The organism is Acetobacter sacchari (assembly GCF_017377715.1).
In the GTDB taxonomy this organism is placed as follows: domain Bacteria; phylum Pseudomonadota; class Alphaproteobacteria; order Acetobacterales; family Acetobacteraceae; genus Acetobacter; species Acetobacter sacchari.
Window position 1 is genome coordinate 57,672 of the sequence record NZ_JAFVMF010000009.1, and the last position, 55,897, is coordinate 113,568.

62 protein-coding genes (1 of these 62 running past the window's edge) are annotated in these 55,897 nt (G+C 61.1%); 18 read left to right on the forward strand and 44 right to left on the reverse strand.

Translation table 11 applies throughout. The annotated features are described in order from the left end of the window. The first annotated feature begins 412 nt into the window (after window positions 1–412). Window positions 413–1,486: a lipase gene (locus J2D73_RS09435; RefSeq protein ID WP_207881337.1), complete on the forward strand. Its 1,074-nt coding sequence runs from the start codon at window positions 413–415 to the stop codon at window positions 1,484–1,486. Window positions 1,487–1,795: 309 nt separating this feature from the next. Here the strand turns inward: J2D73_RS09435 and J2D73_RS09440 are convergent, their stop codons facing one another. The 5 genes from J2D73_RS09440 to J2D73_RS09460 all read right to left on the reverse strand — a co-directional run bounded on the left by J2D73_RS09440 (window position 1,796) and on the right by J2D73_RS09460 (window position 10,203). Next, the gene (locus J2D73_RS09440) at window positions 1,796–3,346 is read right to left on the reverse strand and encodes an efflux transporter outer membrane subunit (RefSeq protein ID WP_207881442.1); all 1,551 of its coding nucleotides are present in this window, start codon (window positions 3,344–3,346) and stop codon (window positions 1,796–1,798) included. A gap of 29 nt (window positions 3,347–3,375) precedes the next feature. After that, window positions 3,376–4,695: an efflux RND transporter periplasmic adaptor subunit gene (locus J2D73_RS09445; protein ID WP_207881338.1), complete on the reverse strand. Its 1,320-nt coding sequence runs from the start codon at window positions 4,693–4,695 to the stop codon at window positions 3,376–3,378. Then, window positions 4,692–7,856: an efflux RND transporter permease subunit gene (locus J2D73_RS09450; RefSeq protein WP_207881339.1), complete on the reverse strand. Its 3,165-nt coding sequence runs from the start codon at window positions 7,854–7,856 to the stop codon at window positions 4,692–4,694. The genes J2D73_RS09445 and J2D73_RS09450 overlap by 4 nt, the downstream gene beginning before the upstream one ends. A gap of 125 nt (window positions 7,857–7,981) precedes the next feature. Then, the gene (locus J2D73_RS09455; protein WP_207881340.1) at window positions 7,982–9,493 is read right to left on the reverse strand and encodes a sensor histidine kinase; all 1,512 of its coding nucleotides are present in this window, start codon (window positions 9,491–9,493) and stop codon (window positions 7,982–7,984) included. Beyond that, window positions 9,490–10,203: a response regulator transcription factor gene (locus J2D73_RS09460; protein WP_207881341.1), complete on the reverse strand. Its 714-nt coding sequence runs from the start codon at window positions 10,201–10,203 to the stop codon at window positions 9,490–9,492. Before J2D73_RS09460 ends, J2D73_RS09455 begins: the two co-directional genes overlap by 4 nt. A 234-nt stretch (window positions 10,204–10,437) precedes the next feature. Between J2D73_RS09460 and J2D73_RS09465 the strand changes: the two genes are divergently transcribed. Beyond that, a complete protein-coding gene (locus tag J2D73_RS09465) occupies window positions 10,438–13,434 on the forward strand; it encodes a TonB-dependent receptor plug domain-containing protein (RefSeq protein ID WP_207881342.1) in 2,997 nt (998 codons plus the stop codon). Window positions 13,435–13,843: 409 nt separating this feature from the next. On the opposite strand, the gene J2D73_RS09470 is transcribed toward J2D73_RS09465, so the two are convergent. Next, entirely contained in the window at window positions 13,844–15,097 is a 1,254-nt protein-coding gene (locus J2D73_RS09470) for a DNA recombination protein RmuC (RefSeq protein ID WP_207881343.1), read from the reverse strand. A gap of 343 nt (window positions 15,098–15,440) precedes the next feature. Between J2D73_RS09470 and J2D73_RS09475 the strand changes: the two genes are divergently transcribed. From J2D73_RS09475 to ubiM, 6 genes are all read left to right on the forward strand, one after another. Next, window positions 15,441–16,796 (forward strand): dicarboxylate/amino acid:cation symporter, encoded by a 1,356-nt coding sequence (locus tag J2D73_RS09475; protein ID WP_207881344.1) that lies wholly within the window; start codon window positions 15,441–15,443, stop codon window positions 16,794–16,796. 409 nt (window positions 16,797–17,205) lie between these two features. Then, on the forward strand, window positions 17,206–17,391 hold the full coding sequence (locus J2D73_RS09480) for a hypothetical protein (protein WP_207881345.1): 186 nt from the start codon (window positions 17,206–17,208) through the stop codon (window positions 17,389–17,391). An 856-nt stretch (window positions 17,392–18,247) separates the two neighbouring features. Continuing rightward, on the forward strand, window positions 18,248–19,879 hold the full coding sequence (locus J2D73_RS09485) for an alginate export family protein (RefSeq protein ID WP_243429824.1): 1,632 nt from the start codon (window positions 18,248–18,250) through the stop codon (window positions 19,877–19,879). A gap of 1 nt (window position 19,880) precedes the next feature. Further along, entirely contained in the window at window positions 19,881–21,173 is a 1,293-nt protein-coding gene (locus J2D73_RS09490; RefSeq protein ID WP_026397293.1) for an MFS transporter, read from the forward strand. 42 nt (window positions 21,174–21,215) lie between these two features. Then, complete coding sequence (locus tag J2D73_RS09495) at window positions 21,216–21,860, forward strand: nitroreductase family protein (protein WP_207881346.1); 645 nt, start codon at window positions 21,216–21,218, stop codon at window positions 21,858–21,860. Between the two features lie 9 nt (window positions 21,861–21,869). Next, complete coding sequence (ubiM, locus tag J2D73_RS09500; RefSeq protein ID WP_207881347.1) at window positions 21,870–23,090, forward strand: 5-demethoxyubiquinol-8 5-hydroxylase UbiM; 1,221 nt, start codon at window positions 21,870–21,872, stop codon at window positions 23,088–23,090. On the opposite strand, the gene J2D73_RS09505 is transcribed toward ubiM, so the two are convergent. Then, the gene (locus tag J2D73_RS09505; protein WP_243429825.1) at window positions 23,075–24,145 is read right to left on the reverse strand and encodes a glycosyltransferase; all 1,071 of its coding nucleotides are present in this window, start codon (window positions 24,143–24,145) and stop codon (window positions 23,075–23,077) included. The two genes, ubiM and J2D73_RS09505, sit on opposite strands and share 16 nt — an antisense overlap. 209 nt (window positions 24,146–24,354) lie before the next feature. Between J2D73_RS09505 and flgF the strand changes: the two genes are divergently transcribed. Genes flgF through flgH form a run of 4 tightly spaced genes read left to right on the forward strand, consistent with a single transcriptional unit; the run spans window position 24,355 to window position 27,638 of the window. Further along, complete coding sequence (gene flgF / locus J2D73_RS09510; protein WP_026397289.1) at window positions 24,355–25,095, forward strand: flagellar basal-body rod protein FlgF; 741 nt, start codon at window positions 24,355–24,357, stop codon at window positions 25,093–25,095. Between the two features lie 28 nt (window positions 25,096–25,123). Beyond that, on the forward strand, window positions 25,124–25,909 hold the full coding sequence (gene flgG / locus J2D73_RS09515) for a flagellar basal-body rod protein FlgG (RefSeq protein WP_026397288.1): 786 nt from the start codon (window positions 25,124–25,126) through the stop codon (window positions 25,907–25,909). Further along, window positions 25,906–26,916 (forward strand): flagellar basal body P-ring formation chaperone FlgA, encoded by a 1,011-nt coding sequence (flgA, locus tag J2D73_RS09520; RefSeq protein ID WP_341535064.1) that lies wholly within the window; start codon window positions 25,906–25,908, stop codon window positions 26,914–26,916. Before flgG ends, flgA begins: the two co-directional genes overlap by 4 nt. A 38-nt stretch (window positions 26,917–26,954) precedes the next feature. Further along, window positions 26,955–27,638, forward strand: a complete 684-nt coding sequence (flgH, locus tag J2D73_RS09525; protein WP_207881348.1) for a flagellar basal body L-ring protein FlgH — start codon at window positions 26,955–26,957, stop codon at window positions 27,636–27,638. A gap of 251 nt (window positions 27,639–27,889) precedes the next feature. Here flgH and J2D73_RS09530 read toward each other — a convergent pair whose 3' ends face one another. The 3 genes from J2D73_RS09530 to J2D73_RS09540 are packed head-to-tail and all read right to left on the reverse strand — an operon-like array spanning window position 27,890 to window position 30,040. Beyond that, complete coding sequence (locus J2D73_RS09530) at window positions 27,890–28,336, reverse strand: DNA polymerase III subunit chi (RefSeq protein ID WP_207881349.1); 447 nt, start codon at window positions 28,334–28,336, stop codon at window positions 27,890–27,892. A gap of 32 nt (window positions 28,337–28,368) precedes the next feature. Further along, window positions 28,369–29,841 (reverse strand): leucyl aminopeptidase, encoded by a 1,473-nt coding sequence (locus J2D73_RS09535; RefSeq protein WP_207881350.1) that lies wholly within the window; start codon window positions 29,839–29,841, stop codon window positions 28,369–28,371. Between the two features lie 16 nt (window positions 29,842–29,857). Further along, entirely contained in the window at window positions 29,858–30,040 is a 183-nt protein-coding gene (locus J2D73_RS09540; protein WP_207881351.1) for a hypothetical protein, read from the reverse strand. Between J2D73_RS09540 and J2D73_RS09545 the strand changes: the two genes are divergently transcribed. From J2D73_RS09545 to J2D73_RS09560, 4 genes are all read left to right on the forward strand, one after another. Beyond that, on the forward strand, window positions 30,039–30,836 hold the full coding sequence (locus J2D73_RS09545; protein ID WP_207881352.1) for a 3'(2'),5'-bisphosphate nucleotidase CysQ family protein: 798 nt from the start codon (window positions 30,039–30,041) through the stop codon (window positions 30,834–30,836). The two genes, J2D73_RS09540 and J2D73_RS09545, sit on opposite strands and share 2 nt — an antisense overlap. Before the next feature lie 164 nt (window positions 30,837–31,000). Next, window positions 31,001–32,047 (forward strand): L-threonylcarbamoyladenylate synthase, encoded by a 1,047-nt coding sequence (locus J2D73_RS09550; protein WP_207881353.1) that lies wholly within the window; start codon window positions 31,001–31,003, stop codon window positions 32,045–32,047. After that, window positions 32,044–32,583, forward strand: a complete 540-nt coding sequence (locus J2D73_RS09555; RefSeq protein ID WP_026397282.1) for a hypothetical protein — start codon at window positions 32,044–32,046, stop codon at window positions 32,581–32,583. The genes J2D73_RS09550 and J2D73_RS09555 overlap by 4 nt, the downstream gene beginning before the upstream one ends. A 120-nt stretch (window positions 32,584–32,703) precedes the next feature. Continuing rightward, entirely contained in the window at window positions 32,704–34,155 is a 1,452-nt protein-coding gene (locus tag J2D73_RS09560) for an FAD-binding oxidoreductase (RefSeq protein WP_207881354.1), read from the forward strand. A gap of 77 nt (window positions 34,156–34,232) precedes the next feature. Here J2D73_RS09560 and J2D73_RS09565 read toward each other — a convergent pair whose 3' ends face one another. Further along, window positions 34,233–34,970: a hypothetical protein gene (locus J2D73_RS09565; RefSeq protein ID WP_207881355.1), complete on the reverse strand. Its 738-nt coding sequence runs from the start codon at window positions 34,968–34,970 to the stop codon at window positions 34,233–34,235. 174 nt (window positions 34,971–35,144) lie between these two features. On the opposite strand from J2D73_RS09565, the gene trpB reads away from it, so the two are divergent. Both trpB and trpA read left to right on the forward strand, forming a co-directional pair. Next, window positions 35,145–36,368: a tryptophan synthase subunit beta gene (trpB, locus tag J2D73_RS09570; RefSeq protein ID WP_207881356.1), complete on the forward strand. Its 1,224-nt coding sequence runs from the start codon at window positions 35,145–35,147 to the stop codon at window positions 36,366–36,368. Then, on the forward strand, window positions 36,365–37,183 hold the full coding sequence (gene trpA, locus J2D73_RS09575) for a tryptophan synthase subunit alpha (protein WP_207881357.1): 819 nt from the start codon (window positions 36,365–36,367) through the stop codon (window positions 37,181–37,183). Before trpB ends, trpA begins: the two co-directional genes overlap by 4 nt. A 139-nt stretch (window positions 37,184–37,322) precedes the next feature. Here the strand turns inward: trpA and J2D73_RS09580 are convergent, their stop codons facing one another. The 33 genes from J2D73_RS09580 to tuf form a co-directional block, all read right to left on the reverse strand. Continuing rightward, a complete protein-coding gene (locus J2D73_RS09580; protein ID WP_026397276.1) occupies window positions 37,323–37,502 on the reverse strand; it encodes a DUF1328 domain-containing protein in 180 nt (59 codons plus the stop codon). Window positions 37,503–37,621: 119 nt separating this feature from the next. After that, entirely contained in the window at window positions 37,622–37,840 is a 219-nt protein-coding gene (locus J2D73_RS09585) for a hypothetical protein (RefSeq protein ID WP_207881358.1), read from the reverse strand. Window positions 37,841–37,915: 75 nt separating this feature from the next. Continuing rightward, window positions 37,916–38,698: an ABC transporter ATP-binding protein gene (locus J2D73_RS09590; protein WP_207881359.1), complete on the reverse strand. Its 783-nt coding sequence runs from the start codon at window positions 38,696–38,698 to the stop codon at window positions 37,916–37,918. A gap of 3 nt (window positions 38,699–38,701) precedes the next feature. Next, the gene (locus J2D73_RS09595) at window positions 38,702–39,496 is read right to left on the reverse strand and encodes an ABC transporter permease (protein WP_207881360.1); all 795 of its coding nucleotides are present in this window, start codon (window positions 39,494–39,496) and stop codon (window positions 38,702–38,704) included. A 38-nt stretch (window positions 39,497–39,534) separates the two neighbouring features. Next, window positions 39,535–40,578 (reverse strand): ABC transporter substrate-binding protein, encoded by a 1,044-nt coding sequence (locus tag J2D73_RS09600; protein ID WP_207881361.1) that lies wholly within the window; start codon window positions 40,576–40,578, stop codon window positions 39,535–39,537. 184 nt (window positions 40,579–40,762) lie between these two features. Further along, complete coding sequence (gene rplQ / locus J2D73_RS09605; RefSeq protein WP_207881362.1) at window positions 40,763–41,188, reverse strand: 50S ribosomal protein L17; 426 nt, start codon at window positions 41,186–41,188, stop codon at window positions 40,763–40,765. Window positions 41,189–41,212: 24 nt separating this feature from the next. Next, on the reverse strand, window positions 41,213–42,232 hold the full coding sequence (locus tag J2D73_RS09610) for a DNA-directed RNA polymerase subunit alpha (RefSeq protein WP_026397271.1): 1,020 nt from the start codon (window positions 42,230–42,232) through the stop codon (window positions 41,213–41,215). Window positions 42,233–42,361: 129 nt separating this feature from the next. Beyond that, complete coding sequence (gene rpsK / locus J2D73_RS09615) at window positions 42,362–42,754, reverse strand: 30S ribosomal protein S11 (RefSeq protein ID WP_026397270.1); 393 nt, start codon at window positions 42,752–42,754, stop codon at window positions 42,362–42,364. A gap of 113 nt (window positions 42,755–42,867) precedes the next feature. Then, the gene (gene rpsM / locus J2D73_RS09620; protein ID WP_026397269.1) at window positions 42,868–43,245 is read right to left on the reverse strand and encodes a 30S ribosomal protein S13; all 378 of its coding nucleotides are present in this window, start codon (window positions 43,243–43,245) and stop codon (window positions 42,868–42,870) included. A gap of 139 nt (window positions 43,246–43,384) precedes the next feature. Then, complete coding sequence (locus J2D73_RS09625) at window positions 43,385–44,053, reverse strand: adenylate kinase (RefSeq protein ID WP_207881363.1); 669 nt, start codon at window positions 44,051–44,053, stop codon at window positions 43,385–43,387. Continuing rightward, window positions 44,050–45,411, reverse strand: a complete 1,362-nt coding sequence (gene secY / locus J2D73_RS09630) for a preprotein translocase subunit SecY (protein WP_207881364.1) — start codon at window positions 45,409–45,411, stop codon at window positions 44,050–44,052. Before secY ends, J2D73_RS09625 begins: the two co-directional genes overlap by 4 nt. 137 nt (window positions 45,412–45,548) lie before the next feature. Further along, complete coding sequence (gene rplO / locus J2D73_RS09635; protein WP_026397266.1) at window positions 45,549–46,037, reverse strand: 50S ribosomal protein L15; 489 nt, start codon at window positions 46,035–46,037, stop codon at window positions 45,549–45,551. Window position 46,038: 1 nt separating this feature from the next. Continuing rightward, on the reverse strand, window positions 46,039–46,224 hold the full coding sequence (gene rpmD, locus J2D73_RS09640; RefSeq protein WP_207881365.1) for a 50S ribosomal protein L30: 186 nt from the start codon (window positions 46,222–46,224) through the stop codon (window positions 46,039–46,041). Further along, complete coding sequence (gene rpsE / locus J2D73_RS09645; protein ID WP_035376239.1) at window positions 46,217–46,789, reverse strand: 30S ribosomal protein S5; 573 nt, start codon at window positions 46,787–46,789, stop codon at window positions 46,217–46,219. The genes rpmD and rpsE overlap by 8 nt, the downstream gene beginning before the upstream one ends. A 15-nt stretch (window positions 46,790–46,804) precedes the next feature. Beyond that, window positions 46,805–47,167 (reverse strand): 50S ribosomal protein L18, encoded by a 363-nt coding sequence (gene rplR / locus J2D73_RS09650; protein WP_207881366.1) that lies wholly within the window; start codon window positions 47,165–47,167, stop codon window positions 46,805–46,807. Continuing rightward, on the reverse strand, window positions 47,167–47,700 hold the full coding sequence (rplF, locus tag J2D73_RS09655) for a 50S ribosomal protein L6 (RefSeq protein WP_207881367.1): 534 nt from the start codon (window positions 47,698–47,700) through the stop codon (window positions 47,167–47,169). The genes rplR and rplF overlap by 1 nt, the downstream gene beginning before the upstream one ends. 10 nt (window positions 47,701–47,710) lie before the next feature. Then, on the reverse strand, window positions 47,711–48,109 hold the full coding sequence (gene rpsH / locus J2D73_RS09660; protein ID WP_026397261.1) for a 30S ribosomal protein S8: 399 nt from the start codon (window positions 48,107–48,109) through the stop codon (window positions 47,711–47,713). Between the two features lie 9 nt (window positions 48,110–48,118). Then, on the reverse strand, window positions 48,119–48,424 hold the full coding sequence (gene rpsN, locus J2D73_RS09665; RefSeq protein WP_026397260.1) for a 30S ribosomal protein S14: 306 nt from the start codon (window positions 48,422–48,424) through the stop codon (window positions 48,119–48,121). A 147-nt stretch (window positions 48,425–48,571) separates the two neighbouring features. Beyond that, complete coding sequence (gene rplE, locus J2D73_RS09670; protein ID WP_207881368.1) at window positions 48,572–49,141, reverse strand: 50S ribosomal protein L5; 570 nt, start codon at window positions 49,139–49,141, stop codon at window positions 48,572–48,574. Window positions 49,142–49,151: 10 nt separating this feature from the next. Then, window positions 49,152–49,472, reverse strand: coding sequence for a 50S ribosomal protein L24 (gene rplX / locus J2D73_RS09675; RefSeq protein ID WP_207881369.1), 321 nt, complete (start codon window positions 49,470–49,472; stop codon window positions 49,152–49,154). Continuing rightward, complete coding sequence (rplN, locus tag J2D73_RS09680) at window positions 49,472–49,840, reverse strand: 50S ribosomal protein L14 (RefSeq protein ID WP_010666045.1); 369 nt, start codon at window positions 49,838–49,840, stop codon at window positions 49,472–49,474. Before rplN ends, rplX begins: the two co-directional genes overlap by 1 nt. A 15-nt stretch (window positions 49,841–49,855) precedes the next feature. After that, on the reverse strand, window positions 49,856–50,128 hold the full coding sequence (rpsQ, locus tag J2D73_RS09685; protein ID WP_026397257.1) for a 30S ribosomal protein S17: 273 nt from the start codon (window positions 50,126–50,128) through the stop codon (window positions 49,856–49,858). An 11-nt stretch (window positions 50,129–50,139) separates the two neighbouring features. Further along, on the reverse strand, window positions 50,140–50,379 hold the full coding sequence (gene rpmC, locus J2D73_RS09690; RefSeq protein ID WP_207881370.1) for a 50S ribosomal protein L29: 240 nt from the start codon (window positions 50,377–50,379) through the stop codon (window positions 50,140–50,142). A gap of 1 nt (window position 50,380) precedes the next feature. Beyond that, window positions 50,381–50,797 carry a 50S ribosomal protein L16 gene (rplP, locus tag J2D73_RS09695; protein WP_026397255.1) on the reverse strand — a complete coding sequence of 139 codons (417 nt, stop codon included), beginning with the start codon at window positions 50,795–50,797 and terminating at the stop codon, window positions 50,381–50,383. Window positions 50,798–50,810: 13 nt separating this feature from the next. Next, window positions 50,811–51,488: a 30S ribosomal protein S3 gene (rpsC, locus tag J2D73_RS09700; RefSeq protein WP_026397254.1), complete on the reverse strand. Its 678-nt coding sequence runs from the start codon at window positions 51,486–51,488 to the stop codon at window positions 50,811–50,813. 1 nt (window position 51,489) lies between these two features. Further along, the gene (gene rplV, locus J2D73_RS09705) at window positions 51,490–51,897 is read right to left on the reverse strand and encodes a 50S ribosomal protein L22 (protein WP_207881371.1); all 408 of its coding nucleotides are present in this window, start codon (window positions 51,895–51,897) and stop codon (window positions 51,490–51,492) included. A 1-nt stretch (window position 51,898) separates the two neighbouring features. Then, window positions 51,899–52,177 (reverse strand): 30S ribosomal protein S19, encoded by a 279-nt coding sequence (rpsS, locus tag J2D73_RS09710; RefSeq protein WP_026397252.1) that lies wholly within the window; start codon window positions 52,175–52,177, stop codon window positions 51,899–51,901. A gap of 13 nt (window positions 52,178–52,190) precedes the next feature. Further along, window positions 52,191–53,021 (reverse strand): 50S ribosomal protein L2, encoded by an 831-nt coding sequence (gene rplB, locus J2D73_RS09715; RefSeq protein ID WP_026397251.1) that lies wholly within the window; start codon window positions 53,019–53,021, stop codon window positions 52,191–52,193. A 16-nt stretch (window positions 53,022–53,037) separates the two neighbouring features. Then, entirely contained in the window at window positions 53,038–53,334 is a 297-nt protein-coding gene (locus J2D73_RS09720) for a 50S ribosomal protein L23 (protein WP_174766886.1), read from the reverse strand. 35 nt (window positions 53,335–53,369) lie between these two features. Next, entirely contained in the window at window positions 53,370–53,987 is a 618-nt protein-coding gene (rplD, locus tag J2D73_RS09725) for a 50S ribosomal protein L4 (RefSeq protein ID WP_207881372.1), read from the reverse strand. A gap of 5 nt (window positions 53,988–53,992) precedes the next feature. Next, on the reverse strand, window positions 53,993–54,676 hold the full coding sequence (rplC, locus tag J2D73_RS09730) for a 50S ribosomal protein L3 (RefSeq protein ID WP_026397248.1): 684 nt from the start codon (window positions 54,674–54,676) through the stop codon (window positions 53,993–53,995). Window positions 54,677–54,686: 10 nt separating this feature from the next. Next, window positions 54,687–54,995, reverse strand: coding sequence for a 30S ribosomal protein S10 (gene rpsJ / locus J2D73_RS09735; RefSeq protein WP_007282720.1), 309 nt, complete (start codon window positions 54,993–54,995; stop codon window positions 54,687–54,689). A gap of 148 nt (window positions 54,996–55,143) precedes the next feature. Then, window positions 55,144–55,897 carry the 3' portion of an elongation factor Tu gene (gene tuf / locus J2D73_RS09740; protein ID WP_026397247.1) on the reverse strand. It continues 437 nt past the right edge of the window, so only the last 754 of its 1,191 coding nucleotides appear in the window; its start codon lies beyond the right edge, outside the window; it ends in the stop codon at window positions 55,144–55,146.

A 55,897-nucleotide genomic window follows, 5' to 3' on the forward strand; every position in this document is an offset into this window, starting at 1 on the left:
CGAGAAACCCGTATCGCCGACTTCGTTCGCGACGATCGATTGGTCGTGCGCCCAACCGGTCGTCCACGACAACCTTCCCTTACGGAATTCTCGAAAAAAGGCGAATAATTTATTGTTCTTTTTCCAAGGACTTTTTTCAGAAAATGCATACCTGATGGCGACGGAAGGCGTTTTCGTCGTAACATTGGGTGAATTTCAGTTACTTTATTGACATATATATTCGGCGCTTCCACGATCAGCGGCGAGGTCAACCGATTTGGCCTAATATCGGCTGACTTAGCAGGGCACCGAGCGTAATGCCGGATTCCACTGCGGAATAATGTAGCGCACAATATTCGAAAAAATAGCAGCGCTTACGCGTCAAAGACCTCATTAGGCCGCCTCACAGAGAAAAACACACGAGGGTCCGCCAATGTCAGTTACTTCCCAAACCGATAATTACCTGAAACTCAACGGAGCCGGCAATCAGCTCCTGAATTCGGAATTATTGTCGTCAGTTACCAGCCTGAGCGCCAAATCCGCCGGCGCCAGTACAGCGATGAGCTTTCTCGCGCCTGAAAACGCGATACCCGCAGCTCAACTCACGCCTACGGTCACAGAGTTTCTAAACGGGGCAATGAGCGAATATGTAATCGGCGGCGTGCCGGCGGGCATGAAACCGCTTCTTCAGAACGGGAAACAGATGTCGTTTCATGACGACCTCACTGGCGGCGTCGGGCATGCCTGGATTACGCCCGAAAATCAGGTTCTCATTACCTACTCGGGGACGACACGCGGCGAAAACCTGCTGATCGATCCGCTGGCGACTGCGGGTGGCCTGTTAAGCGATCTCGGCATCCTGCTCCGGCAGGTTTCTCCCGCACAGAAAGAAGCGCTTGCATTCGCCAAGCAAGTCGTCGCCGCCGCTGGTCAACAGGGCTACAGCTCCGATCAAATTTTTGTAACGGGACACTCGCTGGGCGGTATCGAGGCGGAATATGTGTCGCAGCAGACCGGACTGGCGGGCATCGGCTTCGAGGCCAGTGGAATTCCCAAGGATCCCAACGCCATTGGCAAAGGCTCGAATTTCATCTCTGTGGTGACACAGGGCGATCCTGTCGCCAACTATAGCTCCGACGTCGCTGGCGAGCAGCCGTTCGCTCCCGCTTACGTGCCCCAGTCCCAGGGTGGAGGCGCCTACCCGCACTATGGTTCGGTCCTGCAGATCGGCGCTGCGTCGGACCAGACGGCGCTGTCGCTCGCCGCACATGCCGTTGTGAATCCGTTCACGACGGCATTAGGTCTCGCTGGCGCTGTCGCTTTGATCGCAGAGTTTCACTTTCCCAAGGCTGAATACGCCGCTCTAGGCGTCACGCCGACCGGAAGCGCGCTCGACAAGCTGCCATCCACTATCGGCGTCGCGCACGGCCCGGTTCTGCCCGTCGCCAATGATACGATTGGACAGCTGCAAGCTTACATGTCGAATCACGTCACCATCGGCGCGTGACGCGCGTCTCGCACTCCAAGATATCTTATGACCAGTGGCGCGACGTTACTTCGTGCGTAAGTCACGCGGTGATTAGCGTCGCCAATGGTCGCGCAAAAACGGTCCTGCTCGAACTCTTTCGCTTGAGCGGGCCTTTTTCAGCAAACGGAGCAAACGAGAAATTTTTATGTTCCCGACGCCCCTCGAACCAACTTAAGGGCTTCCACATAACTATTGCTGCGATACCGCCCAAGCTAGGGCGACGCGCATTGGATTCCAAAAAGCTGCGCGCTCAGGGCGTATCGCGCGTCCTGAGAGCAGCGTTCGAAATCAAGGCTTCCCTGTCAGATTCGCATTCGAGGGATTGGGCGACGTTTTCACGTCGCCGACATCTTTCGGGTTTCTCAATCCACTATACTGCAGTGGCGAGAACGGCCTTATCTGCCCTGTCTTCGGAAGATCGGACGCGGACCATCCGCCGCCAAGTGCGCGGGTTAACGCCACCACCGACTGGATTTGCCGTGTCTGAACCTGAACCAGAGCGACGCGCGCCGTTAATGCGGCCTGCTGCGCAACGACAACGTCGAGGTAATTGGTCAGGCCCCCGGTATAAAGCTGCATGGTCATCGTCTGTGTCCGCAGCGCGGCGCTGACTGCCTCAGCCTGCTGGCCACCTTCTGTCTTCAACCGGTTGACGTTGGTCAGACCGTCTTCAACTTCCTGAAACGCGGAGAGCACGGTCGATCTGTAATCATCCTCGGACTGCCGGTAGTAAGACCAGGTCCGCTGCAACTCCGCCCTGCGCAGGCCACCCTGAAACAAGGGCAGAACCGCCTGTGCGCCAAACTGGTACATCGAGTTCGACAACGACGCGAGATCGAAGCCGTTATCCATGAAACCCGTCATCGCGTTGAACGTGACTTCCGGGTAGAACGCGGCTCGCGACACACCGATCGCCCGGTTGGCCTGCGCCATCTCGCGTTCCGCCGCAGCGATGTCGGGACGCCGCTCAAGCAACGCCGAAGGAAGCCCGGCAGAAGGGTGAACGTCCCGAAAAGCCAACGCCTGCACAGGGGCTATGTGAAACGCTGCCGGCGCTACGTTGACCAGGGCTGCGATTGCATGCTCCATAACGTCACGACGAGCCAGAATGTCCGTTTCTGCGGCTTCCGTAGAATGGAGCTGTGTCTCGGCGCGCGACACGTCCAGACCCGCTGCGATCGAACCGGCGAGGCGCATCTGCGTGATCTGGACGGCGAGGCGATAGTAACGGATGGAATCCCGATAGACGGCGTCCTGAGCGTCAAATCCGCGCAACGCGATGTAATCCTGCGCCAGCTCCGCCTCAAGACCTAGACGGGCCACCGCGTAATCGGCAGCCTTCTGCTGCGCCGCTTCCTTTGCCATCGCCGTCCGGTTGCGGATCGCGCGCCAGAAATCCGGCTCCCATGTCGCGGCGCCGTAATACTGCTCCGAAGACATGTAGATCGGGCCGGTCGCAGTGCCGCCTCGATACAGCCGATGCTTCGAACTTTTGTATTTTTCACCGCCGGCTGTGCCCGTGACCTGCGGATACAGATGGGACGCCACCTGCGCAGCGACGTCGCGCGATTGAGTGAACGCCTCGGCCGCCGCCTCCAGATCCGGGTTCGTCTTCAGCGCCTGCTCCTCAAGCGCATTCAGTTCGGGGTCTCCGAAAGTCTTCCACCAGTCCGCCCTTGGCGTGCCATCGGACGGCTGACCATAGCGGATGGCGCCCTGGCCCTCCCAATTTGCCGGGAAGACCAGTTTAGTCGGCGCATAGGTCGGGGCCAGATCACACGCCGTCAGGCCAGAGGCCACCAGCAGCGCCGTTGCGCGCGTCAGAACGCGACGCGCCATGCGCCCGCGCGGCGGAAACGTGCGCTCACTCATTGCCTGGAACCCGCCTCCGGCCCCGGCGCATTGTCGTTCGGCATCGCACGAACGTTGTCCTGATGAGCCTGATCCGGGGCCTTCTGCGGAACAGACGGGGCGTTGTAGCCCGGCGTGCTGGGAACGACACGGACCTCCTCACCATCCAAAAGTCCGGCGGACGGATTGTTTATCACTTTGTCGTCGCGCTTCAGTCCGGAGAGGATCTGCACCACGGTCCCTAAATTGGTTCCAACCTTCACAGGGACCAGATGGACGTGGTTCGTGGAGTCGACCATCGCCACCTGCATCCCCTCCGCGCGAAAGATCAAAGCGCCTTCGGGAAGAGTCAGAATGTTTGGATCACCCGGCGCGACAAAATGCGCCGTCGCATAGGAGTCCGGCCAAAGAACGCCATCGTCGTTGTCGACCATCAACTCGGTCCTGACCGTGCGCGTATTGGTGTCGAACGCGCCCGCAGTCGTCAGGTACCGAGCGTGGAACACGCGGTCAGGGAACTGCGGCAGCGTAAGCGTCGCCTGCAAGTCCGGTCCGACGATGTCCGCATAATCCTGAGGCACCGACACATAAACGCGCATGGCATGGACGTCCGCCACGCTGAAAAGCTCCGTCGCATTGCCGTTTGAATTAACGTCGCCACGGCCCGCGTTCACGTAATCGCCGACGTCGGCAAAACGCGCGGTTACGACACCGTCAAACGGGGCCACGATCCGTTTGAACGCTTCCAATGCCTGATACTGTTCAACGTCATGTTGAGCGGCTTCAACCTGCGCCTGCTGAGCAGCGGCGTTCGCCGCCTGCACGTCCACTTCCTGCTGCGACACCGCCTGCGTACCCTGCAGGGCCTTCCATCGCTTGGCAGTGACGTCGGCAATCCTGTAGCGCGCCAGAGCCACGTCGAGATTGGCTTTCGAGGCTGCATACTGAGCGTCCAGACCTGGCGTCTGAATCTCCGCCAGAAGGTCGCCTTTATGCACCTTCGCGCCGATATCCTTGTACCACATCTTCACGTAGCCCGAGACCTGCGCGTAGATCGGCGCCAGATACCAGGCCGATATGTTCGACGGCAGATCGAGCTTGCGGCTTGTCGGCCCGGGCGACGGACTGATCAGTTGCACACGAGGGAAAGAAGCCTCTGTGGTCTTTTTCGCGAGATCGACGTAGGCGCCGTGCCGCTGCACGAGCCCCCATACGGCAAGGACAAGCGCCAGCGCGATGACCACGATGACGGCGAGCCGCCCTCGCCCCCCGCCACCTTGCCCTGTCGGGGCAGGCGCCCCATGAGCCGGCGAATGCTGCGTCTGGTGGCCGCTCATGCCGCCTCTCCCTGCTTTGCGTGCGCCCGGCGACCGTGGATCATCGCGAAAACGCATGGCACGAACAACAATGTAGCCACTGTGGCGATCAGAAGACCGCCGATAACCGCCTTACCGAGAGGCGCATTCTGGGAATTGCTCATCGACATCGGCAACATCCCGACAATCATGGCCAGCGCCGTCATCAGCACGGGCCGAATACGCTCGAACCCGGCGTCAATCGCCGCCCTGATCGCATCCCCATGCCGCTCCAGTTCGTCACGAGCGAAGGACACGACGAGAATGGAGTTCGCGGTGGCCGTTCCCATGCACATGATCGCGCCGGTCAGCGCTGGCACTGATAGCGCCGTATGCGTCAGGAACAACGACCAGGCGATGCCGCCCAGCGCGCCCGGAAGCGCAGTGATGATGATGAACGGATCAAGCCAGGACTGAAAATTCACAACGATGATCAGGTAGACCAGCAGGATCGACATCGCGAGACCGCCGATGAGCTGCGCATACGCCGCGTTCATCGTCACGCCCTGCCCGCGGACCACCATGGACGACCCGTGCGGCAGGTTGCCCTGCTCCTGCGCCACGATACGCTTCACTTCGCGCGCAACCGTGCCCAGATCGATACCCTCGTTCGTGGCGTAGATATCGAACACCGGCATGATGTTGTAATGCGCGACTTCACCGGGAGTGCCGGTTTGCACGATCTTGCTCAATCCACCGAGAAGCTGCGGCGTCGTGCCCTTCGGGTTTCCATCGCCCTTGTCGATCGGCAAGGTCTCCAGTGAATTCATGGTCTGCAGGAAGTTCGACGGCGTCATGATGTCGACCAGATGCGACACGCCGCTCGTCGTATCGAGCCAGTAAACCTGCCCGACCTGCGAACTTCCGGAGAGCGCGACAAGCGCGTTGTTGGCGACGTCGTTCTCCGTAATGCCGGTGCCCAACGCGAAGCTGCGGTGAGTGTTCACCCTCAGCGTCGGCGTCGTCATCGGCTGCTGGACACTGACGTCGGCTATACCTGTCACACGACGCAGACGGGCCGCCAGACGGTTTGCGAATGCGAAGTTGTCAGTGAGGTTTCGTCCCACGACCTGCACGTCGATCGGAGCGGGAAGACCAAAATTCAGAATCTTCGCGGTCAAATCGGCTGGCATGAACGTAATCTGCGTTCCCGGAAACGCCTTGGACAGACCGTCGCGCAGGATCTGGCGGTATTCGGCAACCGGCGAATCATCGTCTTTCAGCGTAATATTGAGGTCGCAATCCTGCGCGCCCACAGTCGGCGTGGGGATGAACGCCTGATTGAGAGCACTGAACGGCAGACCGCAATTGTCAACGACGTCCTCGACCTGTCCCGGCAGCAGGCGTGAAATCTCTGCATTGACCAGCTGCGAGATTTTTCCCGCTTCCTCGATGCGTGAACCCAGGGGCGCGCGCATATGGATGGCCAGCGCATTTGAATTGATTTCCGGAAAGAAATCCTGCCCGACGAAGAAGAGGAGGCCGAGCGAACACACTGCGGCGCCCAGGAAGCCCAGCAAGAACTTGCTGCGCAGCGCAACCAGGGCAACCAGCACATCCCGATATCTGATACGGAACTGCTCGAACCGTTTTTCGAAACCACGCTGGAAGCGGCCAAACGCATTGGTCGGCTCTTTATGCCCCTGCCTGTGCGCTTCAACCTGCGCTGCAAGCATATACTTCGCCATCGTCGGGACCAGAGTCCGCGAAAGAATGAACGATGCAAGCATGGCGAAGATGATCGCCTCGGCCATCGGCATGAACAGCCACCCTGCGACCCCGCTCAACTGGAACAGCGGCGTCCAGACGATACAGATGCACAAGGTCGAGACAAAAGTCGCTACGACGATCTGATTGGCGGCGTCGATGATCGCAGTCTCGAGATCTTTATCCTGCTCAAGATGGGAGTCGATATTTTCGATCATGACCGTAGCGTCGTCGACCAGAATGCCAACCGCGAGCGCGAGGCCGCCAAGCGTCATCACGTTGATCGTCTGCCCGGCCCAGCCCAGCCCGATGATCGAGCAAAGCATGGCGAGAGGAATGGACGTTGCGATGATAACGGTGGAGCGCCAGGATCCGAGGAACAGCAGCACGACCAGACCGGTCAGGATCGCCGCAGTGACCATTTCCTGCACGACGTCACGCACCGAGTCTTTCACGAAGATCGAAGCATCGCTGAGAATCTTCACGCCGACGCCGGGCGGCAACGTCTTCACCACGTCCGGCAGGAGTTTCTTGACGCCCGCCACCACATCCAGCGTCGAAGCGTCGCCGCTTTTCATGACGACGATGATGACGCCCTGCTGCCCCTTGACCAGAACCAGGTTGGTCTGCGGTGGTCCACCCTGATGAACCCAGGCCACGTCCCGCAGGTAAACCACCGAATTGCCGACCTGCTTGATCGGAATCTCGTTAAACGTATCGATATCTCTTGGCGTCGCGTTGGTCTGCACCATCCAGTCCATCGCGCCGATTTTCTGATCGCCGGCAGGAAGAACAATATTCTGCTTGTTCAGCGCCACCGACACGTCGACGGGCGACAATCCGTGAGCCAGCAACTTGGTCGGATCCAGATCGACCATGATGTTTGAAGGCTGCCCGCCGTACGGATTCGGCATCGCGGCGCCTGCGACCGACACGAGCGCCGGCCTGATCAGGTTCGACGCCATGTTGTAAATCTGCGAGGCGGTCATCGTCGTCGACGACACCTGCAGGGTCATCACCGGAACGGACGACGCATTATAAGTCAGGATGAGCGGCGGCGTACTTCCTGTCGGCATCTGCTTGATGACCGTCTGCGACACGGAAGTGATCTGAGTCTGCGCAACCGTCGCATCTGTGCCCGGCTGGAAGAAAATCTTGACGATGCCGCGACCGTAATACGACTGGCTCTCAATATGTTCGATATTGTTGACCGTCGCGGTCAGGGCCCGTTCGTAATAGTAGACGACGCGACCCGACATATCCTCCGGCATCAGCCCGGTGTAACTCCAGACCACGGCGACGACGGGAATCTTGATGTTCGGGAACACGTCCGTCGGCGTCGACAGGATGGAGCGAACGCCGAACACAACGATCAGGATCGAGAGAACGACGAAAGTATAGGGTCGCTTGAGGGCGATTACGACGATTTCGTTCATAATCCAGCCACCTCGGACACGCGCCTTACAGAAACGTTCACAGTCAACATGCCTCGGCCTATGCCAGCCACAGAGTGTTGCAGCGAGTAAATTAGCATTTAGAGCTCAATTCGACGGACGCCCAACTATCTGGCGGGCGCAGAAAAAACCGCAATGAACCGGGCTCCACGCTCCGGCTGTCCAGCCTGAGCATCTTCGATACGCACATGCGCGTTATGCAGCCGCAGTATAGATGACACAAGACTCAGACCCAAACCGCTGCCGCGCACGTGGCGACTCTTGTCCGATCGATAAAAGCGGGTCAGCACGGCCTCGCGCTCCTCAGGAGCCACACCGGGCCCTGTATCTGTAACTGACAACGCCGGGTGATCATTCCACAGGCCGACCGACACTCGCACCTCCCCACCGGCCTTGGTGAACTTGATCGCGTTATCGACGAGATTGGCCAGAACCTCGATCAGCAGATCCCGGTCTCCATGCACCACAAGAGGCTGCGATACACCGTTCTGCCTATGCTCCGTAGCGCGGGCGGCGGCCCAGACATGCCCACCCTCCGCAACGCCGCCCTTGCGCTGCGGCGCCATGTCGTCACGCTGCAGCACCACCCCCTCGCTCTCGGCGATCGGTTCGTACAAATCTATGATATCGCCGGCCAGATCATCCAGATCGACGGCGGCGAAGCCGTCGCGGCGACGGCCATTGTCGATCTCCGCCATACGCAGCAGCGCTGTAATGATGCCGAAAGACTGATCGAGATCGTCGATCGCCCGCCCTATCGCCTTGTGCAGCTCCTCGACAGAATTTGCGTTCGCTCCCGTCAACGCGCGATCAAGGCGTGCGCGCACGCGCGCAAGCGGCGTGCGAAGGTCATGCGCGATATCGTTCCCGACCTCCCGCATGTCGTGCATCAACTGCTCAAGCCGGTCGAGCATTCGGTTCACACTACCCGCCAGACGTTGCAGGTCGTCTCGTTCTCTCCCTGCCGGGAGGCGCTCGTGGATGTCGCCCTGCATGATGCGGTCCACCGCCTCATGCATCTCCTTGACGCGCGACAACGCCCGGTGACTGAGCCACAACCCTGCCATCAGGGCGAAAAGCAAGACCGGCGTCGCCGCTATCAGCGAGGCGCGCCGGAGCATGAGTTTTTGCTCGCCAAGCATATGACGGCTTCGACCAAGCACAAGAATGCGCCCGTCCGGCATACGCGTGGCGATAAAGCGCAGGACGTAAGGCGCGCCCTCTTCCGGCTGCACCGTGACGTCATGGGGAATGCCGTCCTCGACCAGTCCCTCCGGCCACGCCCTCAGATCGCCGACGACCCGCTCCCGCGAAGACGTGAACACGCCTTCCGCATTGATGATAAGGCGCAGGTCGTCCGTAGAGCGCTCGCTGATGACGTAGTTCATGTGCTCCGTCGGCATGGCCAGCAGCAGCGCCGTCTCCCTGCGGAGCAGAGCATCCGACCGGCTGTGCTCCAGCGACGTCATCTGAACGTAGACGAGGGCGAATTGCAGGACCATGGCGCCGAGCATGGCGAGAGCGAACCCCAGCGCCAGCCGGAAACCCGCGGCTCGGGTCAGTTCCCTGCGGGAAAACGCGCGCGATGAAGCATCCTTCGGCGCGGAGGCGCCGCTCATTCGTCAGATGCGTCTGGCACGCGGAGAGAAAAGCCGGACCCGCGGATACTATGTATCATCGGCTCCTCGTCCGGACCGTCCACCTTCCGGCGCAGCTTGCCTATATGCACGTCCACCAGGTTGGTCTGGGGTATGAAACGATAGTTCCACACCTCTTCCAGCATCATGGCGCGCGTCAACACCTGCGCGGGGCGCCGCATCAGGTATTCGAGCAACCTGAACTCGCGCGGCAGCAATTCTATCTCGCGCCCGCCTCGCGTAACCGTGCGATCGATCAAATCCATTGTTATCGGACCGACTCTGAGCACCGTCACTCGCGTGTCGTCCGGACGTCGCAGCAACGCCTCGATCCGCGCGACCAGCTCTTCCATTGCGAAAGGTTTCGTCAGGTAATCGTCGCCACCGGCTTTCAGGCCACTCACGCGGTCGTCAACCGCCGAAAGCGCGGACAGAACGAGCACAGGAATTCGTATATCGCGCGCACGGAGCGTCTCGATCATCGTCAGCCCATCGAGAGCCGGAAGCATGCGATCGACGACCATGACGTCGAACTCGCCGGAAAGTGCGCGCTCCAGCCCCTGATCGCCGACATCGATCGCCAGCACATCGAACCCCCGGCTTTCCAATTCCTCGGAAATCTCCCGGGCGATGCCCCCGTCGTCCTCGACGAGAAGGACGCGGGGCCTGTACGTCCTGCCTGATTCGCTCATGACATTGACCGATGACCTCAAGCTCGCACCAGAACCATTAAAATCGCTTTCATTTCATAAGCCGGGCACGCTCGATTGTAACAAAAATGACATCCCCGGTGGCAATATTGCAACTATATGAACCCAAATGAACGATGTTCGAGACCTCCGGTTGCTATGCGAATACACTCTGTGCGAGTTCGAAAACATTACGACACAATGTCGAACACCTACGCAGAAATAGGGCCATACGCCATGAATCCCGCTCAGGCGCCCAACAATCCCACGTCGGACGCACGTTGCGGAAAGAGCGCAGTTCGCGTGTCTCTCCTCGCCGCCACAGTTCTTGCATCGACTCAATTCGTCACAATCGCGGATGCCGCTTCGAGCCAGACGAGCGCCGCGCCGAAGCATGTGCGGCACGCCGTCTCCCGTCCAAAAACAATCCACAACGCTACTACGAACGCCGCACCAGTTGGCGGCGTGGCTCCCGCAGGCCGTGCGCCGTCGCGCGCCGCGGCTGCAACCGCGCTCAACAGAAACTACCAGTCGAACGAGACGGAAGACGTGGTGGTGACCGGCTCGATGCTGCGCACCGCGCGCAACTCCAGCCCGAACCCGGTTCAGACGATCACTTCGCAGCAGATTCAGCAGACCGGCGTCACCACGCTTGGCGACTTCCTGCAGCGTATGCCGTCCATCGGCTCCAGCGGTACGAGCAACAACCAGACCAACGGCACATCGGGCCTATCGTGCACCGATTTCCGCAACATGGGGCAGCAGCGCGTGCTGGTGCTGATTGACGGAAAGCGTCCGACCATGACCGCCGGCGGCGCGTCTTCCGAATGCTTCGACATGAACACCATTCCTACGGACATGGTGCAGAGCGTCGAAATGCTGAAAGACGGCGGCTCCGAACTTTACGGCGCTGACGCGGTCTCCGGCGTCATCAACATCAAGCTGAAACACAACGTCACCGACGCCGCCTTCACCGCCTACGGCGGCATCTCCGGCAAGGGCGATGCGCTGACCGGCAAGCTCTCTGCCCACAAGGGCTGGAACTTCGACCACGACAAGGGCAACCTGACGCTCTACGCGTCATATATGACGCAGGGCGGCATCTATCAGCGAGACCGTTCGTGGGCGAATCCGGTAGCGGCGACAAACCCGACCTCCGGCACACCGACCTACGGGTCATCGATTTCTCCGATGGGCCATTTCTTCGGCTCGGAGAATGAATATTCCGGCTCCGCCAACGGGACGATCGTACCCTGGTCGACCAGTGATCGTTACAACTACGGTCGTGACCAGATGCTTTCGAATTCCTTGCAGAATTCGACGCTGAGCGGCGATCTCCATTACGAGATCAACAAGCATTTCATCCCCTACGCGAACGTGCTGTACAGCCACCGCACGTCGCTCGCCCAGATGGCGGCCGAACCGGTCACCGGCGCGGTGCCGCCGTCAGACATGCCCGCCTCCGTGATCATCCCGGCGAACGATCCGTACAATACGACTGGAGAAGACCTCCAGATGTACAAGCGTATGAACGAGTATGGACCGCGCCGCACGGAAGACGCTTCCGACACCGTGACGGCCATCGCTGGCATGCGCGGCGAGATCACCCATGGGTGGATGTACGACGCGTCCTATACCTATGGCGCGAACATGATGACCGAGCAGATGTCTGGCGTCGGCGATTATCGCAAGCTGCTTCAGACATACGGCCTGCAGCAGGTTAATCCGTCCGACACCAACAGCGCCCTGGTCTACAACCCAAGCGTCTGTAACGCCGCAGCCGGTTGCGTCCTGTCCAGCCCGTTCGGCCCGCTTTCGAACTCTGCGGCCGCATACTCAAACTATACGTCGCACAGTCACTACCACTACCAGCTCCGCGACCTTAACGTGCGCATCAACAACGATCACATCGTGAAGATGCCGTGGAAGCACGGCGGCGCATTCGCCGTAGCGCTGGGCATGGAGCACCGCGGCGAACAGCTGAGCTACAGCCCTGATCCGTTGATCGCGTCGGGCGAAAGCCTCACCAGCACGTCCACCTACACCGGCGGCGGCTTTAACGTCACGGAAGCCTATCTCGAAGGCAAGCTGACGCTGCTGCATAACGCGTTTCTTGCGCGCGACCTGACGATCGACGGTCAGGGACGTTTCTCGTCCTATGACACCTTCGGTTCAGCCAAGAACTGGAAAGGCGCCATCAACTGGTCGCCGACGCGCGACATCCGGTTCCGTGCGACCATCGGTTCCTCTTTCCGTCAGCCGAACGTGTTCGAACTGTATGGCGGTCAGACAATGAACTACGCCAACGGCACTGATCCCTGCGCACAGGCGAGCACATATGGTGCATTCACACCGACCGTGATCGCAACCTGCCGCGCGAACGGCATTCCTAACCCAAGCACGTTTCAGGACGCCAACTCCGGCCAGATTCCGACCCTTACCGGCGGCAATTCGAAACTGCGTCCGGAGACGGGCCGCACATGGACGGTCGGAACAACGGTGACGCCGCGCTGGATTCCTGGCCTGTCGGTCGATGTCACCTACTGGCACTACAATATCTCGAACCTGATTTCGGCCACGTCGACGCAGTATATCGCCGACCAGTGCTACACAGGTCAGAACACGGGTTATTGCAGCGATATTCTGCGTTACAACTCGAACAATCAGATCGACTACGTATCGTCGTTCTATACCAACCAGGGCGGCCTGCATCAGAGCGGCATCGACTGGAGCACGAACTACCAGATCCGTCTGTCGCCTGTTGATCGTCTGATCATCAGCAACGAGTACCAGCAGATCCTGAACTACAAGCAGCAGACCACCAATGGCGGCTCGTGGATCAATTACACTGGCGCGCTGATCTATACCTCGCAGGCCGGATCGCTTCCTGCTGCGGGCATTCCGCGCGTTCGTGACTACGCCACGGCGACCTGGAGGCATGGTCCTTTCTCCGTGACCTACATGATGTCCTTCACGGGCGGCATGCGCTGGAACAACTCGACCAACTACCTGTCGGCCGACGGCGCGCAACGTTACAAGACGCCGGGCATGGTGATGAACAATATCTCGTTCACCTATGACGTTGGTCGCTGGTCGTTCCAGGGCGGCATCAACAACATCAACAACAAGAACCCGCCTTATGTCGTGTCCAGCTCGGACAACAGCATGGGCGCGCTGTACGGCAGCTTCTACGAAGGTCGCAGCTTCTGGCTGCAGGCTGGCACGTCGTTCTGACGCGCTTTCGCTGAATGTCGCGCGCCGGGTTCTCCGGCGCGCGCTTGCTCCGTCACACATAAGACGGGCGACGGAGAACGCCTCAGACCGCCGACCCTCTGGCGTTCTCCGAAGCACCTTAAAAAACTAGTCAGTCATATGGTTTCATAACACCTACCGAATACTCCGTTGCTTTCATGCAAGCATTACGGCGCATTCCTCTGATGGCGAGCGTCAGCGTGTCCGCACCTCGCGCCAAGCCCCCCAGACGCAAGCCTGAATGGCCTCGCAAACACCCCATCGTGGCCAAAGAGGGGCATTGAACGGGTTAGTCCAGTTCTCCGACCACTCGACCACGAGCACGGCTGGCGCTCCTCTCATTTTCCGGCATCCAGACGAACGAGAAATCTGCTGTTGCAGTCTCGCACTCCTACTCTAATGACGCGCCGTCACCGACCTCTGTTTCGGGCACGTCAGCAGAATCCAGAGAACGCAACTGCCGCGCGACCACCCTCGTCCGGCGACGCGCGTCTTCAATTGATGATGACATCGCCTGCGCATTTCGAGAAAGCTTCTCCAGAACCCCGTCCATCTTCAGCATTTCCTGCCGGGTCGCGCCGAGCAGACTGGCTATCGCCTCGGTGCGGTCTTCAAGAGAAAGCGTGACATAACCGAGATGAATCGTCCGCAGCAGTGCCGGCGTGAGGGACGGCCCCATGATCATGACCCTGCATGTCCTGCCGATCTCGTCAATCAGACCCGGAGCACGGGCGACTTCTGCGTATAGACCATCGGTCGGAAGATAGAGGACAGCGAATTCAACCGTCTCGGGCGGCGAAATATACTTCGCCGCAATCTTCCGCGCCTCGAACCGGATCGCGGTCTCAAGCGCACGTCGCGCCGCGCGCTCAGCCTCTCGATCATCCTGCGCGCAGGCGTCAAGCAGGCGCTCATACGCCTCCGTAGGGAATTTGCTGTCGATGGCGAGGACCGGCGGCGCAGCGGCGCGCACGGGCATCCGCACAGCGAACTCCACGACCTCCCCGCCCTGCCCGATCCGCCGGTTGGCCTCGTAGGCGCCGGGAGGAAGAATGTCGTCCAGAATGGCGCGAAGCTGCGCCTCGCCCCAGCCGCCCCGGGTTTTCACATTGCCGAAGAGGCGCTTGAGGTCGCCGATCTGGGCCGTCATGGCCGATACTTCGCCCATCGCCTTCTGCATGGCGGAGAACTGTTCCAGAACGCGCTGGAACGATGTCTGCATCTGCTTTTCGACAGCAGCGTGCAGTTGTTCCGTCACCGCTCCCCGGATGGCGGCCAACTGCACCGCACTTGCTTCCGCCATTTCGCGGAGGGCCGCAGCGGACGCAGCGCGCGCTTCCGCCTGTTCACGCCCGAGGCTGCCGCCGATATGCCCAAGACGCTCAGCCGTCTCGGCCCGCATCTGCTCCACGCGGGCGAGCAGCGCGCGCTCCATCTCACCGAGCCGGGCCAGATGATGCTCTGTCTCGGCGCGCCGCGCGCCGCCTTCCCGTTCCACGAGCACGTATAACCGGGCGAGGAGATCGCTGTCGGGGCCTCCGCCAGCGGGCTTGCGACGCACGAGCGTAGCGCCGATCCAGCCACCCAGAGCCAATGCGGCGAGAAGCGCGGCTCCCGTCCCTACGTCCGGCGGTATGAGACTCATCCCGCCTGCCCCGCCAGACATAGTCTCCCCATACGCCGTCAAACCTCCCGCTTCCGTCCAACGGACGTATCAACTTTACGCGTTCCGAGAAAGCGATCGGCCATCAAGAACGCCGCTGACCAATGCGTTCAGAGCCGCCAATACGTGATAAGGCGTTCTCTCCTCGATAGAAAACCAATCCGCCTTCCATCGAAATTCTGCTGCCGGCCTACGAAATCCCCGCGGTTGGCGTCGACGGAGGACGATGCTATCGGAAATTTCGCGACGCCCGGTCGACAACGAACAGATAATACAAAGACGATCGGCGCCCCCATAACCGCCCCTGCAGATGGTACCCTTATCCATGCACGCGATCGCTCCCCACCCCAGTTCCCGCACGCCTCTGTGGAGGAGCCTGTACGTGCAGGTCGTCGTCGCCGTCGTGGCGGGCATCCTGCTGGGTCAATTCGCCCCCCAGCTGGGCGCGGCCATGCGCCCATTGGGCGACGCGTTCATCAAGCTGGTGAAGATGGTCATCGCACCGGTGATCTTCCTCACCGTTTCCACCGGCATCGCTGGCATGGGGGACCTTGGCAAGGCTGGTCGCATCGGCGCCAAGGCGATGGCGTATTTTCTTGTCTTCTCGACGCTGGCTCTCGCAGTCGGAATGGTGGTCGCCAACGTCGTGCATCCTGGAGGGGGCATGCATGTCGATCCCCACTCCCTCGACGCCGCCAGCGTCAGCACTTATGTGGATCGCGCACACGATCACTCCTTCACGGATTTTCTCCTCCAGATCATCCCCACCACCACCGCGAGCGCCTTCACGTCGGGCGAAATTCTCCAGGTGCTGTTCGTAGCCGTCGTGTTTGGCGTCAGCCTGTCGCAAATGGGCTCACGCGGCGAACCCGTCCTCAACCTGTTCCGTCAATTGACCGAACTCGTGTTCGGGGTCGTGCGCATTGTGATGCTGGCCGCCCCGATAGGCGCATTTGGCGCGATGGCTTTCACGATCGGAAAATTCGGCATCGGCTCTGTAGTCAGCCTGATCTGGCTGGTCGGCACGTTCTACCTGACCTCCATCCTGTTCATCGTGCTTGTGCTGGGCGTCGTGGCGAGAGTCTGTGGATTTTCGATCTTTCGCCTTCTTGTCTACATCCGTGAAGAGCTTTTGATCGTCCTCGGCACCAGCTCATCTGAATCCGCTTTGCCGACGTTAATGTCCAAGCTGGAAGCAGCAGGCTGCGCCCGACCGATCGTGGGCCTTGTCGTACCCATGGGATATTCGTTCAATCTGGACGGCACCAATATCTACATGACGCTCTCCGCTCTGTTCATCGCACAGGCGACAGGCATCCATCTGTCTTTCGGCGAACAACTCGCCCTGCTTCTGGTGGCGATGGTCAGCTCCAAAGGCGCCGCTGGCGTCACCGGCGCGGGATTCGTCACTCTCGCCGCGACTCTCTCCGTCGTGCCCAGCGTCCCCGTCGCGGGCATGGCGCTTATTCTCGGCATCGACAAATTCATGTCCGAATGTCGCTCCCTCACCAATATCGTCGGTAACGCAGTCGCAACAATCGTGGTGGCGAAGTGGGAAAACCAGCTCGATAGCGCGCGCCTGTCAGACGCGCTCGCCGGGCGTCTGCCGCCGACCGAGCTCACCCCTGCGGCGATCGAAGACGAGGCCCGTGACGAGGCGGCCGTACACCGCTTTCACTAAGCGCGCGCTTCAAGCCCATGTCGCAGGGGCCGCAGAAGCAGATGAGCGAGCATGTGATCAGTGTGCAGGCTAAGTGGGTATCGGCTCTTCTTTTGTAGCGAACGGTCAGGCGTCGGAAACGGGGCACCCATGAGAGGGTGCGTTCGACGACCCAGCAATGCTTTCCGGGGTGGGTGCTGCTTTCAATACCTTTTCCGGCGATCCTGGGCCTGATGCCATGACGGGAGCATGCCACCCAGCAGGATCGATAGCCGTAACCCTTGCCGACGTGAGGCGTTCCAAAGCTATGGCGTGACCGCCCTTTCTTCCTCCTGGTGGAAGGCTGTGCACTCAGGAGGAGTTCGATCCTCCGGCTGTCGTGGACACTCGCGCCGGACAGCAAGCAGTCAGCGGGATACCCTGCCGATCCGTGACGATGCGCCGCTTCGTCCCTCATAATCCATGGGATTGGAGCCTGTCGTTTCGCCCCAATTTTTGCCGCGATGGACGCACTGTCCATGCAAGCCTGACTCCCGTTCAGTCGATCGGCCTGACGGAGACGGGTCAGCAACTCACCATCGAAGCGCCTATACGCGCGCCTGACGCCAGCAGGTAATCGCGAAGCTGCATCCTGCCTCGCGTGGGCGCGGCCCCCACGAAATGCCTGTCAAAAGAACGAACACTATCCCCGTCAATGCCGAATGGTCGGAAACACGAGATGAGGCCATGGAACCTCACCCGTCATCCACGACCGGATTACATGGAGGGGGTGAAATACGCCTTTACTTGCTGACGTAAAAGCAAATTAATTCGACTGAGTAACGACACACTCCGCAACAAAGAATCGAAGTCCTTCGTTCACTCCACTACGGGTACAAGGGAGTTCCTTCCGCGTGTCGCATGACAGTGATTACTTGAGCGAATAAACACATTTGCAAACATAATAGACGAATCAAAAAAATTTTTGCGGCGCAGAGGCTCACCAAAAATTTCCCGGCGGCGCGTCAGACGCCACTGTTTTCACTTTTTCCTTCCGCCCGAAAAACGTTTTATGGAAATTTCTTTTTAAAAATGGAACTTTCCATAAATACAAAAGATTAAGCACTTAACTCTTTGCGACGTCTCGATGCACGCGCACGTTGTAAAGATGACACAGACGCCTTTGATCCCGTCTGCACACAATAAAGCTACATGACGACGGGGGGCGCAGTGTGCATCATTGCAATCGCACAACCGGTGAAGAAAAACCTCGCACCGGATTTTCGCCAGTAACAAAAAAAACAATCGAAGTGCTGAAGATGAATCACACAGACACGAAGACGTTTCCCGGTCGACGCTCCGTCTCCATCACAAAAATCTTAAGAACTTCCAGCTTTCTTACTGGTTTGTTTCTTTTTTCGCCGCACATTGCGGCCGCTGAAACAGCACCGAACGCAGGCATAAACCAACATACCCCGATCCCTGACGCCTACATGAACACCGCTCACACGACGACGCCAGCGACCGTAAATAAATACGGACCAAATGGCCCCTTGCAGGCGCTGCCTATAATACGACGCACGACGAAGGGATTCTGGGATTCCGAACTTCTTCCGACCCTGGACTCCCGTCCCGAACTCTATGCACAGCCTCAATCGCTGGAGCTGACGCCCCAGCCATCCGCTCTCCTGCACCAAGGGCCCTGGGGCGTCTTCAACGCAAACACCGGCGCGGCATCCGGTTTCGGAACCGTCGGTTATTACGCCGTGTCTCGCTGGGCTGAAGACTGGTCAAAACTCCGCGACAAGCGCAACCGCATCGATTTTCTGGACCCGCTCAAATACATTCCGTTAAATGAGAGCGGCTCCATCTATCTGACACTGAGCGGAAATTTCCGCCATCACGGCTTCTTCGACCAGCGCGCCGGTTTCGGCACGACCAAGAAAGACCCGGCCTATCGTTCGACACTGCGCTGGAACGCGGGCGCCGACCTGCATCTGGGCGAACATCTGCGCCTGTACGGCGAACTCATGAGCGCACAAGCTGGCGGCATGAACTACTACGGATACGCTGGCGGCCGCTGGCGCAGCAAGCTGGACGCCCAGCAGGCCTTCGTAGAAGTGAAGGGGCATCTGCTGCACGCGAACATGGGCGTGATGGTCGGGCGCATGACGTTCCTCGATGCGCCGCCTTATATCACCGCAGGAAGCGTCTATCCGACCGTGCCTTATTCGTGGAATGGCGTCCGGGCTTATTCCTTCTGGAAGAACTTCCGCGTCGATCTCTTCGATCTGACCCTGACCAACAACGCCCCGACAACCGCGTTTCACGATCAGGTCGGCTACCGAACCCGCTGGTATGGGGCCTACACATCCTACGCCGTGCCGTCGTTCAAGTTCATGAACATGAAGAGCCAGGTCTTCGTCGACACCTTCTTCATGGGCTATCTGCTCGCCAGCAACCCGATTGCGAAGACGACCGGAACCATCGCCGGATCGACCCGCAGAGACACTCCGGGCATGAGAATCTGGGGCAACGCCGGACCGATCGAGTTTTCTGTCGGCGGCATGTGGCAGGGGGGATACTTTCAGGCCGCGAATAACGGGCCGCGCCGCTCCGTCGACGCCTATGCGTTCGATGCGCAGATTTCATGGCGCTTCGCCAAGGTGTGGGGCCGCCCCCTGCTGGGCATTCAGGCCGACGACATATCCGGCGGCGACACCAGAAAGAGCCAGACCAGTTCGTGGGGCAACTTCCTGTCGCCATGGGTGCCCAGCGCCTATTATCTCGACATCAGCACCTATATCGGCAACTCGAACATCATCGACGTTGGACCGATCGCCACGATCTCTACAAGTAAAAACACGTCTCTCCTGATGAAAGTTCCTGTAATATGGAGAAATAGTACAAACGACGCGATTTACGCCAACCCGACGGCCATCTACGCATTCCGCCCACACGGCGGCTACACGGCCACCATGCCGCAGGCCAGCTTCACGTGGCGCGCGACGCGTCATATAACGCTCAGTATCGACGGCGAGTACGTGTTCGCCTCGAAGGCCATGATCAACGCTGGCGCGTCTTCCGGCGCATACGTTCAAAGCAACCTGGAGCTAACCTTCTGAGATGACCGCAGGTTCCCCGGACGAACTCACCAACGCCCAGCGCCTGCGGGGCGTGTTCTCCGGATCGGCCGGGAACCTGCTGGAATATTACGACTGGTACGTTTATTCCGCGTTCGCGTTGTATTTCGCACATGCTTTCTTTCCCCACGGCTCTCCGACCGCAGAGTTGCTGAACACCGCAGCAGTCTTCGCCGTCGGCTTTCTGATGCGCCCTGTCGGTGGTTGGCTTATGGGCGTCATGGCGGACCGATACGGTCGCCGCGCCGCGCTCACGGTCTCGGTCTCCGCCATGTGCGCGGCCTCCCTGATCATCGCCCTCTGCCCGACCTACGAGCAGATCGGACTCGCCGCCCCAACGGTTCTGGTTCTCGCCAGACTGGTGCAAGGGCTCAGCCTCGGCGGCGAATACGGCGCCTCCGCCACTTATCTCGCCGAAGTGTCGAAGCCTGAACACCGGGGTTTCTGGTCCGGCTTTCTCTATGTGACTCTGGTCATGGGGCAACTCGGCGCGATGGCCGTGCTGCTGCTGATGCAATACGTGTTGCTGACGCCGGAGCAGATCACCGCGTGGGGCTGGCGTGTGCCGTTCGTCATCGGCGCCGCCGGAGCGCTGCTGATCTTCTGGCTTCGCCGGAATATGGAAGAAAGCGCGACCTTCAAGAAGAAGCAGGATGAAGGCGAACGGGGCGGCCTCGCCGTCCTGCTTCAGCACCCTCGCGCCGTTGCCACGGTCATCGGACTGACCATCGGCGGGACGGTCTCCTTCTACACGTTCACGATCTACATGCAGAAATTCCTCGCCAACTCTCTCGGGTTCGGAAAGGACACGGCGACGTTGATCTCCGCGGGCGCGCTGCTGGTGTTCGCCGCAATGCAGCCCGCTTTCGGCGCGTTGTCAGACCGGATCGGACGCAAGCCTCTGCTCGTCGCATTCGGTGTTCTGGGCACGCTCGGGACAGTCCCGCTGATGTCCGCGTTATCCGCCACGCATTCTCCGTGGGGAGCGTTCGGGCTGATCATCGTCGCTTTCGCCATGATTTCCGGGTACACAGCGATCAATCCGGTCGTAAAAGCAGAACTCTTCCCGACACGCATCCGCGCGCTTGGCGTCGCCTTTCCCTATGCCGTCACCGTGTCGATCTTTGGCGGTACAGCTGAATACGTTGCGCTCTGGAGCAAGCAGGCTGGCCACGAAAGCTGGTTCTTCTGGTATGTCTCCGCCTGCGCGTTCTGCACGCTGCTGACGGCTCTTACGCTGCCGGGAGGCGACGCGAAGCTGCCCGAAGAGGGCTGAGCGCCCTCCGGCGTCGAGTTGGCATTCCGGCCGAGTTGGGTCATGGTCCCGCCAACATCCCGACGATCGGAGACTGACCCCGTGAGCAAGCACCACCACACCGCGCTTGAGACTCTGCTCTCGCGCGCCTCGGCGGACACTCTCGTCAAACCGGCGCCGAAAGGCGAGGAACTGGAGGCGATTCTTTCCACGGCCATGCGCGCCCCGGATCACGGCAAGCTGCGCCCCTGGCGCATGGCGCTCGTGCGCGGAGAGGCCCGTCTGGCGCTGGCGGAACGGGTCGTGGCCAGCATGAAGCGGCTGGACCCGAACGTGCCTGAACAGAAGATCGAAAAGCGCCGCACCCGCTTCTCGACCATGCCGCTGACCATCGTCCTTGGCATGCATCTTCGGCCGGAAGACAAGATTCCCTTGCTCGAACAGCAATTGGCCGTCGGCGCGGCGGCGATGAACATCCTCAATGCGCTGCACGCAGAAGGATATGGCGGCCTGTGGGTCTCGGGCGACATCGCCTACGACCCTGAACTCGCGACGGAACTCGGTTTTCCACCGCCGCATGCGCTGGCAGGATTTATCTTCGTCGGCACCCCTGAGAAAGACCGTGAAACGCCGAAGCGCCGGTCCGTCGCGCCTTACGTGGCGGACTGGACCGGGGCGCCCGTGTCGTTTGAAGCAGACAAGCAATAGGCTGCAGGCATGGCGCACCCGACCGATTACGACGTAGCGATTATCGGCGGCGGCCCTGTCGGCCTCGCTGCCGCGCTGGCCCTCGACGACGCTGGACTGACCTGCGCGGTACTGGAACGGGCGCCGCGTTCCGCCTGGGAAGAGCCGGGGTTCGACGGACGTGAGATCGCGCTCACTTACCACGCGCGCGACCTTCTCGAACGCGTCGGGGCGTGGCGTCATATTCCCCACGTCGCCATCTCCCCCTTGCGCGAGGCTCGCGTGGAGACCGGGCGGGGCAACCATCCGCTCATTTTCGACGCCCCGGCCGACCAAACAGAAAACAGCGATCCGAATACGCCGCTGGGTTGGCTCGTCTCCAACAACCAGATCCGCCGCGCCCTGTTCGCCGAAGCGGCGTCTCGCTCTGGCGTCACGTTGCTGTCGGGCGTCGATGTCGATTCAATCAGGCAGGACGCCGCCTCCGCCGTGACGCATTACTCTGGCGGCCAAGGCGGTGCGTTACGGGCGCTCCTGACGATCGGCGCCGATGGTCGCTTCTCGCCTACGCGCCGCCGCGCGGGAATCGGCGCCGTCATTCACGACTTCAAGCGCGTGATGATGGTCTGCCGCATGGCGCATGAAGAACCCCATCACCATGTCGCCCTGCAATGGTTCGACGAGGGGCAGACGGTGGCTTTGCTGCCCGTAAACGGGGGCGCGTCGTCTCTCGTGCTCACCCTGCCTCCACAGGATATCCACCGCCTGATGAGCGCCGAACAGACGGCCTTCAATGACGAGATCATGCGTCGGGTCGGGCGCCGCCACGGCGCCATGCGGCTGATCAGCTCCCGTCATGCCTATCCGCTCAAAGCGGTATATGCGCATCGTTTCTCGGCCCGACGTCTGGCGCTGTTGGGAGACGCCGCCGTCGGCATGCACCCCATCACGGCGCATGGTTTCAACCTCGGCCTGCGCGGCGTCGATACGCTGGCGACCGAAGTGGCGACGGCATTCAGTGCTGGCCGGGATATCGGCGAGCATGCTGTTCTACGGCGTTTCGAAGCGAAACATCGCGCTGCGACCATGCCCCTGTTCGCCGCGACCAACAGCATCGCCACGCTCTACACGCGCGATGCCGCACTTTTCCGGGCGCTGCGCGGGCTGGGACTGAGAATTGCCGACGCCGTGCCGCCCTTCAAGTCAGCCGTCACGGCGACGCTGATGGACCGCCGTCACTCTCCGGCCTGAGCGCGCCGCTTCCAGTCAATGCAGCGTTCATAAAACGCTTCGATCCGCGCCGCCTGTCGAAGCGGAGCGAAGCGTTCCATATCCCAGATTCTTTTGGGCTGACCGAGCAGCGCCCGAATTCCCTCCGCCATGGCGCGCGCATCTCCAGGCGGAGTCATGCAGGAGGGATGTTCACCCAGAATGTCCGGCACGCCGCCTGCGTTCGTGGCGAGGACCGGCAGCCCCGCCGCCATCGCCTCCAGCAACACAAGCCCGAACGGTTCGTGACGCGACGGCATTACGAATGCGTCCAGCCCCGCAAGGTCGCGTCGCAGATCATAGCGAAAGCCGGGGAACAGCACATGGCCGCACGCACGGGCCTGCAGCGCCTCGCGTTCAGGCCCGTCGCCAAACACAACGAGGCGCGCGTTTTCCGGAGCGCCTAGAGCGAAAGCCTCCAGTAGCACGTCAAAACCCTTCTCGGGGATCATCCTTCCGGCGGCGCCGATCAAAAAGACGCCTTCCGCGATGCCCAGTTCGGCTCGCAGACGACCAGAAGCGTCCGGTAGCGAAGAACACGGGGGAGTCCAATTCGAGATGGTTTCCACAGGACCTGTGAAAGAGGTCGGAATTTCTGCGCGCTGCCAGTCCGCGATGCAGATCAGCCCATCGTGCCGTTCGTAAACGCGCGCGACGTATTTCCTGTGCAGCGTGGCGACGACCGGGCAACGCGCCTGCGCTTCCCGGCGCATCGTCCGGCCAAGACTGTTGAGCACCCCGGCGCGAATGCTCGCAGCGCCAACATGAGTATGAATTACGTCGGGTCGGAAACCCCGCCAGAGCGACAGCAACGACAGCAGGTAACCGTCGAAACTGGATCTTACGACACGCACTGACGGCGGCAGGCGCGGGACGAGATCGCCTTTGGTCCGTCGGTCGCACGTATCGCGGGCGACCAGCACGACCACCTCGTGCATGTCAGCCTGCATCGCCGCCAGTTCGCTGAGATAGCGCTCGGTGCCCGCGAATTCGTGAGTGAGAATACAGTGGAGGATGCGCATCCGAATCGCGGCCAAAAAACACACTCAGGCGGAAGGGCGCTCCGCCGGACATCAGCAGCCCCATCGGAAAGCGCCGCGCGCCAGACCGCGAGCAACGCCAATCTCGCCGTTCCCCGCCGCGCAATCAGCGACGTTAAAAACGCACGATGCCCTCCACATAGCGCAAAGCAACGCTTTATCAACCATTGAGCGTCAGGGTCTCTCGCAGAGGAGAGCTGCGTCAGATGGACAACACCACGTATATCGCGCTTTCGCGCATCGACACAGAAATGCGGGCGATGAGCGTTCTGGCCAACAACCTCTCCAACGCCTCGACACCCGGTTTCAAGGCCAGCCACGTCCTGTTTTCGGATTATCTGGTCAAGATGAAGGGCGAACACACGACGCCCGGCGCCGCCACCGAAGCCTATAACCAGGATAAGGCGACCTATCACGATTTCGCCCAGGGCGCGTTGCAACAGACCGGAAATTCGCTGGACGCCGCGATCACGGGGGACGGGTATTTCTCGGTGATGACCCGCGACGGCGTGCGGTTGACCCGCAACGGTCGGTTCCAGCGCCTGTCCGACGGCCGCATCACGGATTCAGCGGGGGATGCTTTGCTTGATCGCACCGGGCAGCCTGTGACGTTACAGCCGACGGACCGCACCGTCAGCATCGCCTCAGACGGAACCGTGTCGACCGAGAACGGCGTAGCTGCGGAAATAGGGGTCGTGACCGTCGACAACGCCTATACGCTTGTCGGCGAAGGTTCACAGCTGTTCCGCGCCACAACCGCCACGCGTCAGATGACAAACCGCGATATCCGTGAAGGCATGGTCGAAGGCAGCAACGTCAACTCCATGACGGAAATGACGCAGCTAGTGCAGCTGCAACGTGATTTTGAATTCAATACCAACCTGATCGAAAGCGAAGCGACCCGTAAGCAGAACGCTATCGACAAGATCACACAACTTCAATCCTGAACCACAGAAACGGAAACCTGACGACATGATGCGCGCACTCGACATCGCCGGCACCGGGATGCAGGCCCAGCAGACGAATGTTGAAGTAATATCTGATAATATCGCAAACATGACCACGACAGGCTATAAGCGTCGGCGCGCAGAATTTCAGGACCTGATCTATCAGGATCTCCGCCGCGCAGGCACGATGAGTTCCGATTCCGGCACTCTCGTTCCCGCAGGCGCGCAGGTTGGCCTTGGCGTACGTACCGCTGGAATCTACAGAATTAACGAGCAAGGCACGCTGGAACAGACGAGTAACAGCCTCGACCTCGCCGTCGAAGGGCAAGGGTATTTTCAAGTCACGCTGCCCTCCGGGGAATACGCTTACACGCGCGACGGTACCTTTTCTCTGTCTGATACAGGAACGATCGTAACTGCCGACGGCTACACCGTCAGCCCGGGCATCACCGTTCCGAGCAACGCTCAGACGATCACCATCGACCAGACCGGGCAGGTGCAAGTAACCGTGTCTGGGCAGACAACATCGACGATCGTGGGGCAGTTGCAGCTCGCGACATTTCAGAACGAGAACGGTCTCGCCGCTATGGGGCAGAATCTGTTCACCGAGACACAATCATCCGGAAACGCAATCAGCGGCACTGGACAGAGCGTCGGCTTCGGCAGCATCCGCCAGGGCTACACGGAAGAATCAAACGTGAATGTTGTTACGGAAATTACTGATCTCATCACCGCACAACGCGCTTACGAGATGAACAGCAAGGTAATCACCGCCTCCGACCAGATGCTCCAGACGCTTTCAGGGCTGAAGTGATTCACAAGGCGCGCAGCCACATCTGCGCTCTCGCCTTCACACTGGGTAGCAGAGTCCTGTTTGCCCCTGCGGCGGCAATCGCCTCGGCGCCACGCGGGCATGTTACGCTGCACACGGCGCGCGTCCATCTATCGGACCTGTTCACGGACCTCGCCGTCGATCAGGATTGTGATATCGGACCTGCCCCCGCCGCAGGACAAAGCGTGACTATCGGCGGCGCCCAATTACAGGCCATCGCGGCACAGTACGGTCTCGACTGGCCGGGCGCATCGGGCACCGCGCAAACAACGTTGACGCGCGCCAGCCGCTCGATATCGTCAAACGAGTTATTGCCGTTGATAACGACTGCGTTGCAAGAGCGCGGCGCGCCCTCCCTCCCGAACATCGACCTGGCCCCCTTTCAAAGCCCCGCCATACCAGAGGAGGAGTCCGCGCCCCCTCATCTCCGCAATCTTGTCTATGACGCTTCGCACGGTCGGCTCTCGGCCTTCTTCATCGTTCCAGCAGGGGACGGCGCCACACAATCCTTTCGTGTCGACGGCGTCGTCAGCGCCTCCACGACAGTCGTTGTGGCTGCACGGGATATCCCGCCTGGGCAAATCGTAACACGTGAAGATCTCGATATCGTCACCGAAGATTCGCGGCGCATCCCGGCCCGGTCGCTTGTCGACCCGCGGGACGCGATCGGACGCGCCGCCCGAGCGATCATTGCGAAGAACACGCCTCTAATTCCGGATCTTCTTGTGAAACAGGATGTCGTGGAAAAAGGCTCTCCCGTCATACTCGCTGTATCTTCGGCCGGGCTGCGCGTGACAGCTTCCGGCGTTGCATTGGACGGCGGCGGTCTTGGCGAACGCATCCATGTGCTCAATCCCAGTTCGCACATGGTCGTCATCGGGGAAGTGATCGACAAATCCCGCGTCGATGTCTTGCCCGGCAGCATTCCGGCGCCCGCTGACCAACGCACGTTGCGCGCAGCGTCTCAGGGAACCCGTAGCAGTATCTGACGACAACTCGACTTCTGTTTCGGAAAAAACTTCATTTCATGAAAAAAATTGCCGTTACGTCCCTTTTTCTTTGCCTGACGTCCTGCAACGGAGTGGGGGGTCTATCAGAAATAGGCCATCCACCGGCCCTGACGCGCACTCAGGATCCGACGCGTGATACGAGCTACCAACCCGTCACAATGCCCATGCCCCCTACGCAACCTCCGCCAGTCGAGGTGGCGAGCCTATGGCGCCCCGGAAGTCGCGCCTTCTTCAAAGACCAAAGAGCCGCCCAAGTCGGTGACCTGATAACCGTGATCGTCGACATCACTGACAATGCGACAATGGTCGACAACACCACCACAACGGGAAGCGGTAACGAAGCAATGGGCATGCCGAGTATTTTCGGCTTGCATGGCAAGCTGATATCGCATTTGACAAGCTCCAGCGCGCTCTCAACGTCAAGCAGCCATGGCAACGCCGCCACGGGCAGTATCGCCCGAAACGAGGTGGTCACCGTGCGTGTCGCCGGCACCATCACGCAGGTGCTGCCCAATGGCAATTTCGTCGTCGTGGCGCGACAGGAAGTGCGCGTGAACAGCGAATTGCGCGACCTGCAAGTCACTGGCGTGGTAAGGCCGCAGGATATCACGGCCGACAACACCGTGACCCATGACCGCATGGCGGAAGCCCGAATCTCCTACGGTGGGCGCGGGCAACTTACAATTTTACAAACACCATGATATGGACAACAAATTCTTGACGCCATAGCACCGTTCTAATGCTCAGTGCATCCATACCGCATCAACTGACGAATACGGCGCCAGCTGATTGATCTGACGAGCACCTTATCTCCGGCCCACCGGTCTGATCCGTTCGGTTGAAGTTCTCGAAATTCGTTTCTGACAACGTCACTCCGGCAACCTTGGGGAGCCAAAGATTGGCGGATAAATAACGTCCAAATAGGGATGTTTCCAGAGAGGGATGGAACCGCTCATCCGGCTTTCGACCAGCCTTTTTCACCCTGACGCCAATACGTCAAAGAATGGCCCTGCGCCTTCAGCGCCGACCAGCGGCGCCGGGCGGCGGCTACGGCCATATCGTCGCGGCCATCAAAAAGGTCAAAAACTCTCTCGAACGCCTCGAGCTTTTCAGCTTCACGCGCTCCGAGAAGGAATAAATACGTAGCAGCGTTCGGCGTATCATCTCCGGACGTGATCCAGATCGGCTGACGATCGGGAAATTTTGCGCCCATCGCCGCGTGCGGCAACCACACGGGCTCAGAAACCCGCCAGAGCGCCTCATCAAGAGAAGCGACGTCGACGCTTTCACCACAACGCACGACAGCGCGCTTTCCGGCGTCAAGCGTGCGCCCCAACAACTGCGGCAACGCCTCGTCCGCCGTGGTGCGAGTCAGATGGTAGAAACCAATCTCCGCCACGATCCCTCCATCAACGCGCCGTCATCAAGCTCTCAGCCGTGCGCGCCGGCCTCGATCTCGCGGACGAACCGGTCGAGCAGGCGCACGCCAAAGCCGGTGGCGCCCTTCGGCGAACCCGGCTTCGCCTTTGCGCCCCAGGCGACGCCTGCGATGTCGAGATGCGCCCAAGGCGTATCGCCGACGAAGCGCTTGAGGAACTGCGCCGCGGTGATCGATCCCCCCGGACGTCCGCCGATATTCTTCATGTCGGCAATGTCCGATTTCAGCAGCTCGTCATACTCTTCACCGAGCGGCATCCGCCAGAGTTTCTCGCCGCTGCGCAAACCCGCGTCCTCCAGACGACGCGCAAGACCGTCATCGTTCGAGAAAAGACCGGCATGCTCGTGACCAAGGCTTACGATAATCGCGCCAGTCAACGTGGCTAGGTCAACCATCAGCCGGGGCGCAAAACGATCACGGGCGTACCAGAGCACATCGGCCAGAACCAGACGCCCCTCCGCATCGGTGTTCAGAACCTCGATGGTCTGACCCGAGGCGCTACGAACCACGTCGCCGGGGCGTTGCGCCGTCGAGGACACCATGTTCTCGACCAGTCCGATCAGACCAACGACGTTCACCTGCGCCTTGCGGCCCGCCAATGCCGACATCAAGCCCGCGACGACGCCTGCGCCCGCCATGTCCCACTTCATATCCTCCATGCCTGCGGCAGGCTTGATTGAAATGCCGCCGGAATCGAAGGTCACGCCCTTGCCGATAAACGCTATGGGGGCGGAATCGTCTCCCGCGCCGTTCCAGCGCATCACAACCATGCGCGGCTCGTTGGCGCTGCCCTGCGCAACACCCAGCAGAGCGCCGAAACCCAGAGCCTCCATCGCAGGCCCGTCGAGCACTTCGACTTCGACGCCAAGATCCCGCAGCGCCAGCGTCCGATCGGCGAAGACTTCCGGCGACAGGACATTGGCGGGTTCAGTGACAAGATCACGCGTGAAGGTCACGCCACGCGCAACCTGCTCCCATGCGGCCCACGCAGCGCCAGCAGCGGCGGGATCAGCGACCAGAACGGAAAGCGTGGCGAGCTTCGCACCTTCGTCGCCCGACGTCGTGCGATAACGGTCAAAACGATACAGCCCGAGACTTGCGCCCAGCGCCACCGAAGGCGCCAGAGCGGCGTCGAGGGCGCCAGCGGCGATCGCAGCGACTTTATGCGTCGACAGGGCCTGCGCGGCCACGCCGCCGACCTGCTCGGCTAAAGCTTCATTCGCCTCGGCACGCGCACCGAGGCCAACGACAACGATACGGTCCAGACCGCCAGCCGGAGCCAGGATCACGCAGGTCTTGCCACGCTTGAAAGAAAAGCCCGCGACGGACACCGCGCGCGAGATAGCGCCGTCGGTGGCCGCATCGGCGGCCTGAAACAGGGCTGAACGGTCCGAGTCGGAAAATTCGAGGAGCGCGAGCGCCCCGTTCTTCGGAAGCTCAAGCGCCGAAAATCCGATGTCTGTCACCGTCACGTCTCCTGCCTTAACTGACCGGGCGCGCCGTCACGAGCGCCGCCGTATGTGCGGCAGGCGTAGCGGAGCCACCACGGCGTTGGCAACCACGCGAGGCTTTGGTCCACACATGCACCGTGTCATGACCTGACGCGACGTCGAAATGGCGGGTTTGCGATTGCGCGCCTGCTCCCTTGGAGTATGACAGGATCATGACGACGCTCGCACGCACGCCCTCCGATCACGATCTGCTCGCCCTCGCCCTTCGCCTCGCCCGTGAGGCCGCCGATATCATCAACGTGATTCGGGCCAGAGGCTTCGTCACCCAGACGAAATCCGACCGCTCCCCCGTCACCGAAGCCGACGAAGCAGCCGAAGCCCATATCGTCGCCGCCCTGCGACGCGAAGCGCCCGGCATTCCCGTCATCGCCGAGGAAGAAGTCGCCGCCGGGCGCATGACCGAAGCCGGGGAGAGCTACTGGCTGGTCGATCCCCTCGACGGAACGCGCGAATTCGCGGCGGGCCGCGATGATTTCACCGTTAACATAGGGCTGGTGAGGGGTGATCGCGCCGTCCTCGGCGCGATGGCGCTGCCAGCCTACGGCCAGTTCTACGAAGGCGGCGTCGGACTCGGTGCCCGCCGCCATGACGGCGCTGGCGTGCACGATATTCACGTCCGCACGCCGCCTGCCGAAGGCCTCGCCGTTCTCGCGTCGCGCCATTACGGCGACGATCCACGCCTCAAGGCGTTTCTGGATGGCTCCACCATCGCGTCGCTCGGCAATATCGGTTCGGCGGTAAAATTCGTGCGCGTCGCAGAAGGCGTCGCCGACTTGTACCCGCGCCTCGGCCCCACTATGGAATGGGACACCGCGGCGCCGCAGGCGATCGTCGAAGCCGCAGGCGGAGAGATCGTCACAGAAGACCATGCGCCGCTCCGTTACGGCAAACCCGGCTGGAAAAACCCGCCTTTCGTGTGCCGGGGCGCAACGCGACTGAAGACAGACTGAAAACCGCGCTTTACCTTCGGCGCCCTCTCTCTGTAACGTTGCTCGTGCGGATTGATTGACGGCGCGCGCAGGGTGCCGCGGCCTGACAATCCACTGTCTCATGCGCCGAGACTGGCGGCTGCCCGGCGCTCCATGCTATGCCGTCGCGCTCTTGCAGGAATAGCATGACCGAACGATTGCCCGTAACCGAAGCCGGACTAAGCCGCGCCGCAGAATTGCTGCGCTCAGGCGGACTTGTCGCGTTCGGAACGGAAACGGTGTACGGTCTGGGCGCGGACGCAACGGATTCCCATGCCGTCGCGCGGATTTTCGCCGCCAAGGGTCGCCCTGACTTCAACCCGCTCATCAGCCATTTCGCGTCGGCCGCAGATGCGTTCGCACATGTGCAGGCCACGCCGATCGCGGAAACCCTCGCCAGACGCTTCATGCCCGGACCGCTGACCCTGGTCATGACGCGCCGTGCTGACGGCGCCATCTGCGACCTTGCAACGTCCGGTCTGCCGACCGCTGCCGTGCGCGTGCCGGGGCACGAAACTGCGTTAACTCTTCTCCGGGCTGTCGGTCGCCCCGTCGCAGCCCCGTCCGCCAACCTGTCCGGCTCGGTCAGCCCCTCGGACGCGGACCATGTGCTGGACGGACTGGAAGGCCGCATCGACGCTGTGCTCGACAGCGGCCCCTGCTCAGTCGGCGTGGAGAGCACTGTGCTGGATATTTCCGGACCCAACCCGGTCCTGCTCCGCCATGGCGGCGTTCCGCTGGAGGCGATCGAAGCCGAAATCGGCCCGGTTCTCCTGGGCGCTCCCGACGAGCCGTCCACCCCCCGTTCACCGGGTCAGCTGTCTTCGCATTACGCTCCGTCCCTGCCCCTGCGGCTAAACGCGACCGACATAGAGCCAGACGAAGCACTGCTCGCCTTCGGGCCGGCGTCGCGTTCCTCGAATCTTTGCTGGAATCTCAGCGAAAGCGGCGATCTCGAAGAAGCCGCCGCCCGACTTTTCGCAGGACTGCGCCACCTCGACGCTGAAGGGCGGAAGCGCGGGCTGCAGCGCATCGCCGTCGCCCCGGTCCCCAGCCATGGCCTCGGGGCCGCTATTGGCGACCGTCTGGCCCGAGCGGCGGCGCCCCGCCCAGCTCACCCGCATATGCCCCCTCCCCCATCTGACGCGTCTCCTCGCGAAGCGGCGTCCACCTGTCGTCACGAGGCCTTATGAGCGACAATCTGGATCCCAAGGAACTCAAGGTCCTCGGCGACATTCTTGCTCTGGTGCTGGAAGATCAGCCTGGACAGGCAAGCTCCGCGCTCGACGCGCTGCGGGCGCGGGCGCGGCGCAACAAGATGACCGGCGGCGCTCTGAAGAACCTGTTCACCGCCATCGCACCGAACCCGCCAACCCGCGCGGCGCCCCGCGCCCGCGCCTCCACCCGCGCTGGCGCCACATCCGCGGAAACCCAGCAGGCTCGCGCGCAGGTTCGCGACCTGACGGAAAGCCTCACCAAACTGGACATGGAGCTTCGCACGTGCCGCGCAGACAACTCTGCGCTACGCGCCGAGTTGTTCCTGACCCAACAGGCCCGCGCGGAGACTCAGACGCAGCTGTCTTCAATGCAGTCCGCAGGACAGCTCCGTCTGACGCTGCTGATCGTCACGTTCATCATTGGCGCCGTGGCGGGAGTCGCTGGCGGCGAATTGTTCCACGCGTTGCGTCCTGCCCCGACCCATACGCCGAACGCAGTCTATCTGCGTTAGCCCCACGCTCCGCAGTGTTTCGCCGGGGTGGGCGCAGGGCGGCAGGCTGATGTAAGATCGCGCTACAACGCCGCCGCCGTCGCGGCCCACGCCCCGCCGCAGAGCTTTGAGAGGACACCCATGACCGCCTTCGCCAGCGACGCCGCGCTCAGCCTTCCCGCGGACGCTCTGGAGCAGCTTCGAACCGCTCTGGGTTCAGGCGGCCTGCTGACCGAAGCCTCCGACATGGCCCCATTCGTCACGGACTGGCGGAACCTGTTTCACGGCCGCGCCTGCGCTGTGGCGCGCCCGGCGACGGCTGAAGCCTGCGCCGAAACGCTGCGCATCTGCGCCGAGCACAAGATCGCCGTGGTGCCGCAAGGCGGCAACACCAGCATGGTCGGCGGCGCGACCCCTGACGAAAGCGGACGGGCGCTCGTGCTGGTCACGAGCCGGATGAACCGTGTGCGCGCGATCGACCCGATCGACCAGACCATGACCATCGAGGCTGGCGTGACACTGAAAGCGGCGCAGGACGCGGCGAAGGAAGCGGGTCTGCTCCTTCCGCTGTCGATCTCGTCTGAAGGTTCTGCCGAAATCGGCGGCGTGCTGGCGACGAACGCTGGCGGCAACAACACGGTCCGCTACGGCAATGCGCGCGAGCTGGTGCTGGGCCTGGAAGTCGCCCTGCCCGACGGACGCAAGCTCGATCTGATGCGCCGCCTGCGCAAGGACAACACCGGATACGCCCTGCGCCAGATCTTCATCGGCTCGGAGGGCACGCTCGGTCTGATCACCGCAGCGATCCTGCAACTGCAACCAGCGCCGCGCTCCATTGAGGCTGCCTTGTGCGCCGTGGAAAGTCCCGCCGCCGCCCTGCGTCTTTTCGCCGCCTTCCGCTCCCGCGAACCCAGCGCGATTCAGGCGTTCGAGTTCATGTCCGGCGTCAGCATGGGGCTGGTCAACACGCTGATCCCCGACGCGAAGCTGCCGCTAGCGGAGCCCGCTGCCGCTTACGTGCTCGTCGAACTGGCGAGCCCCCGAGAAGGCGGCGCGCTGCGAGAGCTGATGGAAGAAGCACTCGGCGACGCACTGGAAAACGGGCTGGTGACAGACGCAGTTCTTGCGGAAAGCGAAGCGCAGCGCGGCGCATTGTGGAAACTGCGCGAAGAGCATGCTGAAGCGCAGAAGCGCGCAGGCGCATCGGTGAAGAACGACGTCTCCGTGCCGCTGTCGGCCATACCGGAGTTCATCGAACGCGCCAGCGCCGCCTGCGAAGCCCTGATCCCCGGCGTGCGCGTCGCGCCCTTCGGCCATATCGGCGACGGAAATATCCACTTCAATCTGGTCCAGCCCGAAGGCGCGGACGGCGCCGCTTTTCTGGCGCGTGATCACGACATCATGGACGCCGTGGCCGGGATCGTTCGTGAACTGGGCGGCTCTTTCTCCGCCGAGCACGGCGTGGGTCAGCTCAAGACCTACATGATGCCGGAGTGGCGCGGCGGCGCCGAACTAGACGTGATGCGCCGCATCAAGACCGCGATCGACCCGCAGGGGTTGATGAATCCAGGGAAGGTGTTGCCAGCGCTTTAAAAAAATCAATCCCCGCAATAAATTTCAAAACTTTCGCGTTAATCTGCCTGATAGAATATTGTAGACACTCCTGACATTCAGAATGGAATATTATCGTCCAACTCTTCCTGCGGTTTCGGCAAACTGGGCTGCTTACCTACAGGTGCCGGCAGCGCCCGCAGGGGCGGCGTCAAACGTTGAACTGCCAACTCTTCAGACTCTTTGTCATGACCAATTAGTTGCATAATTTGCGTGACGGCGTTGTGGCCGTCTGCCATTATCGTCACTCCAGCAGACGTAGCGGCCAAAACCGAGGTCAACACACTCATTGTTTTTGCAAAACTTAATCTTTTTCCAGAAATTTCTTCAGATAAATGATTCAGCCTTCTATATAAGTTATTTTTACGATTTTCATCCAAATTTGAATTTTCCACTACATCGCGAATACGCGATATATAATGTTCAACCTTCGTGCGCGTATTTTCCGTCAAATGCACAGAGTAAGCATGCCTTGCGCGACGAAATTTGATCCGAATACGAGCGACCTCACCTTGCACATCCAAACAAAATCGAGAAAAAATTTCGTCAAAATCTACAGAGTATTCCGGATTATATAATATGTTCGGGATTAAACACTCTTCAGCGACGGCAGATACCGAGACCATATACTGCTCACGAACGGTCCGATCAAAAACTCCAGACGTATTCTCGTCAATCAGCCTCAACATATTCCTCTTACAGATCGCTTCAAACTCGACAAAACAACGATCATCGTCATCTGGCAGATTGGCGTAATCTTCCTCTGAAATTAGTTCGTAATTCATCAGGTCACTCATCAACTCGCGCTGTCCTACATAGTATGTGGCCGCAAGCGACAAGGCCGCAAGGTCCCCAATTGGACGCCCCTTCCCCCTCTCTGGTATACGCCCTGACCTGAAGATCCTGCCCACGCGACAGGAGAACGGCACGGAGACAGCTCCAGACAGGGGCCAAGAAAGCGGGAACTGGCGATGACGGACGGCACTAGAAGCAACAGCCTGCGTAGCGGGCCCAGCCCTTCCGGGCATTTCGGCGACGGCCTCGGTGGTCGTTTCGTGGCCGAGACGCTCATGCCGCTGCTGCTGGAACTGAACGCGGCTTACGAAACCGCGAAAGCCGATCCGGAATTCCGAAAAGAGTTCGAGTTCTATCTCCGTGACTACGTCGGTCGCCCCTCCCCACTCTGGTTCGCCCGTCGCCTGACCGAGCAACTCGGCGGCGCCAAAATCTACATGAAACGTGAAGAGCTGAACCACACCGGCTCGCACAAGCTGAACAACGTGATGGGCCAGATCCTGCTCGCCCGCCGCATGGGACGCAGCCGCATCGTCGCCGAAACCGGCGCCGGACAGCACGGCGTCGCAACGGCCACGGTCTGCGCCCTGTTCGGCATGAAATGCGTGATCTACATGGGCGCCACCGACGTGGAGCGTCAGAAGCCCAATGTCTTCCGCATGAAGCTTCTGGGCGCCGAGGTCATTCCCGTCACGTCCGGCGCGGGCACGCTGAAGGATGCGATGAACGAGGCGATGCGCGACTGGGTCGCAAACGTCGCCGACACCTATTTCCTTGTCGGCACGGTCGCCGGGCCGCACCCGTATCCGGCAATGGTGCGCGATTTCCAGACCGTGATCGGCGAGGAAACGAAGACGCAGATGCAGGACGCCGAAGGCCGTCTGCCGGACGTGGTGATCGCGGCCATCGGCGGCGGATCGAACGCCATGGGCATCTTCCACCCGTTCCTGGATGACGCGTCCGTCCGCCTGATCGGCGTCGAGGCAGCAGGCCACGGCCTCGACAGCGGCAAGACCGCCGCTTCCATCTCGCGTGGACGACGCGGCGTGCTGCACGGCAACCGCACCTATCTGCTGCAGGACGAGAACGGCCAGATCGACGAGGCCCACTCCATCAGCGCCGGGCTGGATTATCCCGGCGTCGGTCCTGAGCACTCATGGCTGCATGAAATCGGGCGCGCCGAATATGTCGGCGTCACGGACGACGAGGCTCTGGACGCCTTCCAGACCTGCACCCGGACCGAAGGGATCATCCCGGCGCTGGAAAGCGCGCACGCCATCGCCCACGCCATCAAGGTCGCGCCGTCGATGAGCCCCGACACTCTGGTCGTCGTCAACATCTCCGGCCGAGGGGACAAGGACATCTTCACCGTCGCCGAACATCTCGGAGTCAGCCTGTGAGCCGCATCGCCGCCCGTTTCGCCGCCCTCAAGAAAGTGGGACGCGGCGCCCTGATCCCGTATCTCGAAGCCTGCGATCCGGATTTCGACACCGCCCTCGCCCTGCTGCGCGGGATGCCGGAAGCTGGCGCGGACCTGATCGAGATTGGCATGCCGTTCTCCGACCCGTCCGCCGACGGCCCGATCATCCAGCGCGCGGCGCAGCGCGGACTGAAAGCAGGAGCCACGCTTCCCCGCGTTCTGGAGATGGTGTCCGCCTTCCGCCAGAACGACGCGGACACGCCGCTGATCCTGATGGGCTATCTGAACCCCATTGAGTCCTACGGACTTGAACGCTTCTGCGCCGACGCCAGCAAGGCCGGCATCGACGGCCTGATCATCGTTGATCTACCACCTGAAGAAGCCGCGCCGCTGGAGGGACCCACGCGCGAGCACGGGCTGGACATTATCCGCCTCGTCGCGCCCACGACGGACGACGAGCGCCTGCGTCTGGTGCTGAACCACGCATCCGGCTTTGTCTATTACGTGAGCATCACCGGCATCACCGGAACCCGCTCGGCCAGCGACGACGATCTCACGGCGGCGTTGACGCGCCTGCGCGCAGCGACCGACCTGCCGGTTGCGATCGGTTTCGGTATCCGCACTCCGGAGCAGGCAGCCTCCGCATCCCGTATCGCCGACGGCGCTGTTGTTGCATCGGCGCTGCTCGCAACTCTTGCCGACACGCTGGACGCAAACGATCAGGCGACGACGCAAACGGTTCCCACCGTGCTGCAGGGCGTGCGTGCGCTGTCTCAGGCAGTTCGTAGAAAGTAACGCTGTCTTTCACGGTGTATGCAAAAAAATAGGCGGTTGAGAGAGCGTCTTGCTTCTCTCAACCGCCTATTCGCCTTTTGACCTCGCAACAACGATCGTCAGAACGACTTTCAGTCTACGAAATCATGATGCAGGAGCGTCACCTTCCCGCAATAGCGCTACCGCCGATCAGCGCCAGCACGAGGAAAACAAGGAAGACGACAATGGCGATAAAGAACAGAATCTTCGCCATCCCTGCGGCGGCGCTTGAAATGCCTCCAAAGCCGAAGAGGCCTGCAATGACAGAGATCACCAGAAACAAGAGGGCAAGTTTAAGCATCTCAACGAACTCCTGTGGGCAGAACGCCAATATCCTACAAACTAACTACCGGCTATGAAGTTTCCTTATCGACACTCCACCCTCGTAATAAACTTGCCTCGACGCGCTCTCCAGCCAAATCAGCGTCGCGCGATACAACCGCCGGCCAGCACGCCGAGCCCTGCAGCGATCGCAACCATCAAAAGCGGCTGATCGGCAGTAATATCTCGCACCGTATCGAGCGCCTCGGATACTGCGTCGCCCGCTCTAACGCCCCTATTGCGGGCCTCTTCCGTCTGTATCGACGTCACGTCGCCATCAAGTCCGAATTCCGTCGGCTTCTTCTCTTCCGTCGTCATGACACCCTCCCCTCACGTTGGAAGGCGCCAAGTCTGCGGCGTCGTCCCTCATCGGTCAACGGGACGGTCCAACCTTCATATGCCCTCAAAGCGCGCGTAAGGCCCCACTCCAGGATCCTCCTCGCCACCAATTAACGCACGGAGCCTGCCCGCCAACGCCCTCATCGCCGGTGACGACGGATCATGCGGACGCGGTCCCACCCGAAGGTCGCCACGCACGGTCGCCGGGCTCCCCGCGAGAACAATGATACGATCCGCCAATAGGATCGCCTCATCGAGGTCATGCGTTACAAAAATCACCGTTTTGCCGGTCTTCTCCCAGATAGAGAGCAATTCGGCCTGCAATCCGCCCCGCGTGATCGCGTCCAGAGCGCCGAAGGGCTCATCCATAAGCAGAAGATCAGGCTCCACCGCGAGTGCGCGCGCCACCCCGACGCGCTGCCGCTGCCCGCCGGACAATTGCCGTGGCCAACGCCCAGCCTCATCCGCCAGTCCGACCAGCGCCAACGCCCGCTCCACCCGCTGCCGACGTTCCGTTCGGGAGAGACCTATACCTTCCAGCCCGAACTCCACGTTACGACGAACTGTCCGCCAGGGCATGAGCCGCGCGTCCTGGAACACCAGCGCCGCACGCCCTCCCATCTTGGAGGCCGATCCGGACGACAGGATCACACGACCTTCCGACCCCTCCACAAGCCCCATCAGCACCCGCAGCAGAGTCGATTTCCCGACGCCGGAAGGTCCGAGAATGGCGATAAACTCGCCGGACACTACGGAAAGATCGATATTCCGAAAAACGAACGAGCCGCCGCCGTCATGCGACAGAGCCACGTTCTCCAGTCGAATCAAAGGCTCCATGTCTCAGCCCTGCCAGCGCAGCGCGCGCTTGCTGAGAAAACCGAACGCAACATCGGTCAACGCATACAGCAACGCCATGGTCACCATGTAGACCACCACGACATCCGTCGCGAGCAGGCTCGACGCTTGCAACATCCGCGCACCCACGCCGGGCGCGCCGAACAGCTCCGCCGCCACGACGGACATCCAGCCCTGGCCAAGCCCGGTCCGTAAGCCCGCCATCACACCCGGCGCGGACGCCGGAAGCACGACATACAGCATCCGTCCGACAAAGCCGCCGTGACCAAACGCGGCCGCGACTTCATACAGGTCGCGATCAATCGCGCGCACCGCGCCGTAAGCCGCATAGAAATTGATCCAGAACACGGATATCGCAATGATGAACGTCGCCCCTGCGGTGTTCAGCCCGAACCACAAGATTGCAAACGGCGCCCACGCCAGCCCGGGAATCGGACGTAACAGACGGACCGCGCCGCCCGTCAACGCGTCGACCACCGGCATAGAGCCGCACAACAATCCCGCGCCCACGCCCAGCGCCGAGCCGATCAGCAAGCCGAGACTGTAATGGGTCAGACTGTCCAACACGGCCTGCGACCAGAACCCGCCCGACACTTCGTTGATCCAGGCGGGCCATATTTCCGTCGGCGCGGGCAAAACGCCTGGCGGAACCAGCCCATAGGCAACGACGGCCTGCCACGTAGCAAGCAACACAACCAGCCCGACAGCGCCAAGAACGACGCGAACGCCCGGCGTAAGATCGCGCGTCGTCCAGGAGGGACGTCCCGCCAAAAGTCTCATCAATTATACCTGACGACGGAAAACCACGCGACGGCTGCTCACTGCGCGCCGCCACGCCAGGTCTGAAGATCAAAGAGAGCATCCACTGGCTGCGGCGCACTAAGCAGGCCCTGCGACACCTCAAAGTTCTGCAGACTGCTCACGCTCGCCATAATGCGGGCAGGATCCGCCACAAACGTCGGCGCCGACGCCTTCAACGCTCCCTCGATCACCGCCGGAGGCAGTAATCCGCCGCCCAGCGCTTTGGCGACATAGGGCGTCGCCTGCTCAGGGTGCTCTGCAAGCAAAGACGTCGCCCGCACGAACAGGCCGGTCAGTGCTTTTGCCCACACCTTGCGATCTGGCGCATCAGGTTTAAGAACAGCCAGAACCGAGCCTGGCTGATCGGGCATCAGATCATGCCCGGTGGCCAGTGTCCGTACGTCCGAACGACGCGTGCGAACGACCGTCAACGCTGGCTCGCGCAATACCGCGCCGTCGACCGCCCCAGCAAGCAACGCCTGCTGCGCGCCGTCGATATCGAGGCCGACGATGTCGACTGCGCTCACATCCACGCCTTCGCGTTCCTTAAGCCAGTAACGAAGCAGCGTGTCCGGCACGGAACCCTGCGGCTGCGCCGCAATTTTCGGCTTGCGCCCGACCATCTTCTGAAAATCAGCGAACCGCGCGGCAACAGCGTCATGAGCAAGACCGCCGGGCTTTCCTGCATCCAGACCAGTCGCCAGCGGGCCACGCACAACCAGCGACAATTCCTCTATCGCCCCGGTCGCGACGACTTTCACGTCCACGCCGTGCGCACGCGCCTGCAAGAGAGGTAGAACGCCCGCAACATAGGCGTCGATGCGTCCTGAAACAAGCGCCTGAATGGCCTGCGGACCTGACGTGAACCGGACAAGTTCCAGTTCCAGCCCTGCCTCTTTCGCCCAGCCCAAGCCATCGATAACGAAAAGCGCTGAAGACCCCAAAACCGGGATATAGCCGACCCGCACCGGTGTCGCCGCCTTCGCGCCCACAGTCACCAGCGAGCCTATCGCCGCGGCGCCGATACAAAATACACGGCGCGTCACGCTTTTGAGCTTCATTCCGCTTCAAGCCTTATCACTATTAAAATATGTATTATTTATTTTCCGCGACAGAATATGACTAAACTCGATGCAACTGCAATAGAGCCGCGATTTCAACTATCCGCAGCTCTATTGCGTTGCGAGATCGCATAAAAAAAGCCGACCCTAAGGTCGGCTTTTTTGAACGCGCGTGACGCCTGAATCAGGCTGCGAGATCGTCCTGTTCTTCATGAACAGGCTTCGGGCCGCTGTCCTGGCCCTTCGCGTTGACGTCGCGATCGATCAACTCGATCACCGCCATGTCAGCCGCATCGCCATAGCGGACGCCAGCCTTCAGGACGCGGGTGTAACCACCGGTGCGCGCCTTGTAGCGATCAGCCACCGCGGAGAACAGCTTGCTGACGATCGCGTCGTCGCGAAGCTGCGCATACGCCTGACGACGAGCATGCAGATCGCCGCGCTTGCCGAGAGAGATCAGCTTTTCGACAACCGGACGAAGTTCTTTCGCCTTGGGCAGAGTCGTCGTGATCTGCTCGTGCTTGATGAGAGCGACAGCCATGTTCCGAAACATGGCCGCGCGATGAGTGGAGGTAACGCCGAGCTTCCGACCGGCAACACCGTGACGCATGGTGAAGGTTCCTGTTGCTGCGGATCAGAAGGGCTCGTCGAGCCGCTTCGCCAGATCCTCAATGTTCTCCGGCGGCCAGGCCGGGACGTTCATACCAAGGGAGAGCCCCATCGCCGTGAGGACTTCCTTGATTTCGTTCAAAGACTTACGCCCGAAGTTAGGCGTGCGCAGCATCTCCTGCTCGGTCTTCTGAACCAGATCGCCGATATAGATGATGTTGTCGTTCTTCAGGCAGTTGGCCGAACGGACCGACAGCTCAAGCTCGTCAACCTTGCGAAGCAGGTTGCGGTTGAACGGAAGATCGTCTTCCGGCTCCTGAGCCACGACAGGGCGCGGCTCGTCAAAGTTAATGAAGAGCTGGAGCTGGTCCTGAAGAATGCGGGCAGCGAGAGCCACCGCGTCCTCAGGCGTCACCGCACCGTTCGTCTCCACCGTGAGCAGCAGCTTGTCATAATCGGTCACCTGCCCGACGCGAGTCGGCTCGACCTTATAGGACACGCGCTTGACCGGCGAATAAATCGCGTCGATCGGGATCAACCCGATAGGCGCATCTTCCGGACGGTTGGCGGCGGCAGGGACATAACCCTTACCGATGTTGACCGTGAACTCCATGCTGAGCTTCACGCCGTCGTCGAGCGTGCAGATCACCAGATCAGGATTCATGATCTCGATGCCATGACCCGCCTGAATCTGACCCGCGCGGACTTCGCCCGGGCCGGTCGCAGTCAGGACCATGCGCTTCGGTCCTTCACCATGCATGCTCAGGGCGAGTTGCTTGATATTAAGGACGATATCGGTGACGTCTTCACGAACGCCGGGGACCGACGAGAATTCGTGCAGGACGCCATCAATCTGGATGGCCGTGATGGCCGCGCCTTGCAGGGAGGAAAGCAGAATACGGCGCAGCGCGTTACCAAGCGTCATGCCGAAGCCGCGCTCAAGCGGCTCCGCGACCACGGTCGCGACGCGCGACGGGACGGCGCCGGACTCGACTTCCAGCTTTTCCGGCTTGATCAGGGACTGCCAGTTTTTCTGGAGGACCAAGGTATCGGCCTTTCACAAACGGGAACCGCCAACTGACGGCGAAAAAACCCCGACCAAGCCGAGGCAAAACTCAAACCACACAAATCCGAGCGACGAGACGCACGCCCCGCCGCCCGCATCATGTGAAGATCAGACGCGACGACGCTTGCGTGGGCGGCAACCGTTGTGCGGCACCGGCGTCAGATCGCGGATCGAAGCGATGGAGAAACCAACCGCCTGCAGAGCCCGCAGCGCGCTCTCACGTCCCGAACCAGGACCGGATACTTCGATGTCCAGCGTCTCCATGCCATGCTCGCGCGCCTTGCGGCCTGCGTCCTCGGCAGCGACCTGAGCCGCATACGGGGTCGACTTACGCGAGCCCTTGAAGCCCTGAGCGCCAGCCGACGACCACGCGATGGCGTTGCCCTGCGCGTCGGAGATCGTGATCATGGTGTTGTTGAACGTGGAGAGCACATGCGCCACGCCCGAGATAATGTTCTTGCGCTCTTTTTTGCGGATACGCGGAGCGGCGGCCTTCGCCATGTTTCTTCGTCCTGCTTCTCTCTACCGTCACGGGAAAACCCCGGACGCGCCCTGACGAAATCCGCCAAGGCCGCACAATTTCCAAAAGGCGCCCGGCGAACCGGGCCGCGACCTTAGCGCGTGACCTTCTTCTTACCGGCGATCGCAACCGCCTTACCCTTACGCGTACGCGCATTGGTGTGGGTCCGCTGACCGCGAACCGGAAGCCCGCGACGATGCCGCAGGCCGCGATAGCAGCCGAGATCCATCAGACGCTTGATGTTCATCGCAACTTCACGACGAAGGTCGCCTTCGACGCGGTAGTCTGCGTCAATCAGCTCACGCAGCTTCGAGATTTCGTCGTCGCTCAGTTCGTTGACGCGCTTGGCGTCCGGAAGACCGAGGGTCTTGCAGATCTGCTCAGCCTTCGTCTGTCCGATCCCGTAGATATACTGAAGACCGATCACAACACGCTTGTTGGTCGGGATATTCACGCCGGCAATACGCGCCACGCCACACACTCCTGTCCGCCTGCGTCCCGCGCAAGCGTATGATAATCAGATTGCCGCCAGTGAATGCCGCGAGAGGCGGCCATGCGGTCTAGAGCGCGCGCAATAGACCGACCGGCGACTACGAGTCAACGAAAACAGATCACTTTTGCGTGATCTTCTCCACTTCAGTCATGATCCCGTCGATCTGCGCGCTCACGCCATCGATCGGAGCCATCCCGTCTACAAACGCCACACGGGTGCTCGCCTCGTAATACGGCAGCAGCGGCATGGTCTCGCGACGATAGGACGCCAGGCGAGACGTGACTGTCTCCCTGTTGTCATCCGCGCGTCTCACGAACTCATGTGAGCCGCAGATATCGCAGACGCCGGGCTCACGCGTCGGATTCGACGCATCGTTGTAGCTCGCACCGCATTTCGCGCACGAGAACCGCCCCGCGATTCGATCCGCCAGCGCCTCTTCGTCAACCTGGAGCACCAGAACGACATCGATCTTGCTCTGCAGACGGGCAAGCATGTCATCAAGCGCTTCAGCCTGCGCGACCGTCCGAGGAAAACCGTCGAGAATAAAACCTTTCTCGCAGTCGGGCTGCCGGATTCGCGCCTCAAGCATCGCTACGATCATCGAGTCGGACACAAGCTTCCCCGCATCCATCAGCGCCTTGGCTTCACGCCCGATGTCAGAACCCGCCTTCACCTCGGCGCGCAGCATGTCGCCGGTCGAAATCTGGGAGATGCCGTAACGAATCTCCAGACGCTTCGACTGTGTTCCTTTGCCGGCGCCAGGCGGTCCAAGAAAGATGATGTTCATCGACGAATAATCCTCCGGTTCTGCCCACCGCGCCGGCTACGCTGAATCAACCCCTGATATTGGTGCGCCACCAGGTGAGACTGTACCTGCGTCACGGTATCGATCGTCACGGAAACGATGATGATGAGACTCGTGCCGCCAAAATAGAACGGAACGTTGTAGTGGCTGATCAATATCTGCGGCAGCAGACAGACAGCCACCAGATACAGCGCTCCGATCGTCGTCAGCCTCGTCAGAATCCGATCGAAGTATGTCGCCGTCGACGCACCCGGCTTGATACCGGGAATGAAGCCGCCCTGCTTACGCAGATTATCCGCCGTCTCTTCCGGGTTAAATGTCACCGCAGCATAGAAGTAGGAGAAGAACAGGATCATCGCTGCGTAGAACGCCATGTAAAGCGGCTGTCCCTGCCCAAGCTGCTGCCCGAGGAAGGACAGCCAACCTGGCATGGCTTTGCCGTTCATGAAGCCCGCAATCGTCACCGGGATCAGAAGCACTGAAGAAGCGAAAATTGGTGGGATCACGCCCGCAGTGTTCACCTTCAGAGGCATGTGCGTCGACTCGCCGCCGAACATGCGGTTGCCCATCTGCCGCTTGGGATACTGGATCACGACGCGGCGTTGCGCCTGCTCCATGAACACAATGAAGGTGATCGTGGCTGCAGCGAGCACCAGAAACACCAACACGAAAAACGGTGAAAGCGCGCCGGTGTAACCAAGCTGGAACAGGCTCGCCAACGCGTGCGGGAGATTCGCAACGATGCCCGCGAAGATGATCAGCGAGATTCCATTACCGACTCCCCGCGATGTAATCTGTTCGCCGAGCCACATAAGGAACATCGTGCCGCCGACCAGCGTCACAACGCAGGAGAGAATGAAAAATGAGCCAGGATTAACCACAGCCGATCCGGCCTGACTGCTCATCCGCTCAAGACCTATGGCGATGCCGTATGCCTGAAACAGCGCGATGGCGACCGTCAGATAGCGTGTGTACTGGTTCAGCTTTTTTCGACCCTGCTCGCCCTCTTTCTTGAGAGACTCCAGAGAAGGAATCGCGGTCGACATCAGCTGCACGATAATCGACGCCGAGATATACGGCATGATATTGAGCGCGAAGACCGTCATACGGCCAAGAGCGCCGCCGCTGAACATGTCGAACATGCCCAGTATGCCGCCCTGATGTTGGGCAAGAAGCTGTCCCATAACCGTCGCGTCGACACCCGGCACCGGGATGTAGGTGCCGAGTCGATAAATGATCAGCGCGCCAAGGGTGAACCAGATCCGCTTTTTAAGCTCGGTCGCCTTCGCGAACGATCCCAGGTTGAAGTTGGCTGCCAGCTGTTCGGCCGCGGAAGCCATGCGCCTGTCCTTTCACAAAAAACAGCGCCGCCGCAAAGCGGGACGCTGTCACGGCAGACGTTTCCGTCTGCAAAGCCGAAATAGGTCATAAGGGACGTTCGCACGTTCGTCGAGCGTCCCTTAATTTCGTCTACGGCTTACGATGCTGCCTCAGCAGCTTTCTTAGGGGCAACCGTGGTCTTCACAGAACCGCCAGCCTTCTCCACCGCAGCGATAGCCGTGGCGGAAGCGCCAGCCACCTCAATAGTGACGGCACGTGTAAGTTCGCCAACGCCCAGCAGGCGCACGCCTGCATACTTGCCGGTGCCGACGAGGCCCGCCTTACGCAGGGCCTCCTCATTCACCGAGCCGGCGTCGAGCTTGCCATCAGTAATGGCCTTCTCGATCGCAGCGAGATTCACCGGAGCATATTCCTTGCGGAAGATGTTCTTGAATCCGCGCTTCGGCATACGACGATACAGCGGAAGCTGACCACCCTCGAAGCCGTTCAGCGACACGCCTTCACGCGCCTTCTGACCTTTTACGCCCTTACCCGACGTCTTGCCCTTACCGGACCCGATGCCGCGCCCGAGACGCTTTTTGCGATAACGCGCACCATCGTTATCACGAAGCTCATTGAGATTCATGTCAGTCCTCCACCTTCACCAGGTGGGCTACCTTGCGCAGCATGCCACGAACGGACGGGGTGTCCTGGAGTTCGCGCGTGCGGCCGATCTTGTTCAGGCCGAGACCAACCAGCGTCGCCTGCTGGCCGGGCTTGCGACCGTTACCCGACGCAATCTGCGTCACGCGGACAGTTTTTGTATCAGGCATCTGCGCCCTCCACAGCCTGCTCGCGCTTGCCGAGAATGTCCGAAACCTTCTTGCCGCGACGGTTCGCCACAGCGCGAGGGCTCGCGCAACGCTCAAGAGCCGCAAACGTGGCCTTGACCATGTTATGCGGGTTACGGGTCCCAAGGGACTTGGCGACCACGTCGTGAATGCCAAGGCTCTCGAAAACAGCGCGCATCGGACCACCAGCGATGATTCCCGTTCCGGCTTCCGCCGAACGAAGGATCACCTTACCAGCGCCGAAATGACCAGCCGCGTCGTGGTGGAGCGTACGCCCCTCCTTCATCGGCACGCGGATCATACCGCGCTTGGCCCGTTCAGTCGCCTTACGGATCGCCTCAGGCACTTCACGCGCCTTGCCAGCGCCATAACCGACGCGGCCTTTCTGGTCGCCAACGACAACCAGCGCAGCGAAGGCAAAGCGGCGACCGCCCTTAACAACTTTTGCGACGCGGTTGATGGTGACGAGCTTGTCGATCAGATCGTCGCCCTCGCGCTCCCGCTCGCGCTCCCGGCCTCTACCGCCGTCTCTCGGTTCACGTGCCATTACGTGTCCCCTCTCTTAGAAGGAGAGACCGCCCTCGCGGGCAGCCTCCGCCAGCGCCTTGACGCGCCCATGATACAGATACGAGCCGCGGTCGAAGACGACCTGAGTCACGCCGGCCGCAAGAGCGCGCTGCGCCACGAGCTTGCCAACGGCAGAAGCGGCTTCGCGGTTCGCGCCCGTGGCGTCGTCCGAACGAATGTCCTTGTCCAGCGAAGACGCGGCGGCCAGCGTGCGGCCAGCAGCGTCGTCGATCACCTGGGCGTAGATGTTCTTGCCTGAACGAAACACCGACAGGCGCGGACGTCCGCCGGCCTTGCGGCGGAGCTGGAAGCGCAGACGCTGACGGCGACGCTCCCGCAGATCCTGTTGCGTGCTCATTACTTCTTCTTGCCTTCCTTGCGACGAATGGTCTCGGTGTCGTAGCGGACGCCCTTGCCCTTATACGGCTCTGGCTTGCGATAGCTGCGGATGTCCAGTGCGACCTGGCCAACACGCTGCTTGTCGATGCCCTCGACCACCACCGCAGTCGGACGCGGCGTGGTGATCTTGATGCCCGCAGGAATCGGATAGACCACGTCGTGAGAGTAACCGAGGTTCAGGACCAGATTGGAACCCTGCACGGCGGCGCGATAACCGGTGCCGGTAATTTCCAGGGTCTTGGAGAAACCCTCGGAAACGCCCTTCACCATCGTCGCGACGAGCGCACGGGTGGTGCCCCACATCATGCGAGCATGCGCCACCGAACCCAGCGGCTTCACCGTGACCTTGCCATCGTCGACCGTGGTCTCGACATGCTTGGACAGGGGAAGCTTCAACTCTCCGAGCTTGCCCTTGGCCGTCAGAACGCCGTTGGCGATCGAGACGGTGACGCCCGCTGGGACGTCGACGGGATATTTGCCTACACGCGACATCTATCCCTCCTCAGAACACGCGGCAGAGAACTTCGCCGCCAACATTGGCGGCGCGAGCCTCTGCATCGGACAACACGCCACGCGGGGTCGACAGAATCGACACGCCGAGACCGGCATAAACGCGCGGCAGTTCCTTGATCTTGGAGTACACGCGCCGACCCGGACGGGACACGCGGTGGATCTCCTTGATGACCGGATCGCCATCGGTATATTTCAGCTCAATACGGATCTGAGAGATGCCCTTGCGGACCTCTTCCACCGCGAAGCCGCGAATGTAACCTTCGCGCTTCAGAGCCTCGAGAACGCTGGCGCGGAGCTTCGACGCAGGAGCCACGCACGCAGCATGACGAGCGCGCTGCGCGTTGCGGATACGGGTGAGCATATCACCCAAAGGATCAGAAAGTGACATAGCCCGCCCTTACCAGCTCGCCTTGACCACGCCAGGAATCTGACCATTCGACGCCAGATCACGCAGAGCGATACGGCACAGTTCGAACTTGCGGTAGTTACCGCGCGAACGACCAGTCAGTTTGCAGCGAAGGCGCACGCGAACGCGCGAACCATTACGAGGAAGCTCAGCGAGCTTGAGTGACGCGTCAAAGCGATCCTCAACCGGCAGAGAGCGGTCCATCACGATATTTTTCAGAGCCATACGCTTAGCCTTGTCGCGCTGCGCCATACGGGCGCGCTTGGCGTTGCGAGTGACGGCGGAGATCTTGGCCATGCCTGATTCTACCCTCCGGAACCTGCTGGACCATTCCAGCGGTTTTCCAAAAACTTTTAGTTCTTCATCCCACCGGCGCAGACCGGAGGACGAAAACGAAAGCCCCGCAGACGCGATCGTCCGCGGAGCATGCTCGCCTCGCGCGTCTTACGCCGCGAACGGCAGATCGAACGCCTTCAGAAGCGCCTTGGCTTCCGCATCCGTCTTCGCGGTCGTCACGAAGATGATGTCCATGCCACGAACCTGGTCGACTTTGTCGTATTCGATTTCGGGGAACACGATCTGCTCTTTCAAGCCCATCGCGAAGTTTCCACGACCATCGAAACCCTTGTTCGCAGGCAGCCCGCGGAAGTCGCGGATGCGCGGCATCGCGATCGTCACGAGACGATCGAGGAACTCGTACATCCGCGCGCTGCGCAGCGTGACCTTACAACCGATCGGCAGACCTTCGCGAATCTTGAAACCCGCGATCGCCTTCTTGGCGACAGTCTTCACAGGACGTTGCCCAGCAATGAGCATCATCTCGGCGAGCGCCGTGTCCAGCTTCTTCTGATCGCCCGCAGCTTCGCCAACGCCCATGTTGAGAACGATCTTCTCAAGGCGGGGAATCTGCATGACGTTCTTGTAGCCAAACTGTTCACGCAGCTTCGCAGCGATTTCGTTCTCGTAGCGCGTCCGCATACGCGGGAGCTGGCGAGTATCCGTTGTCTCTGACATGTCTACCTCCTCAGCCCTCGATCACTTCGCCGGTCGCCTTCGCGACGCGAACCTTGCGACCGCCGTCCAGAACGCGGAAGCCGACCTTCGTCGCCTTGTCGCTCTTCGGATCGATCAAGGCCAGGTTGGACAGGTCAACAGCGGCTTCACGCGCGATGATCCCGCCTTCTTCGCCCATGCGGGTGGCTTTCTTGTGGTGCTTCGCCACAGCAACGCCACGCACGACCGCCTTGTTCTCAGCAGGAAACACGGAGAGAACTTCTCCACGCGTTCCTTTGGAGGAGCCGGTCGTCACGACGACAGTGTCGCCCTTTCTGATGCGAGCAGCCATTACAGCACCTCCGGCGCCAGAGAGATGATCTTCATGAACTTGCGTGCGCGCAGTTCACGAACGACCGGGCCAAAGATACGCGTGCCAATCGGCTCCTGCTGCTTGTTGATCAGCACGGCCGCGTTCCGGTCGAACCGGATCGCGCTGCCGTCGGCACGACGCACCGGGTAAGACGTACGAACGATGACGGCCTGATGGACGTCACCCTTCTTTACCTTACCACGGGGAATCGCTTCCTTGACGGAAACGACGATCACGTCGCCGACCGAGGCGGACTTCCGCTTGGAGCCGCCCAGCACCTTAATGCACTGCACCTGACGGGCGCCGGAATTGTCGGCGACCTCAAGGTTGGTCTCGGGATGGATCATTGGTCTTTACCCCTCTTACGCAACAGCGCCGGACTGGACTTCGCCAACGGTCTCGCCGTTGCGGGAAATCACAGTCCAGGTCTTGCGCTTGGAGATCGGCGCGCACTCTTCGATGCGGACCGAATCGCCAATCTTGCACTCGTTGAGCTCATCGTGGGCCGCATACTTCTTCGACCGACGGATGAACTTCTTATAAAGCGGATGCATGACGCGACGATCGACAAGAACGGTGATCGTCTTGTCCATCTTGTCGCTGGTCACGCGCCCGCTCAGGATGCGCTTCGGCATTGCCGGACCCCTTAGGATTTAGCCGCAGAAGCAGTGGCTCCCGCGACAGTCTTCGCCGCGGCTTGCGCCGCGATCGTCTTAATGCGGGCGATGTCGCGGCGCACTGTACGCGCGCGGCTCACCCCTTCGTTCTGACCGGTCGCCTGCTGAAACCGCAGATTGAATTGCTCGCGCTTCAGATCGAGAAGAAGCGTCTGCAACTCATCAACGGACTTCGCACGCAGATCAGCCGGCTTGAGCGCCTTGCTCATCTCACGCCTCCCCGATGCGGGTCACAAACTTCGTCTTGATCGGCAGCTTCGCCGCGCCGAGAGCCAGCGCTTCACGCGCGACTTCCGGCGGAACGCCTTCGATCTCGAACAGGATACGACCCGGTTTCACACGGGCCACCCAGTATTCCGGAGATCCCTTGCCGGAGCCCATACGCACTTCGGCGGGCTTTGTCGAGACCGGAAGGTCCGGAAAAATACGAATCCACACCCGACCGGCACGTTTCATCGCACGCGTGATGGCGCGGCGCGACGCTTCGATCTGCCGAGCGGTGATCCGCTCCGGCTCCAGCGCCTTCAGACCATAGGCGCCGAAGTTCAGCAGAGTGCCGCCTTTGGCGAGACCATGAATGCGGCCCTTGTGGGCCTTGCGGAATTTAGTCCGCTTGGGAGAAAGCATTGTCGTCTATCCCTCAGCGCTGCGGCGCCTGCTCGGCGGCGCGACGGTCCTGCGCCAGCGGGTCGTGAGCCAGGATTTCGCCCTTGAAAATCCAGACCTTCACGCCGCAGGTGCCGTACGTCGTTTTCGCCGTCGCGGTCCCGTAATCGATATCGGCGCGAAGCGTGTGCAACGGCACCCGCCCCTCGCGATACCACTCGATGCGAGCGATTTCAGCGCCGCCAAGACGTCCGGAGCAATTGATCCGGATGCCCTGCGCGCCGAGACGCATCGCCGACTGGACCGCGCGCTTCATGGCGCGGCGGAAAGCGACGCGACGCTCGAGCTGCTGCGCGATGTTCTCGGCGACCAGGGTCGCGTCGATCTCGGGCTTGCGAATCTCGACGATGTTCAGCGCAACGTCCGTCTTCGCCATCTTCGTCAGCTCCTTGCGGAGCGCGTCGATGTCCTGACCCTTCTTGCCGATGACCACGCCGGGACGCGCCGCGTAGATCGTCACGCGCGGCTTCTTCGCCGGGCGCTCGATCACAACGCGGGAAACGCCTGCGCCAGCCAGCTTGCGGCGCAGAAACGCACGCAGCTTCAGATCGTCGTGCAGCAGACGGGAGTAGTCCGCATCGGCGTACCAGCGGCTGTCCCAGGTGCGGTTGATGCCGAGCCGAAGCCCGACCGGATTGACCTTATGTCCCATCTCAGGCCGCCTTCTCTTCCTTGGTGATCTCGGGCTCGGGCGCACGCTCGGCCACGACGATCGTCAGGTGGCTGAAGAACTTCTCGATACGCGCCGAACGACCACGACCGCGGGCGTGAAAGCGCCGCATGACGATCGACTTGCCGACGTCGGCGGTCTTGACCACCAGCTGATCGACGTCGAGCTGGTGGTTGTTCTCCGCGTTTGCAATCGCGCTCTCCAGGGTCTTCTTGACCTGCTGGGCGATGCGACGCTTCGAGAAGGTAAGGGTCGCGACAGCCTGCGAAGCAGGCTTGTTGCGAATCAGACCAGCGACGAGATTGAGCTTGCGTGGGCTGACGCGGATGTTCCGCGTAATCGCCTGCGCTTCTGTCTCGCTCAGTCGACGAGGTTGCTTTGGCTTGCTCATCTCAGCCCCTCTTCGACTTCTTGTCCGCGCCATGCCCATGGAACGTACGTGTCGGAGAGAATTCGCCGAACTTGTGCCCGACCATATTCTCCGTCACCTGCACGGGCAGGAACTTGTGACCATTATAAACACCGAAGGTCAGCCCCACGAACTGCGGCAGGATCGTGGAACGACGCGACCAGATCTTGATCACTTCGTTACGACCGGACGCGCGCGATGCGTCGGCTTTATTCAGTAGATACCCGTCCACGAACGGGCCTTTCCAGACGGAACGTGCCATCTCTTATTGCCCCTTACTTGCCGGTCTTCCGGCGACGGATGATCAGACTGTCCGTACGCTTGTTGACCCTGGTCTTGTAACCCTTCGTCGGCTTGCCCCACGGCGTAACCGGATGACGACCGCCCGAGGTGCGGCCTTCGCCACCACCATGCGGGTGATCGACCGGGTTCATGACGACGCCACGGTTGTGCGGACGACGTCCCAGCCAGCGAGCGCGACCCGCCTTACCAATGTGCTGGTTCATGTTGTCCGGATTGGACACGGCGCCGACCGTCGCCAGACATTCGCCACGTACGACGCGGAGTTCGCCTGACTGCAGCTTGATCTGCGCGTAACCGGCGTCCTTGCCGACCAGCTGCGCATACGTGCCCGCAGCGCGAGCCAGCTTGCCGCCGGCGCCCTGCTTCAGCTCGATGTTGTGCACGATGGTGCCGACCGGAATGGCCGACAGCGGCATCGCGTTACCTGGCTTGATGTCCACACGCGCGCCAGCGACGATCTGGTCGCCAACCTTCAGACGCTGCGGGGCCAGAATATATGCCAGCTCACCGTCTTCGTACTTGATCAGTGCGATGAACGCGGTGCGGTTCGGGTCATATTCCAGACGCTCAACCGTGCCGACGACGTCGAACTTGCGACGCTTGAAGTCGACGAAACGATAAGACTGCTTGTGTCCACCGCCACGGAAGAAAGACGTCGTACGGCCATGATTGTTACGGCCGCCCGATTTGTTCTTGCCTTCGGTCAACTGCTTGACCGGCTTGCCCTTCCAAAGGTCGGACCGATCAATCAGAACCGTGCCACGAAGGCTCGGCGTGACGGGACTAAAGTGCTTCAGTGCCATGTGTCGATACCCCGCGTCACGCCAGCTTCGCGGTCAGGTCGATGGACTGACCTTCCGCGAGCTGCACGAACGCCTTCTTGATGTCGGAGCGCTGTCCGGGGCGACCCTTGAAGCGCTTCGCCTTACCTTTCTGGACCAGCGTGTTCACGCCCAGAACCTTCACGCCGAACAGGCCCTCGACCGCAGCCTTGATTTCCGGCTTCGTCGCGGACAGCGCAACCTTGAAGACCATCTGGTTCTTCTCGGAGAGCGCAGTCGCCTTTTCCGTGATCAACGGAGCCCGGACGATGTCGAACATCGCCTCCTTGGACATCCGCTCCGCTTTCTTGCGGATCGCAAGCACGTTGGTCATGCCAGGCGCTCCTTCAGGCCCTCAACGCCGGCGCGGGTGATCGCCAGAACGTCGTGGTTGAGAATGTCATAGACGTTCGCGCCGATGGTCGGCAGGACGTCGATCTTCGGCAGGTTGCGCGCAGCGCGACCAAACGCCTCGTTGATCGACGCGCCATCCACGATGAGCGCCGACGACCAACCGAGAACCTTCAGCTTCGCAGCCAATTCGGCCGTCTTGCTGACGCCATCCGTCGAGTCGAGAACGATCAGCTTGCCGTCCTTCGCCTTCTGCGACAGAGCGGAGATCAGACCGAGGCGGCGAACCTTCTTCGGCAGATCATAACCGTGATCGCGCACGACCGGACCATGAACGGCGCCGCCGGTGCGGAACTGCGGCGCACGAAGCGAACCCTGACGAGCCGAGCCGGTGCCCTTCTGCTTGTAGGGCTTCTTGGTCGTGCCGGAGACTTCGCCCATGCCCTTCACCTTGTGGGTGCCGGCGCGGCGCTTGGCCAGCTGCCAGTGAACCACGCGCGCCATAATGTCGGCGCGGGGAGCGGTTGCGAAAATCTCGTCCGGCAGGGTCGCTGTGCCAGCGCTGCCGTTATCGAGCGTCTTGATGTCGAGTTCCATGGTCCTCAGCCCTCCGCCGTCGCGAGGGCTGCCGGATACGGCGCCTCGGCATGACGGGCCTTCTTGATCGCGTCGCGGACCATAACCAGTCCGTTCTTGGCGCCCGGGATCGAACCACGAATCATCAGCAGGTTCTTTTCCGGATCGACCGCCGCCACTTCAAGGTTCAACGTCGTAATGCGCTCGTCACCGAGGTGACCGGCCATCTTCTTGTTCTTGAAGGTCTTGCCGGGATCCTGACGGTTACCGGTAGAACCATGAGAACGGTGAGAGACGGACACGCCGTGTGTGGCTTCAAGGCCGCGGAAGTTCCAGCGCTTCATGGCGCCAGCGAAGCCCTTGCCCTTGCTGGTGCCGGTCACGTCAACCTTCTGCCCCACCACGAAGTGGGAAGCGAGAATGCGTGCGCCTGACTCAAGCACGGCGTCAGCGTCGACGCGGAATTCGCGCACGACCTTCTTGGGCTCGACCTTCACGCGGGCATAATGGCCACGGTTCGGCTGCGAGACGTTCTTTACCTTGGCGTTGCCGAGGCCGAGCTGCACGGCGGTGTACCCGTCGCGCTCGATCGTCTTCGACTCAACCACCTGCAACTCATCGAGGTGCAGGACAGTGACCGGGACGTGTGTCCCGTCTTCCTTGAATAGCCGGGTCATACCCAGCTTTCTTGCGATCAATCCGGTGCGCATCGTCTGGACCTTAGAGTTTGATCTCGACATCTACGCCAGCGGCGAGGTCGAGCTTCATGAGGGCGTCCACGGTCTGCGGGGTCGGCTCGACAATGTCGAGCAGCCGGCGATGAGTCCGAATTTCGAACTGCTCGCGGCTTTTCTTGTCCACGTGGGGTGAGCGGTTCACAGTGAACCGTTCGATATGCGTCGGCAGCGGGATAGGACCCCGAACCCGCGCACCCGTACGCTTCGCCGTGTTGACGATTTCCTTCGTGCTGTTGTCGAGCACGCGGTGATCGTACGCCTTCAGGCGAATGCGGATGTTCTGGTTGTCCATCGTCTTGTTCAGTCCAACTTTCTCGTCCGGCCCAGGTAAGCAACCGGCCGGGGTCTGCCCGTAAATTTCCCGCCGCCAAGTAAGACCCCGGCCGGATCGCTCCGACCGGGGCCACTCAGTTCAGGGCCCGTTGGGGCGCCTGCCCCGATTACTCGGTGATGGAGGCCACCACGCCAGCGCCGACAGTGCGACCGCCTTCGCGGATAGCGAAGCGCAGGCCTTCGTCCATGGCGATCGGAGCGATCAGCTCGACATCCATGGCGATGTTGTCGCCCGGCATCACCATCTCGGTGCCTTCCGGCAGCTGCACAACACCCGTGACGTCCGTCGTCCGGAAATAGAACTGCGGACGATAGTTGGTGAAGAACGGCGTGTGACGACCGCCTTCTTCCTTCGTCAGGATGTAGGCCTCAGCCTTGAACTTCTTGTGCGGGGTGATCGAGCCCGGCTTCGCCAGAACTTGACCACGCTCCACGTCTTCACGCTTCGTGCCACGCAGCAGCGCACCGATGTTGTCGCCAGCCTCTCCGCGGTCGAGCAGCTTGCGGAACATCTCAACACCCGTAACGGTCGTCTTCACGGTGGCCTTCAGACCAACGATCTCGACTTCGTCGCCGGTGTTGACGACGCCGCGCTCGACGCGGCCGGTGACGACGGTGCCACGACCCGAGATCGAGAACACGTCTTCGATCGGCATCAGGAACGGACGATCGATCGGACGCTCCGGCTGCGGGATGTAGGCGTCAACCTGCGTCATCAGCTCGAGAACGCGATCTTCACCGATCGTCGCGTCGCCATCTTCAAGGGTGACCAGAGCCGAACCCTTGACGATGGGGATATCGTCGCCCGGGAACTGGTAGGACGAAAGAAGCTCACGCACTTCCATCTCGACCAGCTCAAGC

Bases quoted from the DNA above. Each gene is read 5' to 3' on its own strand.
- rplQ (WP_207881362.1), bottom strand. From the start codon at position 41,188: ATGCGTCACGGTGTTGCCGGTCGGAAGCTCGGCGTTACCTCCACTCAT.
- trpB (WP_207881356.1), top strand. From the start codon at position 35,145: ATGACGGACGGCACTAGAAGCAACAGCCTGCGTAGCGGGCCCAGCCCT.
- J2D73_RS09475 (WP_207881344.1), top strand. From the start codon at position 15,441: ATGCACGCGATCGCTCCCCACCCCAGTTCCCGCACGCCTCTGTGGAGG.
- J2D73_RS09435 (WP_207881337.1), top strand. From the start codon at position 413: ATGTCAGTTACTTCCCAAACCGATAATTACCTGAAACTCAACGGAGCC.
- J2D73_RS09590 (WP_207881359.1), bottom strand. From the start codon at position 38,698: ATGGAGCCTTTGATTCGACTGGAGAACGTGGCTCTGTCGCATGACGGC.
- rpsQ (WP_026397257.1), bottom strand. From the start codon at position 50,128: ATGCCGAAGCGCATCCTGAGCGGGCGCGTGACCAGCGACAAGATGGAC.
- J2D73_RS09585 (WP_207881358.1), bottom strand. From the start codon at position 37,840: ATGACGACGGAAGAGAAGAAGCCGACGGAATTCGGACTTGATGGCGAC.
- rpsN (WP_026397260.1), bottom strand. From the start codon at position 48,424: ATGGCCAAGATCTCCGCCGTCACTCGCAACGCCAAGCGCGCCCGTATG.
- flgG (WP_026397288.1), top strand. From the start codon at position 25,124: ATGCGCGCACTCGACATCGCCGGCACCGGGATGCAGGCCCAGCAGACG.
- J2D73_RS09495 (WP_207881346.1), top strand. From the start codon at position 21,216: ATGGTCCCGCCAACATCCCGACGATCGGAGACTGACCCCGTGAGCAAG.
- J2D73_RS09440 (WP_207881442.1), bottom strand. From the start codon at position 3,346: ATGGCGCGTCGCGTTCTGACGCGCGCAACGGCGCTGCTGGTGGCCTCT.
- flgH (WP_207881348.1), top strand. From the start codon at position 26,955: ATGAAAAAAATTGCCGTTACGTCCCTTTTTCTTTGCCTGACGTCCTGC.
- flgF (WP_026397289.1), top strand. From the start codon at position 24,355: ATGGACAACACCACGTATATCGCGCTTTCGCGCATCGACACAGAAATG.
- rpsS (WP_026397252.1), bottom strand. From the start codon at position 52,177: ATGGCACGTTCCGTCTGGAAAGGCCCGTTCGTGGACGGGTATCTACTG.
- rplX (WP_207881369.1), bottom strand. From the start codon at position 49,472: ATGGCTGCTCGCATCAGAAAGGGCGACACTGTCGTCGTGACGACCGGC.
- J2D73_RS09460 (WP_207881341.1), bottom strand. From the start codon at position 10,203: ATGAGCGAATCAGGCAGGACGTACAGGCCCCGCGTCCTTCTCGTCGAG.
- J2D73_RS09455 (WP_207881340.1), bottom strand. From the start codon at position 9,493: ATGAGCGGCGCCTCCGCGCCGAAGGATGCTTCATCGCGCGCGTTTTCC.
- rpsE (WP_035376239.1), bottom strand. From the start codon at position 46,789: ATGGCACGTGAACCGAGAGACGGCGGTAGAGGCCGGGAGCGCGAGCGG.
- J2D73_RS09580 (WP_026397276.1), bottom strand. From the start codon at position 37,502: ATGCTTAAACTTGCCCTCTTGTTTCTGGTGATCTCTGTCATTGCAGGC.
- rpsC (WP_026397254.1), bottom strand. From the start codon at position 51,488: ATGGGACATAAGGTCAATCCGGTCGGGCTTCGGCTCGGCATCAACCGC.
- rpsJ (WP_007282720.1), bottom strand. From the start codon at position 54,995: ATGGACAACCAGAACATCCGCATTCGCCTGAAGGCGTACGATCACCGC.
- ubiM (WP_207881347.1), top strand. From the start codon at position 21,870: ATGGCGCACCCGACCGATTACGACGTAGCGATTATCGGCGGCGGCCCT.
- J2D73_RS09470 (WP_207881343.1), bottom strand. From the start codon at position 15,097: ATGAGTCTCATACCGCCGGACGTAGGGACGGGAGCCGCGCTTCTCGCC.
- J2D73_RS09550 (WP_207881353.1), top strand. From the start codon at position 31,001: ATGACCGAACGATTGCCCGTAACCGAAGCCGGACTAAGCCGCGCCGCA.
- J2D73_RS09545 (WP_207881352.1), top strand. From the start codon at position 30,039: ATGACGACGCTCGCACGCACGCCCTCCGATCACGATCTGCTCGCCCTC.
- J2D73_RS09490 (WP_026397293.1), top strand. From the start codon at position 19,881: ATGACCGCAGGTTCCCCGGACGAACTCACCAACGCCCAGCGCCTGCGG.
- rplN (WP_010666045.1), bottom strand. From the start codon at position 49,840: ATGATCCATCCCGAGACCAACCTTGAGGTCGCCGACAATTCCGGCGCC.
- rplE (WP_207881368.1), bottom strand. From the start codon at position 49,141: ATGTCAGAGACAACGGATACTCGCCAGCTCCCGCGTATGCGGACGCGC.
- rpsK (WP_026397270.1), bottom strand. From the start codon at position 42,754: ATGGCGAAGGCCGCCGCTCCGCGTATCCGCAAAAAAGAGCGCAAGAAC.
- J2D73_RS09485 (WP_243429824.1), top strand. From the start codon at position 18,248: ATGAACACCGCTCACACGACGACGCCAGCGACCGTAAATAAATACGGA.
- J2D73_RS09600 (WP_207881361.1), bottom strand. From the start codon at position 40,578: ATGAAGCTCAAAAGCGTGACGCGCCGTGTATTTTGTATCGGCGCCGCG.
- rpsH (WP_026397261.1), bottom strand. From the start codon at position 48,109: ATGTCACTTTCTGATCCTTTGGGTGATATGCTCACCCGTATCCGCAAC.
- J2D73_RS09625 (WP_207881363.1), bottom strand. From the start codon at position 44,053: ATGAACATCATCTTTCTTGGACCGCCTGGCGCCGGCAAAGGAACACAG.
- rplD (WP_207881372.1), bottom strand. From the start codon at position 53,987: ATGGAACTCGACATCAAGACGCTCGATAACGGCAGCGCTGGCACAGCG.
- J2D73_RS09720 (WP_174766886.1), bottom strand. From the start codon at position 53,334: ATGTCCAAGGAGGCGATGTTCGACATCGTCCGGGCTCCGTTGATCACG.
- J2D73_RS09565 (WP_207881355.1), bottom strand. From the start codon at position 34,970: ATGAGTGACCTGATGAATTACGAACTAATTTCAGAGGAAGATTACGCC.
- rplR (WP_207881366.1), bottom strand. From the start codon at position 47,167: ATGAGCACGCAACAGGATCTGCGGGAGCGTCGCCGTCAGCGTCTGCGC.
- secY (WP_207881364.1), bottom strand. From the start codon at position 45,411: ATGGCTTCCGCGGCCGAACAGCTGGCAGCCAACTTCAACCTGGGATCG.
- rplO (WP_026397266.1), bottom strand. From the start codon at position 46,037: ATGAATCTCAATGAGCTTCGTGATAACGATGGTGCGCGTTATCGCAAA.
- J2D73_RS09555 (WP_026397282.1), top strand. From the start codon at position 32,044: ATGAGCGACAATCTGGATCCCAAGGAACTCAAGGTCCTCGGCGACATT.
- rplF (WP_207881367.1), bottom strand. From the start codon at position 47,700: ATGTCGCGTGTAGGCAAATATCCCGTCGACGTCCCAGCGGGCGTCACC.
- rplB (WP_026397251.1), bottom strand. From the start codon at position 53,021: ATGGCACTGAAGCACTTTAGTCCCGTCACGCCGAGCCTTCGTGGCACG.
- J2D73_RS09560 (WP_207881354.1), top strand. From the start codon at position 32,704: ATGACCGCCTTCGCCAGCGACGCCGCGCTCAGCCTTCCCGCGGACGCT.
- J2D73_RS09595 (WP_207881360.1), bottom strand. From the start codon at position 39,496: ATGAGACTTTTGGCGGGACGTCCCTCCTGGACGACGCGCGATCTTACG.
- rpmC (WP_207881370.1), bottom strand. From the start codon at position 50,379: ATGAGCAAGGCGCTCAAGCCGGCTGATCTGCGTGCGAAGTCCGTTGAT.
- rpmD (WP_207881365.1), bottom strand. From the start codon at position 46,224: ATGCCTGATACAAAAACTGTCCGCGTGACGCAGATTGCGTCGGGTAAC.
- J2D73_RS09540 (WP_207881351.1), bottom strand. From the start codon at position 30,040: ATGATCCTGTCATACTCCAAGGGAGCAGGCGCGCAATCGCAAACCCGC.
- J2D73_RS09450 (WP_207881339.1), bottom strand. From the start codon at position 7,856: ATGAACGAAATCGTCGTAATCGCCCTCAAGCGACCCTATACTTTCGTC.
- rplC (WP_026397248.1), bottom strand. From the start codon at position 54,676: ATGCGCACCGGATTGATCGCAAGAAAGCTGGGTATGACCCGGCTATTC.
- J2D73_RS09465 (WP_207881342.1), top strand. From the start codon at position 10,438: ATGAATCCCGCTCAGGCGCCCAACAATCCCACGTCGGACGCACGTTGC.
- rplP (WP_026397255.1), bottom strand. From the start codon at position 50,797: ATGCTTTCTCCCAAGCGGACTAAATTCCGCAAGGCCCACAAGGGCCGC.
- J2D73_RS09445 (WP_207881338.1), bottom strand. From the start codon at position 4,695: ATGAGCGGCCACCAGACGCAGCATTCGCCGGCTCATGGGGCGCCTGCC.
- rplV (WP_207881371.1), bottom strand. From the start codon at position 51,897: ATGAGCAAGCCAAAGCAACCTCGTCGACTGAGCGAGACAGAAGCGCAG.